Origin of the sequence: Janthinobacterium sp. EB271-G4-3-2 (genome assembly GCF_020858035.1) — a bacterium.
GTDB lineage: Bacteria > Pseudomonadota > Gammaproteobacteria > Burkholderiales > Burkholderiaceae_D > Janthinobacterium > Janthinobacterium aestuarii.
The window spans coordinates 57,672-114,329 of record NZ_JACYMG010000010.1 but is presented as its reverse complement, the minus strand read 5'-3'; the positions used below and the strand labels follow the sequence as shown (position 1 = coordinate 114,329).

Here is a 56,658-nt window from a genome sequence, read left to right as displayed (position 1 = left end):
CACGGCATTGGCCACGGTAATGCCCACGCACGTGCCGGCGGCGCCGCGCCAGCCATGGGCCAGCGAAGTGCGCGCGATCAGGAAAAAATCGGGGCCGGGCGACAGCAGGGAAAGAAAGTGGGCGGCGGCGATGAAGAGAAAATCCTGCATGGGGTTCGGCTCGGGCAATGGCGATGCGCGAGTATGCAGGGGCAGGCGGCCGCGTGTATTGAAGAAAATTGCAGATTAGCGGTAGCGTCCCGGCGTGATGCCCGTATGGGCTTTGAACACGCGCTGAAAATGGCTCTGGTCGGCAAAGCCCAGCTCATGTGCCAGCTGCGCCAACGCCGTCCCCGCCTGCAGGCCGTTGCGCGCACGGTTGACGTGCGCGTTCAACTGATAGGCATGCGGCGTCATGCCCGTGGCGGTGCGGAAGGCGCGGATCAATTGATACGGGCTCAAGCCCGCCGCTTGCGCCATTTGCCGCAGGCTGGCCGAGGGTTGCGCCTGCAGCGTTGCGAGCACGGGCGCCAGCCGCTGAGGCACGGGCTTGCGTTCCGAGGGCAGCACGTTTGCACGGACGCTGGCGCAAGCGCCCAGGAACGCCAGCAGCGCCGCATCTTTCTCCGCCGCGCTGGCCGATGAAAACAGCAGCGCATTCATGGCGCAAAACTGCGCGTACAGCAGCGGGCAGTGCAGCACCGTCGCCGTGTCGCCATCGAGCGCCGGCGCGTGTGCTTGCAGCCATTGCGCATCGAGATGCAGCATCTGGTAGCTCCAGACGGCGTCAGGCAGGGGATTGCAGGCGTGCACGCAGCCGGCCGGCACCAGCACCAGGCTGCCATTGCCGAGGGCCACCTTGCCGTCTTTGCTGCCCGTAAAGATGCTGCCGCCCGAACCGACGGCGCCGATGGAAAACGTGGGATGGCTGTGCGGCTTGTAGCACGCGCGGCTGCGGCAGGCGCGCCGGCTCTCCACGTGGGGGAGCAACGGGTCGCGCCAGAAGGCGGAGTCGCCCGCCATGGCTACATCAAAATCACGTCGTACTGCTCCTGGTGGTAGGCGTTCTCCACCTGCAGCGAGATTTTCTTGCCGATGAAATCACCGAGCATGGCCAGGTGCTGCGATTCTTCTTCGAGGAACAAATCCACGACTTCCTGCGAGGCGAGAATGCGGAATTCGCGCGGGTTGAACTGTTTTGCCTCGCGCAGCAGTTCGCGCAGGATTTCATAGCAGATCGTGCGCGACGTCTTGACTTGTCCCTTGCCGGCGCAGGCGGGGCACGGTTCGCACAGGATGTGGGCCAGCGATTCGCGCGTGCGCTTGCGTGTCATTTCCACCAGACCCAGCGGCGAGAAGTTGCTCACCGAAACCTTGGTGCGGTCGCGCGACAGCGTGCGTTTCAGCTCGGCCAGCACGGCGTTGCGGTGCTCGGCGTTGTCCATGTCGATGAAGTCGAGGATGATGATGCCGCCCAGGTTGCGCAGGCGCAGCTGGCGCGCGATGGCGTGCGCCGCTTCCAGGTTGGTCTTGAAAATCGTGTCGGCAAAATTGCGCCCGCCGACGAAACCACCCGTGTTGACGTCGATGGTGGTCATCGCTTCCGTCTGGTCGACGATCAGGTAGCCGCCCGATTTCAGGTCGACCCGGCGGCCCAGCGCGCGCAAGATCTCTTCTTCCACGCCATATAAATCGAACAGCGGGCGTTCGCCCGTGTAGTGCTGCAGGCGCGTCAGTTCGCTGGGCGTGTAGATCTCCGCGAATTCGCGCAGTTTCACATAGTTTTCGCGCGAATCGACCTGGATGGTGGCCGTTTCATCGCCGACGAAGTCGCGCAGCACGCGCTGCGCCAGGCTCAAGTCCTGGTGCAGCAGGCTGGTGGCGGGGCGCGTGCGCGCGCCGTGCGTGATGGTGCTCCACGTCTTGCGCAGGTAGTCGACGTCCGCCTTCAGGTCCGCGTCGGACGCGTCCTCGGCCATGGTGCGCACGATGTAGCCGCCCTTTTCGTCGGCCGGCAGCAGGCTTTGCAGGCGCACGCGCAACTGCTCGCGCTCCGCTTCCTTTTCGATTTTCTGCGAGATGCCGATGTGCTTGTCTTGCGGCAGGTACACCAGCATGCGTCCGGCGATGGAAATCTGCGTCGACAGGCGCGCGCCCTTGGTGCCGATCGGGTCCTTGATCACCTGCACCGTCAGCACCTGGCCGTCGAACAGGATTTTTTCGATGGGCGCCGGTGTCGCGTTCTGGCCGTCGTGGCCGCGCGCTTCCCAGATGTCGGCCACGTGCAGGAACGCGGCGCGCTCCAGGCCGATGTCGATGAAGGCCGATTGCATGCCCGGCAACACCCGCACCACCTTGCCGGAATACACATTGCCGGCCAGGCCGCGCGTGAGCGTGCGCTCGATGTGCAATTCCTGCACGGCGCCCTGCAGGATGAGGGCGACGCGCGTTTCTTGCGGCGTGATATTGATCAGGATGTCTTCGTTCATGGAGGCGCGGGAGTGGAGGCAACGAATGACATCATACCCGGGATCAGGGCAGGGGCAAACCAGCTAGCCGCAGCAATTGTGCGGTTTCGTACAGAGGCAGGCCCATGATGCCGGAATGGCTGCCTTCGATGTGCTCGACGAACAGGGCGGCACTGCCCTGGATGCCGTAGCCGCCGGCCTTGTCGTACGGTTCCGGCGTGGCGCAATACGCGGCGATCGAGGCGGGCGAGAGCACGCCGAAGCGCACTTGCGATACCTGGGTGCGCTGCTCGGCAAAGTTTTTGTAGTGCACGGCGATCGAGGTGAGTACCTCGTGCGTGCGGCCCGACAGCTGCTCCAGCATGGCCACGGCTTCCGCGCGGTCGGCCGGTTTGCCGAGGATGACGCCGTCGATGGTGACGGTGGTGTCGGCCGCCAGCACGGGGCGCGGGGTCAGGTGGCGGCGGCGCACGAGGTCCCACGCGAAGGCGGCTTTTTCATTCGACACGCGGGCGACATAGTCGAGCGCCGATTCGCCGGGGAAGACTTCCTCGGTGACGTCGGCGCCGCGCGGGCCGTCGCTGCGCAGCAGCAGCAATTCGAAATCGACGCCGATCTGGCGCAGCAGTTCGCGCCGGCGCGGGCTTTTGGAGGCGAGGTAGATCTTGTGATCAGCCGTTTTCATGGGGGAGTTCAGACGCGGTGATAGGGGTGGTTTTGCGTGATCGACCAGGCCCGGTAGAGCTGCTCGGCGAGGATCACGCGCACCACGCCGTGCGGCAGGGTCATGCTGGAAATGCGCAGCATGCCTTCGGCACGTGCCTTGAGTTGCGGATCGAGGCCATCGGCGCCGCCGATCAGGAAAGCCGTATCACGGCCATCCTGCTGCCACGCCATCAATTGCTGCGACAGGCCGACGCTGGTCAGGTCCTTGCCGCGTTCGTCGAGGGCGATGATGCGCACGCCCTTGGGCAGGACGGCTTCGATGCGCTCTCGTTCGAGCGCCATCGCCGTGGCGGCGGTCTTGCTGCCGGAACGCTCCACCGGCTTGATTTCTTTCAGCACGATGCGCAATTCCGGCGGCATGCGCTTCGCGTATTCCGCGAAGCCCGTCTCTATCCAGGCCGGCATTTTATGGCCGACCGCAGCGATGATGAGCTGCATCGAGGCTTACGCTTCGACTTTTTTGATACGCTTGATCACGGTTTTTGCCGGTGCAGCATCGGCTGCCGGCTTGGCCGCGCGCGGGGCGCGTACTTTTTTCTCCGGCAGCGCTTTCAGCGCTTTCACGGCAGCCGCTTCGGTCTTGGTAGGCGCGACTTTCACGGTCTTGCCGACGGCTTTGGAAGCGGCGGCTTTTTTCGCCGGGGCTTTCTTGGCGGCGGTGGCAGCCGTGGCTTTCTTCGCTGGCGTTTTCTTTTCGATCACGGGCGAAGCTTCCACATTGGCCTTGCTTGCCGCCAGGTGGCCGCTGACCTTTTTCGGCTCGTCGCCGGCCGCTTTTTTCGGCGCGCGCTTGGCGGCGCCCAGCTTGACCGGGGTGTCGCCCCAGATTTCTTCCAGGCGGTAGTAGGCGCGGATAGGCGCTTGCATGATGTGGACGATCATGTCGCCCAGATCGACCAGCACCCACTCACCGGTTTCCTCGCCTTCCATGCCGATGATCTGGCCGCCGGCGTCCTTGACCTTGTCGCGCACCGAGGCGGCCAGCGCCTTGGTTTGACGGTTCGAGGTGCCGGAGACGATCGCGATGCGGTCGAACAGGCTGGTCAGGTGACTCGTTTCGAAGACGGCGATGTCTTGGCCTTTGACGTCTTCAAGGGCGTCAACGACGAGGGTTTGCAGTTTTTTGATGTCCATTTAGCTTTTGTATAAATTATGTTGTTCAATATAGTCTAGCACTAGCGGGGAAACAAGCGAGTTCGCCCGATTCCCCCGTTGTAATGCCGCACGTATTTCGGTGGCGGAGATATCCACCGCGAAGTCCTGTGCCAGATAAGTCAGACCGTGCGGCGTGTTGCGGATGCTTTCCAGAGACCCCAGGCGGCGCGAAAATGCGTCGGCGACCGCTTGCGGTACTGCTGTGTCATTCAGCGCGAAGCCGGGGCGGGCCGCGACGCAGATATGCGCGTATTCAAATAATTGCTGCCATTCGCGCCATGTCGCGAGCCGCTGCAGCTGGTCGGCGCCCATCAGGAAAACGATGGAAGCGCGCGGTCCCAGCTCGGCGCGTACCTGGCGCAAGGTATCGATGGTGTAGCTGGCCTGGCCATGTTCGCTGCGCTCGATTTCCTGGCGGTCGATCACCACGGGCAGGGGCAGGCCGGCAAAGGCCAGGCCGGCCATCTCGGCGCGCTGCTGGCCGGTGGCGCCCAGGCTGCCCTTTTGCCAGGGCGCGCCCGCCGGTATCACGCGCAGTTCATCGGCGTGCAGCAGGCTGGAAAAATGCGTGCCCAGCGCGACATGGCCCATGTGCACCGGATCGTAGCTGCCACCGAGCAGCGCGATGCAGGCAGTACTGCACGCCGTACCACTTTCCTTCACGCCTGCAGCCAGTCGCGATGCACGAGGAAGTCAGTATACAACGCCGCTTCCGGACTGCCCGCTTCCGGGTGCCAGTCGTAGCGCCACTTGACCACGGGCGGCATCGACATCAGGATCGCCTCGGTGCGTCCGCCCGATTGCAGCCCGAACAGGGTGCCGCGGTCGAAGACCAGGTTGAACTCGACATAGCGTCCGCGCCGGTAGCACTGGAAATCGCGTTCGCGTTCGCCGTACGGCGTGTCCTTGCGGCGCGCCACGATCGGCACATAGGCGTCGATGAAGGCGTCGCCGGCGCTGCGCAGCATGGCGAAACTGTCGTCAAAGCCCAGGGCGCTGAAGTCGTCGAAGAAGATCCCGCCGGCGCCGCGCGCTTCGCGCCGGTGCTTCAGGTAGAAATAATCGTCGCACCACTGTTTGAACTTCGGATGCAGCTCGTCGCCAAATGGCGCCAGCGCATCATGGCACACCTGGTGGAAGTGCTTCACGTCGCCCGCGTCGCCGTAATACGGCGTCAAATCCATGCCGCCGCCGAACCACCATACGGGTGCGCCATCGGCATTGAAGGTGCTGAAAAAGCGCACGTTCATGTGCACCGTGGGCGCGTATGGGTTGCGCGGATGCAGCACCAGCGACACGCCCATCGCTTCCCATGCCTTGCCGCCCAGCTCAGGGCGCGCGGCCGCTGCCGATGGCGGCAATGCTGCGCCGGTGACGTGCGAAAAATTCACGCCGCCCCGCTCGAACACATTGCCTTCCTCGATCAGCCGCGAGATGCCGCCGCCGCCCTCGGGGCGCTGCCAGGCATCGGTCAGGAAGGGCTTGCCGTCCTGCGCTTCGAGCGCCTGCACGATACGGCTTTGCAAATCGAGCAAATAAGCCTTGACGGCCAAAGGAGAGGGAGTTGACGACATCGCGTGGGCCGACGAGGCCGAAATAAAAAAGTAAGGACGGATTGTACCCTGTTACGGATTTTTGTGATAGCAAAACCGGCGATGCTGTCGCCGGCCCTGCTTTACCGGGGTGGCTTGTCCTGCACCACATGGACGTCATATTGCACGCTGTCATGGCCCGGTTGGCGGGCGGCGTCGAGTGCTTGCGCCGCACGCTGCTGCAGGTCATCGCCTTCGACCGTGCCGACCGGCTGCGCCAGCGGTGCCACAGGCGCTGGCTGCTCGCGCTTGAACCACAACGGCCCCACAATCGCCACGCTCATCAGCATCACCAGCATCAGCACGATCATCAGGACGTTGAACGGCCGCGCGGCGCGCCTACCATACCGGGCCGGCGGTTTACCGGCGGCATCGACGATCACGCGCGCCAGTGGCGAGCCGTTCGCGCGCGTGCGCGCTTGCAGCTCCTGGTATTGCAGCGGCGATAGCGTGCCCTGTTTCAGCATATGGCGCAAGGCCGCGACGGGCGTGGCGGCCAGGTGATCGGCTGGCAGGCTGTCGTGGGCGGCGTCGCGCTGCCACGCGTTGATCAGGTTCTGGTCGTACAGCGCGTCGACCGCCTGCCGGTTCACCTGCCGCAGCGCGGCGCCGGCCAGTTGCCGGCGTGGGTCATCGGCGGGCAGCTTGCGCAGCATCTTGAAAAAACGGTCTTCGGGCACCAGTTCGGCGCTCAGCAGCCAGGCCAGCGTCCTGACCTGATCGGCGTTCATCGCCAGCTCCGGCACATCGATGTCTTCGGCGGCATTGTGCGCGCGCTGCAGCTCGATGATCTCCAGCTCGGCCAGCGTATCGTCGTATTCGTCGCTGGTGATCAGGCCAAGGCGCAGCAGCTCTGCCAGCGGCAGCAGGCGTGGATCGGTGCTCATGGCTGCAGGCCTCCGGCAAGCGAACCATAGACGACGGACATCGCCAGGATCAGCCCCAGCACGATCAGCGCGCCCTTCCAGGCCGGTGGCCGCTGGTACGGGATGCGCTCGCGACCATGGCGCAGCCGGGACGCTGCCATGATTCCGCGCGTCAGTTCGCTGCCATGTTCACGCACGCGCACTTCCAGCGCGGCATCGCGCTGGAACTGGTTCAGCAAATCGAGCTGGTACAAGGCGTCGGCCTTGCGTTCCGAGTTGGCCTCGTTCAGTTCAAGCTGGTGCGGCTGGCCCAGCGATGCGTGGGGCGGTGCGATATGCATGGACTTACTCTTTTACTGTGGCCTGGCGCAGTTCGCCGGCAAATTGCGGTGTCACCGACCAGCCCTTGCCGGCGCTTTCTTCGCTGCTGCGCTGGAAGGTGAAGTCGCCTTCTTGCATGACCGCCGATCCTCCGTTGAGCATGCTCAGCACGGCGTCATTGCGTTCGATCAGCAGGCGGCAGGAATAGACGCCCGGCGAGATTTCCTTGCATGGCGCCAGCGGTTCGATTTCGGCGATTTCGCGCGTGCGCTCCATCGATTGCGTCAGCGAAAACGCTTGCCGTGGCCGGGGCATGATGCGCGCACCCTCCATGCCGTCGCGGAAAGCCTTTTCCAGCGCCTCGCGTCCCAGGGGCTTGGCTTGCTGGGCAAAGTCGCCATCCTCGATGGCGCCAAAGCGCGCCTGGACCAGCAACGGCCGCGCACCCGCATAGCTGATGCGGCGCTTGCTGCCGCTGTCGTCGCGCGCGACGGTATAGGCATAGTCCATCTTCTCGCCATCGAGCATGATCGTGGCCAGGCAGCCACGGATATTGTGTGACGCGGCGTAACCGGCCTCTTTCACGTCGTGCAGGCTTGCTTTGCCCGTGCCTTCCGGCGCCGCCTTGTTGAGCATGCGTGTCACGGCGGTGATCGTGTCGGTGGAGTCGCACCCGGGCACAGAATTGCCACTGACCACGTACCAGACCATGCCGGCCAGCGCCAGCGGCGCGACGATGACCCAGATCAGGCGCGAACCGGGAAACAGGCCATCGAGGATCGCGCCGCGTACTGCCTTTTTATGTTCATCCTGGCGCGCTTGCGCATGCTGGACCATGCGCTTTGCCTCATCGCTGCCGCCGGACGCGGTGCGCTGGCTCATGGACTTGAATTCTGCGCGCGGCAGCAGTCCCACATGCAGCATCCAGTTCAGCGCCTCGCCCGGCGTGGGCAGCAAAACGTCGCCGGGCAGGTGTGCCAGCGCCCGCTGGTACAGCTCCTGCGTGATCAGCGTTTCGTCACGCAGATGATCGAGCGATACGCGATTGAGTGCTTCCACCAGCTGCTGCAATATCGACAAACGCAGTGCCAGCTCGTCGCCGCTGAAGTGGCGCGCCACGCTCGACAACAGGCTTGTCACATCCTCGGGCGTCACGATCTGGCGCTGATGCAACCACATCAAGGTGTCGGGTAACGGCGTACCGATGGCGAGCTGTGGCAAGTCGGGATGCGCAAGCGCCTGCTCGCGCTGGCGCCGCGTGAGCAGCTTCAGCACATGCAGCGCCTCGACGGAAGTATGCGTGGACACAGGTGGATTGCTTGTCATCGGGAGCGGGTGTGCCAAGAATCAAGATGATCAATTTTACAATGCACTCTCGTTTCCTCAGCGCACTATTGAAGTTGCGCCTGATCCAGTTCTGTCCTGAACTGCGGTGTGACTGACCAGTTCTTGCCATCCTTGCTGCGCTGGAAAGTAAAGTCGCCTTGCTGCAGCACCGAGATTGCCAGCACCTTTGTTGCGGCGGCGGGCGCAAGGTCGTTACGGGCCAGCAGAAGGCGGCAGGAAACCACGCCGGGCAATACTGGCTTGCATGGTCCCAGCGCTTCGATATCGCCAATTTCACGGTAGTGCTGCGGCGACACCACTGCATTGAGATTGACATGGTAGAGCGGCTTGCCGCGCAGTGCATCCATGCCGGCCAGCACCGCATTCCTCAGCCCGTCGCGACCGATGGGTTGGCCCTGCTGCGCAAAGCCGCCATGCCAGGCGATGTCGGCAAAGCGCGTTTGCACGATGCCCGGATGCGCGTGGTCATACTCGAGCCGGCTTTTGCGGCGGCCTTCCACACGCGAAATGGTCCAGGCGTATTGCAGCGGCTTGCCGTCCTGGATGACGGTGGCCAGGCAGCCACGGGTTTTTTGCGGCCAGGCATAGCCGGCCTGTTTGATCTCATGCAGGCTGAATTTGCCATCCGTGACCGCGGCCACGGTTTGTCTGGCGTCACAGCGTGGTACGGCATAGCTGCTGAACCAGTACCAGGCCAGGCTGGCAACGAGTACCAAGGCAAGCGTCAGCCAGGCCAGGGGGCTTACTGATCCATCGTTGTCTGGTGCGGCAAGGCCGCTTGGAATGGTCATGGCGACGAATGGGGGGGCAATCAAAATGAAAACGGGCCGGGGCGGATGCATTCCGCGCCGGCCCGCCGTGTGATCGTTATGGAGCGATCAATGCTTCAAACCGCGCCAGCCGATGTCGCGGCGGTATTGCGCGCCGTCGAAATGGATTTTTTCCACGGTTTCATACGCCTGCTTCTGCGCCATCTTGATGCTGTCGCCCAGGCCCACCACGCACAGCACGCGACCGCCGTTGGTGACCAGGCGTTCGCCGTCGATGCGGGTGCCCGCATGGAAGGTGACGGAGTCCGGCGTTTCGGCCGGGATGTCGCCGATCGCCGTACCCTTGACCGGATCGTCCGGATAGCCGGCGGCGGCCATCACGACGCCAACGGCCGTGCGGCGGTCCCATTCCAGTTCCACGGCGTCGAGCGTGCCGTTGACGGCGTGTTCCATGACGGTGACCAGATCGGTTTTCAGGCGCGCCATGATCGGCTGCGTTTCCGGATCGCCCATGCGGCAGTTGAATTCCAGCGTCTTCGGCGTGCCCTTGTCGTCGATCATCAGGCCCGCGTACAGGAAGCCCGTGAACGTGATGCCATCCTTGGCCATGCCCTGGATGGTCGGCACGATGATCTCGCGCATGACACGCGCATGCATGGCCGGCGTAACGATCGGCGCCGGCGAATACGCGCCCATGCCGCCCGTGTTCGGACCCTGGTCGTGATCCTTCAGGCGCTTGTGATCCTGGCTGGTGGCCAGCGGCAGGATGTTCTTGCCGTCGCACATGACGATGAAGCTCGCTTCTTCGCCGGCGAGGAATTCCTCGATGACGATGCGCGCGCCGGCGTCGCCGAACTGGTTATCGGACAGCATCATGTCGACCGCCTGGTGTGCTTCTTCCAGGGTCATGGCAACGACGACGCCCTTGCCGGCGGCCAGGCCGTCGGCCTTGATGACGATGGGCGCACCCATGGCGTCGACGTAGGCATGCGCGGGAGCGACGTCGGAAAACGTCTGGTAGGCGGCCGTCGGGATGCCGTGGCGCTGCATGAAGGCCTTGGCGAAGTCCTTCGACGATTCCAGCTGCGCCGCTTCCTTGGTCGGGCCGAAGATTTTCAGGCCGCGCGAGCGGAACAGGTTGACGATGCCCGCTGCCAGCGGCACTTCCGGGCCGACGACCGTCAGGCCGATGTGTTCCTGCTGAACGAAGTCGGCCAGCAATTGCGGGTCGCTGATGTCGAGGTTGACCAGGCGCGCATCGCGCGCGGTGCCGCCGTTGCCCGGCGCGACATACACCATCTGTATGCGTTCGGACTGGGCCAGTTTCCAGGCCAGGGCGTGTTCGCGGCCGCCAGAGCCGACTACCAGAATTTTCATAGGGACCGTTCGTTCAATGTGGGTTGCAGGGCGGCGGTGCCGCCCTTGAGGCGTACAGCTTATTGTTTGCTTAGTTCTCGATCAGGGCGTTCGTAAACACTTCCTGCACGTCGTCCAGCAGTTCCAGCGCATCGATCAGCTTTTGCATCTTGATGGCGTCGTCGCCCGAGTACACGGTTTCCGTCGCCGGTTTCATGATGACTTCGGCTACTTCGGCCTTGAAGCCGGCCGCTTCCAGCGCTTCCTTGACGGCGGCGAAATCGTGCACGGGAGTCACCACTTCGAAGCCGCCTTCTTCATCGGCGATGACGTCGTCGGCGCCCGCTTCCAGGGCCGCTTCCATCAGCTTGTCTTCGTCGGTGCCCGGCGCGAACAGCAGCTGGCCACAATGCTGGAACATGAAGGCGACCGAGCCTTCGTTGCCCATGTTGCCGCCATTCTTGTTGAAGGCGTTGCGTACTTCGGCCACCGTGCGCACCTTGTTGTCGGTCATGCATTCGACGATGACGGCCGCGCCGCCCACGCCGTAGCCTTCGTAGCGCACTTCTTCGTAGTTGGCGCCATCGACGCCGCCGCTGCCGCGGTTGATTGCGCGCTGGACGTTGTCTTTCGGCATATTGGCGTCAGCCGCCTTGTCGACCGCCAGGCGCAGGCGCGGATTGGTGATGGCGTCGGCACCGCCCATGCGGGCCGCAACCGTGATTTCCTTGATCAGGCGCGTCCAGATTTTGCCGCGCTTGGCATCGGTGGCAGCCTTTTTGTGCTTGATATTGGCCCATTTGCTATGTCCTGCCATGTCGAATCTTCCTTAGACGGGTGTTCAATTGTGGCCGACATTTTAGCATATCGGCCCCCTGGCAAGCGGCATGGCCCCGTCATCAGGATGACACAATCTGTTGCTAAAGTGACGCGCTTTCACCATATCGAGGGCGCGACATCATGGCAAGTCAAATGGACAGACGGCAATTTCTGAAATTGGGCGGCTTTATCACCGTCTCCGTGGCGACCGCCGGCCTGGCCGCCTGCGGCAGCACCGATTACAGCGATCCTGGCGTGCCGCTCGCTTCGGGCGGCGACTGGAAATTCCCGCAAAGCGTGGCGTCGGGCGACCCGCGCGCCGACAGCGCCATGCTGTGGACGCGCGTCGTGCCCGCCAGTTTCGACGCCGTCGCGCCCGCCGTTGCCGGCAAGTCCGACGTGGCCGTGCGCCTGATCGTCAGCGCCAGCGACAATACGGCCGCCCTGGGCGGCAACACGGCCCTGGCGGGCACGCCCATCGTCGATGCGAAATTGCCCCTGAAATCCGATTTCGACAATACCCTGCGCCACAAGGTGACGGGCTTGCAGCCTGGCCAGGTGTATTTTTACCAGTTCATCGCCGGCGACGTGCGCTCGAACGTGGGCCGCTTCAAGACGGCGCCTGCCGCCACGGCCGACGTGTCGCAGCTGCAGTTCGCCTACCTGACGTGCCAGGACTGGAGCATCAACCACTGGGGCGCGCTGTCGCACATCGCCGCCAATGAAAGCCTCGATTTCATCGTCCATCTGGGCGACTACATCTATGAAACGGTGGGCGAAGCGTTCCAGAGCGGCGCCGTGGAAAGCCGCCACGACCAGCTGAAACTGCCCGACGGCACCTTCAAAAGCGGCGCGTCCGGCGCGAAATACGCGACCACCGTGGCCGATTACCGCTACCTGTACAAGAAATACCGCACCGATGCGCGCCTGCAGGCCGTGCACGAGCGCTTCGCCTTCATCGCCGTCTGGGACGATCATGAATTCACGGACGACGCCTGGCAGGACGCCTCCACCTACGAAGGCATCGCGGCCGCCGACGGCAGCGATCTGCATCAGCCGGCCCGCCGCCGCAGCGCCAACCAGGCGTGGTTCGAATACATGCCGGCCGACGTCACGTTCGATGCCGCCGCGACCACGTTCCAGAACATCCAGATCTACCGCGATTTCCAGTTCGGCAAACTGATGCAGCTGGTGATGACGGACGAGCGCCTGTACCGCGCCGACCATGCGATCGCCGAATCGACCATCAACCCGGCCACGGGCAAGCCGCTGGGCAGCATCGGCAGCCGCTACCTGGTGCCGCAAGCGCTGTTCGACAGCGTGGAAGGGCAGAAAATGGCGGCCGCCACCAAGGCTGGCGCCGACCCGCTGGCGGCAGTGGGCATGCTGGGCAGCACGCAGCGCGACTGGTGGAAAAGCAAGATGAAGGCGGCCACCTCGACCTGGAAGCTGTGGGGCAATGAAGTGTCCCTGCTGCGCATGGGCTTGAATGGCACGGATGCGATTGCCACCTTGCTGGCCTTGAGCGCGATGTCGAACGTGGGCCAGGCCATCGCCAGCACCCTGCCGCTGGTGGGCGGCAGCGTGCCGCTGGCCTCCAGCATCGTGGCCGCCTCGACGGCCGGCGCATCGCAGTCCGTGGCGCAAGCGGCGGCCATGGCCATCGCCGGCGCGGCCGCCAACGCCGGCGCGCAGGGCGCCGCTGCCGTGGGCGCCGGCTTGAGCGCGGCCCAGGCCGGCATCACGGTGGCCGCCTACAACAGCGCTTCGCCGGCCGCCGCCGCGCAAGTGATCGCCTTCGGCTGGATCAAGCCCGACGTGCAGGCCAAGGGCGCCGCATCGAGCTTTGTCGCCGCATCGGGCCAGCAAGCCGCGCTGGCGCCATTCTTCACGCGCTTCCTGCTCAATTGCGACCAGTGGGATGGCTACAACAGCGAGCGCAAGAACCTGATGGCGCACCTGAAAACCAATGCCATCGGCAACGTGGTGGCGCTGACCGGCGATATCCACTCGTTCTTTGCCGGCACCGTCAGCGACGACTTCGACGCGGCCGGCGGCGGCACGCCCGTCATGGTGGACCTCGTGTCGGCCGGCGTCAGCTCGGACTCCTTCTTCAGCTACCTGAAGTCGGCGGCAGGCAGCATGGGCGATATCGGCACCCTTGTCAGTTACCCGCTGGCCATTCCCGTCACGGGATTGGGCACGGTCAATCTCGATGTCAACCTGCTCGACTACACCATGGGCAAGGCGGCGCCCACCGTCGACAGCCTGCTTGAGCAACTGCGCGTGCAGCTGCGCGGCGCCCTGGCCGCCAAGGGCGTGCCGGAGGCGCAACTGGACGCGACGGTCGCTGCCGTGCAGGCCGGCTTGAAAGCGAGCACTGACTTCAGCGCGACCCTGCTGGGCCTGGCGCAGCAATTGTCCGGCCTGGGCAACAACCCGTGGATCAAGCATCTGAACACGGATGCGCAGGGCTACACGGTGGTCACCTTGACGCCAGGCAAGCTGGTGGCGCAGTTCAAGCAAGTGAATAAACTGATCGGCACGGCGGCGCCGTCGAACGTGATTGCGCGGGTGACGACGGCGACGGTAACGGCGGGCGCGGCGGCGGTGGTGGTGGCGTAAAGGGTAGGTCGGATTAGCGCGGCCATGCCGCGCGTAATCCGACAACATGGTTGGCGGGGATGGGGGGCGGGTTACGTTGCGGTGGTGTCGGGTTACATTGCGGTGGTGTCGGGTTACGCCCTTTGGGCTAACCCGACCTACGCCCCACCCACGCCGTCTTTGGCTTTTGCCATTACAATCTGGGCATGAGCTCCAGTTCCCCGCAAGCAACCCCATCTTCGCTTTCCCGTTCCGTCTACCTCGGTGGCCTGGCCATCGCCGTGGGCGGGGCGGTGCTGTTTTCCACCAAGGCCATCGTCGCCAAGCTGCTGTACCGCTACCAGATCGACGCCGTCACCCTGATTGCCTTCAGGATGATTTTTTCGCTGCCCGTGTTCGCCGTCATCGCCTGGTGGAAGATGCGCACGGAGCCGCCGTTATCAAACAGCGACCGCCTGCGCCTGGTCGGGCTGGGCCTCGTCGGCTATTACCTGTCCAGCTATCTGGATTTCCTGGGCCTGCAGTACATCTCCGTGGGGCTCGAGCGATTGATCCTGTTCCTCACGCCCACGTTTGTGCTCCTGATTACCACCGTGTACTTCAAGCAGAGCATCAGCCGCATGCAGTGGCTGGCCTTGCTCACCTCGTATTGCGGCATCGTGCTCGTGTTCGTGCACGACTTGCAGGGCGGCGCCAGCAATGTAGCGCTCGGTTCCACCCTCGTACTGGGTTCGGCCTGTTCGTATGCCGTGTATCTGCTGGGCTCTGGTGAATTGGTGAAACGCATCGGCTCGATGCGCCTCGTCAGCTACGCGATGTGCGTGGCCAGCTTTGCCTGCATCGCCCAATTCTTCATCCTGCGCCCCGTCGAACTGCTGATCCAGCCCATGCCCGTGTATGGCTTGTCACTGCTGAATGGCATCTTTTGCACGGTGATGCCCGTCTTCATGACGATGATCGCCGTCGAGCGCATCGGCGCGCCCGTCGCTTCGCAGGCGGGCATGATCGGCCCCGTGTCGACCCTGTTCCTGGGCGCCATGATCCTCGATGAACCGATCACCAACTGGCAACTGGCGGGCACCAGCCTGGTATTGGCCGGTATTTACTTGCTGTCGAAAAAGAAATAATTCCTCCACCCACTGAAAAGTCCTCACCATGAAAACACGCATCGCCCTGATTGCCCACGACAAGAAAAAAGATGACATGATTACCCTGGCGGGCGAATACCTGGATTTTTTGAAGGGCTGCGAACTGTCGGCCACGGGCACCACGGGCGGGCGCCTGATCAACGAGCTGGGGCTGGCAGTCGAGCGCAAGCATTCGGGCCCGTTCGGCGGCGACTTGCAGATCGGTTCCCTGCTGGTGGAAGGCTTGATCGATTGCGTGATCTTCCTGCGCGACCCGATGACGCCGCAGCCGCACGAGCCGGACATCAACGCGCTGGTGCGCGCCTGCGACGTGCATAACGTGGCGTGCGCAACGAATCTGTCGTCGGCGCACCTGGTGCTGTCGCAACTGCAGGCGCGGGCCATTGCCGCTGCCTGACGTTTTTCCCGATTCTTCTTCAAGGAGCATATTGTGAGCACAACGATTAGCACCAAGGCCATCCGCGTGCAGCGCACGGGCGGCCCGGAAGTGATGGAATACGTGGATGTGGAACTGCCGCCGCCCGGTCCCGGCGAGGCGCGCGTCAGGCACGAGGCCATCGGCCTCAATTTCATCGACGTGTATTTCCGTACGGGCCTGTACCCGCAGCCGCTGCCCAATGGCCTCGGCGTCGAGGGCGCGGGCATCGTCGAGGCGGTGGGCGAGGGCGTCACGGAAGTGAAGGTCGGCGACCGGGTGGCGTATGCGGCACGCATCAATGGCGCGTATGCGCAGCAGCGCAACCTGCCGGCGGCCCTGCTGCTGGTGCTGCCCGAGCGTATCGCTTTCGATACGGCCGCCGCCATGATGCTGCAAGGCTTGACGGTGCAATACCTGTTCCACCGCACGGTGGCGCTGAAGGCGGGCGACACCATCCTGTTCCACGCGGCCGCGGGCGGCGTGGGCCTGATCGCCTGCCAGTGGGCGAAGGTACTGGGCGTGAACCTGATCGGCACGGCCGGCTCCGATGAAAAGGCGGCGCTGGCCAAGGCGCACGGCGCGGCCCACGTCATCAACTACAACACGGAAAACTTCGTCGGGCGCGTGCGCGAAATCACGGGCGGCAAGGGCGTCTCCGTCGTCTACGATTCCATCGGCAAGGATACGTTTACGGGCTCGCTCGACTGCCTGGCGCCGCTGGGCATGATGGTCAGCTTCGGCAACGCGTCCGGTCCCGTGCCGGCGTTTACCCTCGGCGAACTGGCTTCGCGCGGCTCGCTGTTCCTCACGCGCCCGGCCCTGTTCAGCTATGCGTCGAACCGCACGAACCTGGAAGAGATGGCGGCCTCGCTGTTCGGCGTCGTCAGCAGCGGCGAAGTGCAGATCGAGATCAACCAGCGCTACAACCTGGCCAATATCGCCCAGGCGCACACGGACCTGGAGGGGCGCAAGACGACGGGCTCGACCATCATCGTGCCATGAGCGGCGGCAATGACGGCACGCCGAAATTCGGCCGCCTGCTGATCGTGCTGTTATTGGCCGTCGCCCTGATCGGCGCGCTGACCTTCGCCGCCGAGGCGTATTACTCATAGGCATAAAACAGACATGAAAAAACCGGCTGGCGCATCGCTGCACCAGCCGGTTTTTTTTGAGCGTCAGTGACTTATTCCACTTTGACTTCCACCTTGCGGGGAACTCCACTTTGTCCAGGGAAGTCGGCAAAGGCGCTCGCTACCATGGCCGGCATCACTTGCGAGGTGGCGCGCTTGTTGCTGGTCGATTGCACGGTCACGTCGTACAGTTTCTTGCCGTTGCGGTCATTGATCGTGATGCGCAATTCGCGCTCGTATTTGTGGCGCACGCTTTCCTCGACATCCATTGGGCCATACCAGTAGGGGTTGTAGCCGAAGCGGCCATAGCCTGGCCATGCGCCGTAGCGGTAGCCGTAGCGGCCGGGCCAGTAGCCAGGGCCATACCAGAATGGGTCGGTGGCCTGCAGCACGCGCTCAGGATAGTCGACGGTGGAGAAATTCATTGCCACGCGCAAATTGGCTGCCGCAGGGCCGGAAGCTTCGCCGAAGCCGTGCTTGGCCAGTTCCGCGCGCACCAGGTTCTGGTAGCTGCGGTATTCCAGCGTATCGTTTTCCGCCGCTGGCGCTTCAAACGCATACGATTTGTCCTGCAATTGCGCAGGCCACTCATGAAAGACGGTCACATCGCTGCGTATGGTGGTGGCGCATCCGGTCAGCAACACGGTCAATGCGGCCATCATGATGGTGAGATAACGTTTCATTGCATGACCTCCTGATTAGTAGACACAATTCATCGCTTGGTATTATAAGAATAGTTCTATTTGTTTCTATTCATTATTACAGAATGTTACCGAGCATGTCGGCGTGTAAGGGAATCCAACATTCCTGAGCTGAATCGCGACTATCGGGGGCTGGTGTTGGTAAAATAGGCTTTTGCCTCCGCTCCCACCCAAATCCCTATGCGCACAGACAGCCCTCAGACGATTTACCGCAAAGATTACACGCCGCCCAGCTTCCTGGTCGACAGCGTCGAACTTGGTTTCGATCTTGATCCCGCCCGCACAGTGGTGGCGAGCCGGATCCATATGCGTCACAACCCGGCCAGCACCAGCCGCAGCATTGAATTGCACGGCGAACATATCGAACTGGTGATGGTACGCCTGAATGGCAAGGTGCTGAAGCCGTCGCAGTACAAGCTGACGGCCGGCATGCTGACCATCCCCAAGGCGCCGGACGAGGTGCTGCTCGATATCGAGACCGTGCTGGCGCCGCAGGACAACACGTCCTTGTCGGGCCTGTACGTATCGAACCATAATTTCTTCACGCAGTGCGAAGCGGAAGGCTTCCGCCGCATCACCTTCTTCCCGGACCGCCCGGACGTGATGGCCAAGTACACGGTCATGCTGCGCGCCGACAAGGAACAATATCCGGTGCTGCTATCGAATGGCAACCTGATCGAAGAGGGCGACCTCGGCGACGGCCGCCATTACGCCAAGTGGGAAGACCCGTTCAAGAAGCCGTCCTACCTGTTCGCCCTCGTCGCCGCGCGCCTGGTGTGCCAGGAAGAGCGCTACACCTTGAAGTCGGGCCGCGAAGTGCTGCTGCAAGTGTGGGTGGAAGACGGCAACCTCGATAAGACCGACTATGCCATGCAGTCGCTGAAAAACTCGATCCGCTGGGACGAGGAGCGCTTCGGCCTGGAGCTGGACCTGGACCGCTTCATGATCGTTGCCGTGGGCGACTTCAACATGGGCGCGATGGAAAACAAGGGCCTGAATATTTTCAACACCAAGTACGTACTGGCCAATTCGCGCGTGGCGACCGACGTCGATTACGCGGGCATCGAAGCGGTGGTGGGCCATGAATACTTCCATAACTGGACGGGCAACCGCGTGACGTGCCGCGACTGGTTCCAGCTGTCGCTGAAGGAAGGCTTGACGGTCTTCCGCGACCAGGAATTCTCGGCCGACATGATCGGCACGGACACGGGCCGCGCCGTCACGCGCATCGACCAGGTGCGCACCCTGCGCCAGGCGCAGTTCCCCGAAGATGCGGGCCCGATGGCCCATCCCGTGCGTCCCGATTCTTTCGTCGAGATCAACAACTTTTATACCGTCACCATCTACGAGAAGGGCGCCGAAGTGGTGCGCATGTACCAGACCCTGGTCGGCCGCGAGGCTTTTCGCAAGGGCATGGACCTGTATTTCGAGCGCCACGATGGCCAGGCCGTGCAGTGCGACGACTTCCGTGCCGCCATGGCGGACGCGAATGGCCGCGATTTCACGCAATTCGAGCGCTGGTACAGCCAGGCCGGCACGCCCATCGTCAGCGCTTCCACGCACTACGATGCTGACAGCCGGACGTTCGAGCTGACGCTGGCGCAAAGCTGCCCCGCCACGCCGGGCCAGGCGAAGAAACTGCCGTTCCACATTCCCGTCACCGTCGGCTTGCTGGCGGCCGATGGCAGCGATCTGCCGCTGTACGTCGATGGCGTGGCAGCCAATGGCGCCACCAGCGTCGTGCTGGAATTGACGCAGGCGTCGCAGACCTTCCGCTTCACGAACGTGGCGGAAGCGCCCGTGCCGTCGCTGCTGCGCGATTTTTCCGCGCCCGTGGTGCTCGAGTACGGCTATACGGATGCCGAGCTGCTGCACCTGTTCCGCCACGACAGCGATCCCGTCAACCGATGGGAGGCGGGCCAGCGCCTGGCCATGGAGCGGCTGCTGAAACTGACGGGCGCCGTCGCCGCCGGCGAGACCCTGGCGCTGGACGACACCTTCATCGAAGCGCAGCGCGCCTTGCTGGCCGACGACACGCTCGATCCTGCCTTCCGCGAGCTGGCCCTGATCCTGCCGTCGGAAACCATCATCGCCGAGCGCATGGCGCAAGTCGACCCGCAAGCGATCCACGCGGCACGCCAGTTCATGCGCCGCACGATTGCTGCGGCCCTGAAACCCGAATTGCTGGCGCAGTACCACGCCAACCAGACGCCGGGCGAGTACAGCCCCGACGCCCTGTCGGCTGGCAAGCGCGCGCTGAAAAACCTGGCCCTGTCGTATCTGCTGATTGCGCCTGAAGCGGCGGAGCTGGACCTGGCGCGGCTGCAGTTCGACAATGCCGGCAACATGACGGACCGCGCCGCGGCGCTGGCGGCACTGATTCATTCCGGCTCGCAGCCGCATGCGCAGGCGGCTTTGACCAGTTTCTATAGCGATTTCGAGAACGAAGCGCTGGTGGTCGACAAGTGGTTCGCCATGCAGGCGGCCGCGCCGACGACCGATGTGCAAGCCGTGCGCCAGTTGATGACGCATCCGGCCTTCACCTTGAAAAATCCGAACCGCGCGCGCAGCCTGATCTTCAATTTCACCAACGGCAATCCATCGCAGTTCCATGCACAGGACGGCAGCGGCTACGCCTTCTGGGCCGAGCAAGTGATCGCGCTCGACGCCCTGAACCCGCAAGTGGCCGCGCGCCTGGCGCGCTCGATGGACCGCTGGCGCCGTTACGTGCCGGCGCTGCAAAGCCCCATGCGCGACGCGCTGGAAAAAGTCGCCGGCCAGGCCAGTTTGTCGAATGACGTGATGGAAGTCGTTTCCAAGGCATTGGCAAATTGACGGCTGTCGGATGACGCCCTGCGGGCTGATCCGACCTACGTATGCAACGGGATTCATTATTTGTAGGTCGGCTTAGCGCCAGGGGCGCGTAAGCCGGCAGGCACCGAACGAGACGTATTTAAAACTAACGAAGGGGTTTCATGAAACGCATCAGTCTTACGCAATACCTGGTTGAAGAGCAGCGCTCGAACAACAGCATTCCGGCCGAACTGCGCCTGCTGATCGAAGTCGTCGCGCGCGCCTGCAAGACCATCAGCCACGCCGTCGGCAAGGGTGCGCTGGGCGAAGTGCTGGGCACTGCCGACACGGAAAACGTGCAGGGCGAAGTACAGAAAAAGCTCGACATCATTTCCAACGAGATCCTGCTCGAAGCGAATGAATGGGGCGGCCACCTGGCGGCCATGGCGTCGGAAGAAATGGAATCGATCCACCCGATCCCGAACCGCTATCCGAAGGGCGAATACATGCTGCTGTTCGACCCACTCGATGGCTCGTCGAACATCGACGTCAACGTCTCGATCGGCACCATCTTCTCCGTGCTGAAAGCGCCGGACGGCATGGGGCAGCCGACGGAACAGGATTTCATGCAGGCAGGCAGCAAGCAAGTGGCGGCCGGCTACGCCGTGTACGGCCCGCAAACCATGCTGGTGCTAACCTTCGGCAATGGCGTGAATTGCTTCACCCTGGACCGCGAAATGGGTTCGTGGGTCCTCACGCAAAGCAATATGCAGATTCCGCCGACGACGAAGGAATTCGCCATCAACATGTCGAACGCGCGCCATTGGCATCCGCCCGTGAAGCGCTATGTCGACGAACTGCTGGCCGGCGACACTGGCCCGCGCGGCACCAATTTCAACATGCGCTGGATCGCCTCGATGGTGGCCGACGTGCACCGCATCCTGAACCGCGGCGGCATCTTCATGTACCCGGCCGACCTGCGCGACACGTCGATGCCGGGCAAGCTGCGCCTGATGTACGAAGCGAACCCGATGGCCTTCATCGTTGAGCAAGCGGGCGGCGCGGCCACCGACGGCCAGCAGCGCATCATGGACATCGCCCCGCACAAGCTGCACCAGCGCGTGCCCGTCTTCCTCGGCTCAAAAGACGAAGTGGCCCGCGTCACGGCCTACCACGCTGAGTAAAAAAACCGCACTTTTCCACGATTTTCATCGGCCCGCAGCCGGGCCGCTAAAAAAATGCAAAAAAGTTCGCGTTGACACTAGCAAATTTTGTGCATTGTTTGTAGAATGTGGGTCTTCGCCGTTGTAGCTCAGTTGGTAGAGCAGCACATTCGTAATGTGAAGGTCGCCAGTTCGATTCCGGCCAACGGCACCAAGTTTCATCAGAAAACCCGCTGACTTGCAAAAGTCAGCGGGTTTTTTGTTGTTTATCATCGTTCCGGCTTCAGATCCATTGATCGTTCTGCACGGAGCGTTCGCCCGCGTCGCCGTCGCCCGTGTTGACCACGCCGCGCGGCTCGATCAGCAGCAGCCTGGTTTCGGCGCTGGCGCACGGCTTGTGTTCGACACCCTTGGGCACCACGGCCATCTGGCCGGCAGTCAGCACGATGACGTGTCCTTCCGCATAGCCAGGGCCGCGCACGGCGATGCCCAATTCGCCGTCCAGCGCGATGAAGGTTTCATCCGTGTCGGCGTGCCGGTGCCACTGGAATTCACCGAGTACCTTGACGACCTTGAATTGGTAGTCATTCATTTCGGCGATGACGCGCGGCTGCCAGTGCCCGTCGATCAGGTCGATCTTGCCTGCCAGGTCGATGGACTGGCCCTGGCCGCGCGTGGTGGTGGTATTTGACATGCTGTGCTCCGTTCAAGTGGCGATGCAGCGAGAATACGCAGGTGCTTGCCGGCCGTATTGAACGATCGTGGGTGTTTTCAGCGTGTGCTGGCGCCGCCAGCGTAACGCAGCCAGCGGCCAGGCGTGATTCCATGGGTTTTCAGGAAATGCCGCGTCATGTGGCTCTGGTCGGCAAAGCCCACCGCCATGGCGGCCGAGGCGAGCGTGCTGCCTGCCAGCAGCAGGCGCCGCGCCATTTCCAGGCGCCGCATCGTCAGATAGCGGTATGGGCTGGTGCCATAAAACATGCGAAAGTCGTGCGACAGGCTCCAGCGGTCGCGTCCCGTCGCCGCTTCGAGTTCCGCCAGGGTGACGGCGCGCATGCAGTGCGCCTGCAAGTAGTCGCGCGCGCGCCGCGCCGCCAGGAAGTCGCCTTTTGGACGCTGCGCCGGCGTGCCGGCCGCCGCCGCCAGCGCATGCGCCAGTTCGGCCAGCGCCTCGCTCTGTTCCAGCGCTTCGAGCGGGTGGCCGTCGTGCGGCGCCGCGCGCAGGGCTGTCCACGAAAACCGCGGCTCAGAAGTTGTGCCTCAGAAGTTGTGCTTGATACCCAGCGCCACGCCCGACAGGGTCGCGCCTGCCGTACCTGTTTCGCGTCCGATGCTGTTGATGGCAAAGCCGGCGATGCCGTTATGGCCGTTGGCCAGGCGCGTGTAGTAGGCATACAGGCTGCTGCGTTTCGACAGCTGGTAGTCGTAGCCGATGGTGGCGTGGGTGGCGCCCGTGCCGGTTCCCGCGCGCACGGTGCCGATGGTTTCCGGCGAATTGCCGGTGGCGCTTTGCGCGTGGGCCAGGCCGACACGCAAGCCGTGGCGGCCGAACTGGCGCGTGGCGGAGACATAGGCCGTGCGCCGGTGCAGGTCTCCTGTCGCCGTGGCATAACGCAGGCTTTCCAGCGCCACCGCCAGCTGCGTGGCGCTGTCAACGCGCCACGCGATGGCCAGCTTGCTGCCACGGTCGCTCAAGCCCCGTCCCTGGTAATCGTGGTGCTCTTCCTGCGCCAGGCTGGCGTACAGGGCGTCGCCGTCGTAGAGCAGGGCGGCCGACGTCAGTGCCGGATGCGCACCGTTGGCCTGCCGTTCTTCCCCCATGCCGCGCGCCACGCGCAGCGACCAGCCCTGCCACTGCGGCGTCCAGTAATGCACGCTATTCTGCTGGCGCCTATCGAACGAGTACGCGTTGCTGGTATTGTTTTCGGTGGCGCCCGCGCCGTTGCCCATCAGGCTCATGTAGCCGGCCGTGGTGGGGTAGAACGGGTCGAGCGCGGAAGTGGCGCTGTTGTAGGGCAGGGTCCAGTTGCCGGCAAACAGCGTGCCCCACGGCCCGGCTATGCCGACACGCGTGTCGCGCGCGGCGATGGAGCCCGCGCCCGTGTCGGGCGACAGCGTGCCTTCGACCTGGAACAGCGCCTGCCAGCCACCGCCCAGGTCTTCGCTGCCGCGAACACCAAGTACCGAGCGGTTGTTGGAGACGCGCTGCACGCTGTCGCCGCTGCCGGACGAGCGCAGCGCTTCGAGCGCCACGTTCAGGCGGCCGTACAGCTGCACATTTTCCTGTGCCGCGGCGGGCAGGTTGGCCGCCAGCGCCAGCGCGCCGGCCGCCAGCAGGGGCAATCGCATCAGCATGGCTTCAGAACGCAAAGCAGCTGCACCCCAGCGCGCCCCAGAAGCCGGAGTGGCTGGACACGGGCACGGAACTCTTGCGCGCCACGTCGTGGGCGTGGGCGTGCACGCCGCAGGCGCCCTGGCACTGGTGCTGTTGCATGACGCTGGTTTTTTGCGGCGGTGCGGCGCGGTAGTGGCCGGCCACGTTTTTCACGGGCGACCAATCTGGCAGCACGGGGATAGCCGGCGGCGCCAGCGTCGAAAATTGCCCCTGGCCGTAGACGATCTTGCCGCCGACGATGGTGAGCACGGATTCGATCGACTTGATCGCCTCTTCATCGATGCTGAAAAAGTCCGCGCTCAGCACGGCCAGGTCGGCCAGCATGCCTTCCTGGATGCGGCCCTTCTTGCCTTGTTCGCTGGAGAACCAGGCGCTGCCCGCCGTCCACAGTTCCAGCGCCGTGTCGCGCGACAAACGGCTGCCCGCGTCGTACAGGCGCAAGCCGCCGACGGTGCGGCCCGACACCAGCCAGTACAGCGCCGTCCACGGGTTGTAGCTGGCGACCCGCGTGGCGTCCGTGCCGCCGCCAACGGGCACGCCCGAGGCAAGCATGCGCGCGATCGGCGGCGTGGCCTTGGCCGCTTCCGCGCCGTAGCGGTCGACAAAGTACTCGCCCTGGAAGGCCATGCGGTGCTGGATGGCGATGCCGCCGCCCAGCGCCTTGACCCGGTCGATGTTTTTCGGCGTGATGGTTTCGCAGTGGTCGAACATCCAGTGCAGGCCGTCGAACGGGATATCGCGGTTGACCTTTTCAAACACCGTCAGCATGCGCTCGATCGATTCGTCATACGTGGCGTGCAGGCGGAACGGCCAGCGTTTGGACACCAGGTGGCGCACGACCTTTTCCAGTTCGTCGTCCATGCCGGGCGCCAGGTCCGGGCGCGGCTCGAGGAAATCCTCGAAGTCGGCGGCGGAAAACACGAGCATTTCGCCGGCGCCGTTGTGGCGGTAAAAGTCAGTGCCGTCGCCGGGCTTGATCATGCCCGTCCACTTCTGGAAGTCCTGCAGTTCCGCGCCCTTGTTTTGCGTGAACAGGTTATAGGCGATGCGTATCGTCAGCTGCTCTTTTTGCGCCAGTTCCTCGACCACCGCGTAGTCTTCCGGATAATTCTGGAAGCCGCCGCCCGCGTCGATGGCGCTGGTCAGGCCCAGGCGATTGAGTTCGCGCATGAACTGGCGCGTGGAATTGACTTGCAGTTCGCGCGGCAGGGTTGGACCTTTGGCCAGGGTCGCATATAAAATCATGGCGTTCGGCCGGGCGATCAGCATGCCCGTGGGGTTGCCGGCAGCGTCGCGCACGATTTCGCCGCCGGGCGGGTTCGGCGTATTTTTATCGTAGCCGACCACGCGCAGGGCGGCGCGGTTCAAGAGGGCGCGGTCGTACAGGTGCAGGATGAAGACGGGGGTATCGGGCGCGGCCGCGTTGATTTCATCGAGGGTGGGCATGCGCTTTTCCGCGAACTGGAATTCGTTCCAGCCGCCCACGACGCGCACCCACTGCGGGTTCGGCGTGCGCTGCGCTTGCTCTTTCAGCATGCGCAGGGCGTCGGCCAGCGACGGCACGCCTTCCCAGCGCAATTCCAGGTTGTAGTTCAAGCCGCCGCGGATCAGGTGCAAATGCGAGTCGTTCAGGCCGGGAATCACCGTGCGGCCACCGAGGTCGATCACGCGGCTGTCGGGCGCGCGGTGGCGCATGACGTCATCGGCATCTCCCACGGCGAGGAATTTACCGTCGGCGATGGCCACCGCGCTCGCCTGCGGGCAGGCCTTGTCGACGGTGTGGAAGCAGCCGTTGATCAGTATCAGCGGCGCGGCGGAGGAAAGGGTCGGTTCGGTCATGATGCGGCTCCATGGTGGCAATGCGGGGGGAGGCCGGGGCGCGGCCAGGGTCTGCGGCCAGTGTAGCCCAGGGCCCGAGGACGGACACGGGCCAAAAGATCAGGTAGGGCAGCTATGGCGGCGCGCCGACTGGTCTAAGGGCGGGTGCGGCGGCGCGCGACATGGATTACCATGCCGGCAGTAGCGGCTGGGCATGCGTCCGGATGCATTTTTTATCGCGGTTTACCGCATCGCAGGGAGTCTTCATGGATCAAGCACCACACAGCCGTTTATACGGCACCAGCCTGGGCTTTTTGGCCGGGTATGTCGATACGCTGGGCTTTATCGCCCTGTTCGGCCTGTTTACTGCCCATGTCACGGGCAACTTCGTGTTGATCGGCGCCGCGCTGGCCGAGCCGACGCGCATCCCCATCCTGCTGAAAATCCTCGCCTTTCCTGCCTTTATCGCCGGCATCGTCGTCACGCGCCTGATGGTGCTGGCCATCGAGCGCCGCGGCGGTCCCGCGCTGACCTTGGCCTTCCTGCTGCAATGGATCTTGCTGGCCGGTTTCATGGTGTTCGGCGTGCTGGCCGAGCCGGTCGGCAAGGAAGCGGGCACGCTGGCGATGCTGGCCGGCTTGCTGGGCACGGCCGCCATGGGCGTGCACAGCGCCACCAGCCGTCTGCTGCTGGCGCACCTGGCGCCCACCTCCATGATGACGGGGAACGTGACGCAGATCGTGCTCGACACCGTCGACGTGCTGCGCGGCGCGGCCGATGGGGGCACGCGCGCGCGCTGCGGGAAGTTTTTCTGGCCGCTGCTGGCCTTTGCGCTGGGCGCCATCGCTGCCGGCTTTGGCTACCTGGTCTTCGGTTTCGCGGCGCTGGCCGTGCCGCTGGTGCTGCTGGGCGGGCTGATCGTGGTGGAGCAGCGTAGCGGGCGGACCGCCGTGCCCGTGTCCTGACAGCCGCCATGCGCGCCTTCCTGCTGTGGCTGATACTCATGCTGGCCAGTCCTTGCGGGCTGGCCATCGATGCCGCACGCGGCATCCATCAGCTGCAGCACACGCGCTGGACGGCCAGCGACGGCGCGCCCGACGATATCATCGTCATGGCACAGGGCAATGACGGTTTTCTGTGGTTGGGCACGCATGCGGGCGTGCGCCGTTTCGACGGCTTGCGCTTCGAGTCCGTGCGCGCGCGCCAGGGCAGTTTTCCCGACACGGTGGCGCTGGCGCTCAAGCGCGCCGCCGACGGCGGCATGTGGATAGGCTGGCAAGTGGGCGGCATCAGCCACGTCAAGGACGGCGTGGTGCGCAATTACGCCGAGCCGCAGGGCGTGCAGGCGGGCGCCATCTGGGGCTTTGCCATCGGCGGCGACGGCGCCGTGTGGGCGGCCGGCGTGTCCGGCATCTCGCGCTTCGATGGCCGGCGCTGGCAGGCGATGGGGCCGGCGCAGGGCTACACGGCGCAAAAGGCGTCCGCCGTGTTTGCCGACCGCGATGGCCGCATCGCCGTGTTCAGTGAAAACGGCCTGTTCATATGGCAGGCGACGCAGTCGCGCTTCGCGCCGCCCATCGGCCGGCTCGACCTGCGCGCGCCGCCGCAGCAGGGACCGGACGGCCGCATTTATTTGCTGGAGCAGCGCGGCATCCGCATCATCGAGTCGCTGGAACGCTACGAGCAGCTCGATCATCGCTGGATTTACCGCGATACCAGCGGCACCAGCGGCAGTATGCTGGTCGACCGCGCGGGCACCCTGTGGTTCGACAGCCAGTACGGCTTGCACCGCACGCGCAGCGGCGGCGCGCTGGTGCCGGGGCAGCTGGGCATCAGCAGCGACACGGAATCGTTCCTGCCGCGCGATGGCTTGAGCAATGTCCTCGTCGGCTCCATGTGCGACGACAATGAAGGCAATGTCTGGGTTTCCACGTATGGCGGCCTGGATCGTTTCCGCCAGGCCGCGCCCGTGGTCCTGCGCACGCGTGCCGCGCCCGGCGTGGCCGAAGTGTTCCGTACCCAGGAAATGCTGGCCGGGCCGGCAGGCGCGATGTGGCTGTCGCGCGACGATGTGCTGGGGCCGCTGCTGCTGGCGCGGGCCGACGGCACGGTGCTGCGCGCGCCGCGCCTGGGGCCCGTCAGCGCCATCCTGGCAGCGCCGGGCGGCCTGTGGGTGGCTGCCCGCGCCGGCCTGCGGCAGCTGGCCGGCGAGGATGGGCGCGTGCTGCGCACGATCGCTTATCCATCGGGCGCGGCGGCGCTCAAGCGCATGCGCGCCGGCGTGCTCGCGCCCGATGGCAGCATCTGGGGCGTGTTCAGCGGCGCCGGGGTTTTTCAGTACCGCGACGGGGCCTGGCGGCGCGAACCGCTGCTGCCCGATGGCGGCGCGAAAGTGCCGCTGGCGCTGCTGGCCGACGCGGCCGGGCGCTTGTGGCTGTCGTATGCCGATGGCAGCGTCGCCATGCTGGAACGGGGGCGGCTGCGCACTTTCGGTCCCGCGCAGGGCCTGGACCTGGGCAAGATTCCCATGCTGATCGAATACCACGGGCAGGTGTGGGCGGGCGGGCAGCGTGGCGTGGCGCTGTGGCGCGGCGGCCGCTTCGTCGCCCTGCGCAGCGAGCCGGCCAGCGCCACCGAGGGCGTGGTGGGCCTGCTGCGCGCGCGCGACGGCAGCCTGTGGCTCAATCACGGCAGCGGCGCCGCGCAGATTCCCGCCGGGGAAGTGGAACTGGCGCTGCGCGACGCCGCCCATGTCATGCGCGCCACCTCGTACGACGCCGTCGATGGCTTGAACGGCAGCATCGGCATGCTGCACAACCGCTCGGTGGCCGAAGCGGACGATGGCAGGATATGGTTTTCGCGCCAGAGCGCGACGTTCTGGATCGATCCGCGCCAGGCGCTTGCGGCCTTGCCGGCGCCGCGCGTGGAAATCGGCGCGCTGCTGGCAGACGGCCGGCGCGTCGACCCAGCCGCAAGCGCCGGCCTGCAGCTGGCGGCCGGCACGCGCGACGTGCAATTCCATTACAATGCCGCCAGTCTGGGCACGCCGGAGCGTTTGCAGTTCCGCTACCGGCTCGACGGCTACGATACACAGTGGCAGCAGGCGGGCGGCCGGCGCCTGGCGCAGTACACGGGCCTGGGTCCGGGCAGCTACCGCTTCGAAGTAATCGCGGCGAATGGCGACGGCGTGGACAGCACGGTGGCGCAGCTGCCGTTCCGCGTGCTGCCGGCCTTTTACCAGACCTGGTGGTTCCGCAGCCTGTGCGCGGCGGCGCTGCTGGCGGCCGCGTATGGCGTTGGCCGCTGGCGGCTGCGCCAGCACGCCGCGCGCCTGCAGGCGCGGATGGAGGCGCAGCAGGCCGAGCGCGAACGCATCGCGCGCGAGCTGCACGATACCCTGCTGCAGGGCACGCAGGCGATGATCCTGCACTTTCACAATGCCAGCATGGCCATCGCCGAGGATGATCCCGCGCGCGCCGCCATGCTGCGCGCGCTCGACGATGCCGACCGCATGCTGGGCGAGGGGCGCGACCACGTGCACGATCTGCGCGCCGGCGACGAAGCCGGCGCGCGCTGGAGCGCCATCCTGCGGCGCGAAGGCGAACGGCTGGCGGCGCAGCACGGCATCGTGTTCCGCTATGCGGAGGAAGGCGAGCCGCGCCTGCTGCATGCGCGCGCCGCCCATGAAATCTACCGCATCGCCAGCGAAGCGCTGCGCAATGCCTTCCAGCATGCGCGCGCGCAGGTGGTCGAGGTGGCGGTGCGCTATGCGCGCGGCGGCATCGAGCTGCTCGTGCGCGACGATGGCCAGGGCTTGCCGCCGGTGGTGGCGGCGAACGGACAGATTCCCGGACACTGGGGCATGCCCGGCATGCGCGAGCGCGCCGCCAGGCTAGGTGCGCGCCTGTCCGTGGGCGGGCGCGACGGGGGCGGCACGCAGTGGCGCCTGCGGGTGCCTGCGCGGCGCGCCTGGCCGCTGGCGCACGGCCCGCTGCGCCGCTGGTGGCAGCGCTGGCGCCGCTCAGGCGTCGAGGATGCCGCGCCGTAGCGCGATGGTGACGGCGTGGGTGCGGTCCCGGGCGCCCAGCTTGGCCAGGATGGTGCTCATGTGGGCCTTGACGGTTTCTTCCTTGATCTGCAGCAGGGCGCCCGTTTCGCGGTTGGAATTGCCTTGCGCCACCTGCTTGAGCACGTCCAGCTCGCGGTTCGACAGCACGTCGCTGCAGGCATACAGCGCCAGCTCCGCCTCGATCTCGGGCGTGATGTGGCGCCGCCCCGCGTGCACGTTCTGTATCGCCGCCAGCAATTCGTGGCGCAGCGCGCTTTTCAGCACATAGCCGCAGGCGCCCGCGCGGATGGCGCGCAGCACTTGCGTGTCGCCCTTGTAGGTGGTCAGCACGATGATGCGCGCCTGCGGATGGCGCGCGCGGATGGCGCCGATCGCGTCAAGGCCGCTCATGACCGGCATCTGCAAATCCATCAGCGTGACATCGGGCTGCAGCGCGTCAAATTGCTGTGCCGCCTGCTGGCCATCGGTCGCCTGGCCCACCAGCAGCACGCCGGGAAAGGCGCGCAGCAGGGCCGCGATGCCGTCGAGCAGCAACTGGTGGTCGTCGGCGATGAGGACGCGTATCGGCGCCGCGCCCGGTAAAGAGGTGTTATCGATCAAGAGTCGTCGGGGCATGGTGAGCAAAAGGTATTTTACCGCAGCGCCCGCCAGCCGGCACGAGCCTATATTTAGATAGTGGTGCGGGCACGCCGCCAGGCATACGATGCACGGCAGTACCCACTCAACCCTCTCTTCATGGATGACATCATGACCAATCCGAAACTGGAAGTCCTTACCCCCGACAATTGCCAGATCATCTTCATCGACCAGCAGCCGCAAATGGCGTTCGGCGTGCAGTCGATGGACCGCCAGGCGCTGAAAAACAATACCGTGGGCCTGGCCAAGGCCGCCAAGGTGTTCAACATCCCCACCATCATCACCACGGTGGAAACGGAAAGCTTCTCCGGCCACACCTATCCGGAACTGCTCGACGTCTTCCCCGGCAAGGATATCCTCGAACGCAGCTCGATGAATTCCTGGGATGACCAGAAGGTGCGCGATGCGCTGGCCGCCAACGGCAAGAAGAAAGTCGTCGTCTCGGGCCTGTGGACGGAAGTGTGCAACAACAGCTTCGCCCTGTGCGCGATGCTCGAAGGCGATTACGAGATCTACATGGTGGCCGATGCCTCGGGCGGCACCTCGAAGGAAGCGCACGACTACGCCATGCAGCGCATGATCCAGGCCGGCGTGGTGCCGGTGACGTGGCAGCAGGTGCTGCTGGAATGGCAGCGCGACTGGGCGCACAAGGAAACCTATGACGCCGTCATGGCCATCGTGCGCGAACATTCGGGCGCCTACGGCATGGGTGTCGACTACGCCTACACGATGGTGCACAAGGCGCCGCAGCGCATCCATGGCGAACATACCACGCTGGCGCCGGTGCCGGCCAAGTAATCGCCGCGCGGCTATGCCATGCGCCGCGCGCCTGACCGCGCGCGGCGTTTTTTTTCATCGAAAGGAATGCGCCATGAAGTTATATGTGATTTCGCTGGCTGTGGGCTTGCTCGTTGGCATCATCTACGCCGTCTTGCAAGTGCGCTCGCCGGCGCCGCCCGCGATAGCCCTGATCGGTCTGCTGGGCATGCTGATCGGCGAACAGATCGTCCCCAGCGTCAAGCGCCTGATGGCGGGCGAGCCTGTGACGGTGTCGTGGCTGCGCAGCGAATGCGTGCCGAAGATCAGCGGCGTGGAAGCGAAGCCAACGCTGGCCAAGGCCGCGGTAAAGTTGGATGATGATGCAGCGTAAATGCCGGGGTCAGACCCGGCGGGTCTGACCCCGGTTCCCGGCAGCTAGAACGCGCCCAGCAAGCCGCGCCGGGCGGCCACCGTGGCCGCCTCGGTGCGGCTTGATACGTTGAGCTTGGTCAAAATATTATTCACGTGGAATTTCACGGTACCCACCTCGATGCCGGCGCTGCGCGCGATCATCTTGTTGCTCTTGCCTGCGGACAGGTGCAGCAGGATGTCGTGCTCGCGTTTCGACAGGCGGTTCGCCTCGATGCGGCCGGCCTGCTGCGCCGCCAGTTCCGGCGGCAGGTAATGTCTGCCGGCGGCCACCTGGCGGATGCACTGCGTCAGTTGCAGGAAGCCGGAATCTTTCAGCAGGTAGCCGCGCGCGCCGGCGCGCAAGGCCCGGTGCACGCTGTCCTCGCCCTGGTAGGTGGTGAGGATGACGATCTTCGCTTGCGCGTCGTCCGCGCAGATGCGCTCGATCGCCTCGACGCCATGCATTTCCGGCATGTTCAAATCCATCAGCACCACGTCGGGCCGCAGCTGCCGGTACAGCGCCACGGCGGCGAGGCCCGTGCCGGCCTGGCCCAGCAGGCGCAAGCCGGGGAGGGATGCGATCAGCGAGGCCAGGCCGGCCAGGATCAGCGGGTGGTCGTCGGCGATCAAGAGGGTAATCGGCGCATCGGCCGGGGGCGTGGTCATGTCCATGGTTGTCTTCATAACGCTGGCAGGGTGAAGTGGAAGACGCTGCCGTGGGGCGCTCCGGGCGCATGCCACAGGCGGCCGCCATGCGCGTCGACGATGCGGCGGCAGATGGCCAGGCCCATGCCCATCCCGCCAGGCTTGCTGGAATACAGGGCGTGGTACAGGCGGGCGGCCGCCTGCGGCGCGATGCCGGCGCCATTGTCGGCGATGCTGAAATGCTGCACGCCTCCATCGAGGCGCGACGACAGCAGCACCGTGCGCGGACGGCCGCGGGTGCCCTGCAGGGCTTCGATGGCGTTCATCAGCAGGTTCAGGAGGATTTGCCGGAATCGCACCGGGTCGGCGTGCAGCAGCGGGCGGCCCGGCGCCAGCTGCGTTTCCAGGAGGATGGCGTGGCGTTGCAGCGGCGCGCGCAGCAGCGGCAGCAGCTCCTGCACGGCGTCGTCGGCCACAAAATGATCATGGCTGCCCGGCGCATTGCAGGCCAGGCCATGCACGCTGCGCAGCACGGCGGTGGCATGGCTGCCGGCGCTGGCGACCAGGGCCAGCGCCGCGCGCGCCTCGTCGAGGCGGGGCGGATCGTGATCGAGCCAGCGCAAGGCGGCATCGGCATTGAGCGCGATGGCCGCTAGCGGCTGGCGCACCTCGTGCGCGACCGATGCGGCAAATTCGCCCATGCCGTCCATGCCGTCCATGCGCTCCGCCTGCGCCAGGTTGGCGTCTTGCCTTTGATGTAAATGATGCATGCTGGCCATCGCCGTGCTCCTGTCGCTGTCGCGGCGTATGCCGCATTGCAGCAAGTATGCATGGCATCGTCGCCATGGCACTTATACGAATGGGGGAGGCGGGTGGTTTTTTTTAAGCTATGTCACCGTCAGGTGTGGGAATGCGCCTAAAGTTGCTTTCAATAATGTTTCCGGTGAGCGGATGCGCCTGGCGTCGAGTATCCAGCGCCATCCCAGGTAGTTCGGCAGGTAGCGCGTGGCCACGCCATGAAACGGCCGTAGCCAATCCCGCAAGCGGCTGTGATAGGCGTTGACGTTCTGTACGTGGGCGGCGCCCCGCACGCGGATGCCGGCGCGCAAGTTGACGGCCTGGTGGCTGATGCCAGTTTCCCTGGCAAAGGCCCGGTAGGCCGCATGGCCGTCGGTGACCAGCAAGACATCCTTGTCGATCATGGGCAACAAACAGTGATGCAACTGCGCCTTCGTCAACGCCCCTTTGCCCGTGACGAAATCGAGGGTCTGTCCCGTGCGGTCGCGCGCCACCAGGATGCAGACTTGCTCATTCGATATACCACGTTTAAAGGCATGACCACCACGGCGGCGCGCCGGACGCGTCATCTGCCGCGCTCCCTTCTCCGATTCCAGTACATACCACTCGTCGGCCTCGGCGATGCCGTGCAGGCCATGCGGCCGGTCCGTTTTTGCCAACGATAAAAACCGGTGGCGCCAGCGAAACGTGGTGTTGCGGTGCACACCTAGCTGTGACGCCGCCTTGCGCACGGAATCCGATGCCAGCAGACAATCGGCGTAATCGAGCCACAGCGATTTATGGCGCAAGCGCGCCAGCGGCGTGCCGGTGAGCGCATTGAAGGTGCGCCCGCAGGGCACGCAGCGGTAGCGCTGCAGTCCATGCGCATGGCCGTGCCGGTGCAGGTGCGCCGCGTGGCAGGCGGGACAGGCCAATCGCGGCTGCGCCACACTTTCCAGCAGCGCGACGGTCGCGTCGTGTGGCGCGTTGCCATGCAACAGGGCAATGCCAGCCTGCCGCTGGCGTCGGTTCAACTGCGCAAACTGCGCAACAAAGCTGATCCATTCGGCTGGCCGCATGATTTGCTCCTGCAGGTAAGTATGCAGAGTCAGACAGCACGGCCAAGGGAAGATTCCGGCATTTCCCCTATTTGCCGATGACAGAGCCTTTTTTTTACGCGGCGGGGAGGGAAACACCGCCGGGCGGGCCGGCGGTGCGGGGAGCGAAGGAAGGATCAGGACTTGATAAAGGCCAGCAAGTCTTCGTTCAGGCGGTCCTTGTGGGTGGCCGGCAAGCCGTGCGGCGCGCCTTCATAGATGACCAGCTTGGCGTTCTTGATGAGCTTGGCCGCAGCCTTGCCGGAAGCGTCGATCGGCACGATCTGGTCGTCGCCGCCGTGCACCACCAGGGTCGGCACGGAGATTTTCTTCAGGTCGGCCGTGAAGTCCGTCTCGGAAAACTGCTTGATGCAATCGTAGGCGTTCTTGATGCCGCACTGCATGCCCTGCAGCCAAAAGGTGTCGCGCATGCCTTGCGACACCTTGTTGCCGGGACGGTTGGCGCCGAAGAACGGCACCGTCAGGTCCTTGAAGAATTGCGAACGGTCGGCCAGCACGCCGGCGCGGATGCCGTCAAACACCGACATCGGCAAGCCGCCGGGATTGGTGTCCGACTTGACCATCTGCGGCGGCACGGCGCCCACCAGCACGGCCTTGGCCACGCGCTTTTCGCCATGGCGGCCGATATAGCGCGCCACTTCGCCGCCGCCCGTCGAATGGCCGACCAGGGTCGCGCCCTTGATGTCGAGCGCGTCGAGCAGGGTGGCCAGGTCGTCGGCGTAGGTATCCATGTCATTGCCCTGCCATGGTTGGCTCGACAGGCCGTGGCCGCGGCGGTCGTGCGCGATCACGCGGTAGCCGTGGCTGGCCAGGAACATCATCTGGTCTTCCCAGGCGTCGCCCTGCAATGGCCAGCCGTGGCTGAAGACGACGGGCGTGCCCGTGCCCCAGTCCTTGAAATGGATGACGGTGCCGTCCTTGACGGTGACCTTGTTGACAGTGAGCTTGCCCGGCGCGGCGGCAGCAGCGGCAGGCTTGGCGGCGGCGCCGGCGCCAGCGGCGGCCAGCAGGCCCGCACCGGCGGCGACACCGGCGACGCTGACGAGCAGCTTGCGGCGGGAAGTGACTTCTTCGGCTTCGATTTTCTTCGACATGATGCATTTCCTTCGGGGATGGGGGAGGGAGGCCGGTTACGGCCTGGACCAGTGATGGCATCGGCCAGTCTAGGCCTTCGCGCGCACCGGCGCCTCTGCCAAAAGACCAGTCGCGCCCACGTGTCCGCCTGCCTATGATGGCTGGCAGCGGCGCGCCGCGCCGATTGGCTTTCCCACTGGAGCGATCATGAAGAAAAACTGGATGGCGGCGCTGGCCGGCCCCTTTTTACCCGATGCGGGTATGCTGTTTGCGCGCGTGACGGGCGCGCTGCTGGTGCTGCACGTGCACGGGCTGCCCAAGCTGCTGCATTTTTCCGATGAACTGGCGCACATCGACGACCCGCTGCACCTGGGCCGCGCCGTCACCCTGTACTGTGCCCTGTTCGCGGAAATCGTCTGCCCGCTGCTGGTCGCCGCCGGCTTGCTGACGCGCCTGGCCTGTCTGCCATTGCTGTTCCTGCTGGGCGTGTCCATGCTGCTCGTGCACCCGGACTGGAGCATCGCCGACGGCCAGTTCGGCTGGCTGTTGATCATCGTCTTTGGCACCATTGCCATCAGTGGCGCGGGACGCTATTCGCTCGATGCGCGGTTGCGGGCGTAAGCGGTGATGTCAACGATGTGTCGGGTTACGCTCCGCTAACCCGACTTACGCCTAAATAACGCCATTTCACCCCGATCCCCGTCCGCCCCACCAGGCCGGCGGGGATTGTTATTTCTGACAGGCATTTAAGTCTGTGCCTCAAGGTGTGGCAGCGCACGGTGGCGCGGGGCGGACGCGGTTAAGGTAGTGCCAACAGCTTGCTGCTGATCCACTGTTTGATATGGCTCAGCCCGGCAGCGTTTAGCCGCTTCTTTTTCCCTGAAGCGAGGAGAATCATGATTCGATCACGGCATCGAGCATGGTTGAAATTATTCACTGTTAAAGGAAAACCATCATGAACGCGATTGAAAAAACCAGCTCCGATATGAATGGCACCGCCCAGGATACCCGCCAGGATTTGCACCGCACCATCGACAAGGTGGCAAGCCAGGCCCAGCCCCTTGCCGACAAGGTGGCCACGCGCGCCCATGACAGCGTGGACCAGGTGGGTGAACGGCTCGGTCAGGTCAGCGACAGCGTCAACAAGGCTTCCGAACGCCTGATGGCGCGCGGCAAGCAATTGGGTGCCGCCTGCCAGCGTGCCGGTGAAACGGGCCGCGGTTATGTGCGCGAACGCCCGGCCGTGTCCCTGCTGATCGCGGCGGCGGCCGGTTATGGCCTGTCGAAACTGCTGGGTTCGCGTAAATAAGTTCTGCGCCTTCCTGGAAGGTACTGTCGTGGGCGCTGCTCCCTCCGCCGTCATGGCGGGGCGGGCCGGCGCCCATGCGCACAAGGTAGTAACAAGCAGTAAAGGAGAGTGATGATGCGCTCCATTTTGTTGTGGTTGATCGGCATACCTATTCCCATCATTATTTTGATTGCCCTGTTCGTGCGCTGAATGAGGGAGTTGTAGCGTTACTTCCCGGGGCAAACTACTCACAGGAGATGTAATGGCTACCAACAAGAAAACGCCGTCCACGGACGGTGCGGGTTCCGTATTGAGCAGCATGTCCGGCCCATCCGACAGCAATGCGCCGCACAGCCTGGGCGCGGACAATGACGTGACCCGCGCGCTGCTGCAAAAGACGGCCGCCGGCCAGCAGTTGTCCGCCGCCATGGCCGTCAATCCCAAGGAAGATGGCCAGTATGGCGACGCGGCGCGCACGCCGCTCGAAGGCGTGCATGTGGCAACGGGCGAACCGCTGGCCACGGCCAGCACCACGGGCGAAACGACAGCGTCTCCTAAGACGGGCGCCGGTCACCCGGCACTTGGCGAAAATGCGCGCAACGCCTCGCTCGACGGCGCCCGTGCCGACGACAGCGGCTGCGTGCTGACGACGAACCAGGGCGTGCCCGTGGGCGACAACCAGAATTCCTTGAAGGCGGGCTTGCGCGGCCCCACCCTGATGGAAGATTTCATCCTGCGTGAAAAGCTCACGCATTTCGACCATGAGCGCATCCCCGAGCGCGTCGTGCATGCGCGCGGTTCGGCCGCCCATGGCTATTTCGAATGCTACAAGGAACAGAGCAAGCTGACGCGCGCCGCGCCGTTCGCCAGGGCGGGCAAACGCACGCCCGTCTTCGTGCGCTTTTCCACGGTGGCCGGCGAACGCGGTTCGACCGACACGGCGCGCGACGTGCGCGGCTTCGCCGTGAAGTTTTATACGGACGAGGGCAACTGGGACCTCGTCGGCAATAACATTCCCGTCTTCTTCATCCAGGATGCGATGAAATTCCCCGACGTGGTCCACGCCGTCAAGCCCGAGCCGCACCACGGCATGCCGCAGGCGGCCAGCGCGCACGACACCTTCTGGGATTTCGCGTCGCTGTCGCCGGAAATCACGCACATGCTGATGTGGGTCATGTCCGACCGCGCCATCCCGCGCAGCTATCGGATGATGCAGGGCTTCGGCGTGCACACCTTCCGCCTCGTGAATGCCAAGGGCCAGTCCGTGTTCTGCAAATTCCACTGGTCGCCGATGGCTGGCACGCATTCGCTCGTGTGGGACGAAGCCGTCAAGATCAGCGGCGCCGATTCCGACTTCCACCGGCGCGACCTGTGGGAAGCCATCGAGTGCGGAGAATACCCGGAATACGAACTGTCCTTCCAGGTCTTCACGGAAGCGCAGGCGGAAGCGTTTCCCTTCGACGTGCTCGATCCGACCAAGCTGATTCCCGAAGAAGTCGTCCCTCTGATCCCCGTCGGGAAAATGGTCTTGAACCGCAATCCCGACAATTTTTTTGCCGAGACGGAGCAGGTGGCCTTCTGCACGGCGCACATCGTGCCCGGCATCGATTTCAGTAACGACCCGCTGCTGCAAGGGCGCATTCATTCCTATGTCGATACCCAGCTGACGCGCCTGGGCGGCCCCAATTTCCACGAAATTCCCATCAATGCGCCGCTGGCGCCCGTGCACAACAACCAGCGCGACGGCATGCACCGCCAGGCCATCAACCGGGGCCGGGTCGCGTATGAGCCGAACTCGCTGGCGGGCGGCTGTCCGTTCCAGGCGGGGGCGAAAGGTTTCAACAGTTTTCCCGCGTCCGCAGAAGGCGACAAGGTGCGCGGCAAGCCCGAGAAATTCGCCGAGCATTATGGCCAGGCGCGCCTGTTCTGGATCAGCCAGACGCCTGTCGAACAAGAGCACATTGTGCATGCGTTCCGCTTTGAGCTGAGCAAGGTGCAGACGGTGGCCATCCGCCAGCGCATCGTCGCCATGCTGCGCAATGTCGACGAGACCCTGGCGCAGCGCCTGGCCGATGGTTTGGGCCTGGCGCTGCCGCCCGTGATGCCGCGCGCCTCGCTGCAGCCGCTGCCGGCATATCCGCCATCGCCAGCCCTGTCGCTCTTTTTCCGCCCTGGCAAGACGGGCATCCATACCCGGCGCGTGGCCATCCTGGTGGGGCCGGGCAGCGATGGTGCGCAGGTGCGCAATATCTATGCCTCGCTGCTGGCCGACGGCGCCGTGCCGCGCCTGGTGGGCAGCCACCTGGGCAAAGTCGACACGAGCGGCGGGGCGCCGCTGGATGTGGAAATCTCGCTCGAAGCGGGGCCGGGGGTGCTGTTCGACGCCGTCGTGGTGCCCGACGGCCAGGGCGCCGTGCGGCAGCTGGGCAGCGACGCCAACGCGCTCGACTTCCTGCGCCTGCAATACCGCCACTGCAAGCCGATGCTGGCCATCGGCGCGGGCAAGGACTTGCTGGACAAGGCGGGCGTGCCGGTGACCCTGCCCGACGGCAAGCCCGATCCCGCCATCATCGTCGCGCCGTCCGGCGACGTGGCGAAAGCCGTGGCTGCGTTCAAGAAGGCGTTGGCCGCACACCGGGCGTTTGCGCGCGAGACGGACCCGCCGAGGGTGTGATGCCCGCATGAGCGCCTGCGGGGCGGGCCCGGCTTGCCCCGCAGGCGTAACCGTGCGCAACAGCGCGCAACAATGTAAACAATAAAAACGTCCTGCGATGCTATGCTGCTGACTAGAACTGTTCATTTGCAACTATTTCTATCACTGCAGCAAAGAACGGCTTCAGCAAACCGGATCGCGATTACCGCATGGACAAGTACACACCTCGCACCTGGGGGCCGGGCGAACGCCCGACCTTGCCCGGGTCGCCATCGATGCCCGAACATTCGACGCCCAAGCGTGTCGCGTATTTCATCGTCGGCCTGATCGTCGCGCTGACGGGGGGACTGGGCAACGGCCTGGTGACGGCCAATTTGCTGAATCTGCAAGGTTCGCTGGCCGCCTATGCCTACCAGATGCAGTGGCTGCCGGCCGCCTACGTGATGACCATCGTTTCCATGAATCTGCTGCTGGTGAAGTTCCGCCAGCAATTCGGCCTGCGCCTGTTTACGGAAGCGTTTCTGGTGCTGTATGCGCTGGTGACGTTCGCCCACTTGTACGCGAATACCTTGCCGTCGGCGATCGCCGTGCGGGCCGCGCATGGCATGGTGGGCGGCGCGCTGGGCGTGCTGGGTCTGTACTACACCTTGCAGGCGTTTCCCGCGCGGCACCGCCTGAAAGGGGTGGTGCTGGGCCTGGGCTTTGCCCAGCTGGCGCTGCCGCTGGCGCGCATCTTCACCTCCGAACTGCTGCAGATCGGCGAATGGCACGGCCTGTACCTGTTCGAACTGGGACTGGCCCTGCTGGCGCTGGGCTGCGTGCTGGCCCTGAAGCTGCCGCCTGGCGACCGGGTGCAGACCTTCGAGCCGCTCGATTTCCTCACTTTCATCCTGTTCGCGCCCGGCGTGGCGCTGCTCTGTGCCGTGCTGGCGCAGGGGCGCACGGCATGGTGGATGGAGTCCGAATGGGTGGGTGTGTGCCTGGCGTGCTCTATCGTGCTGATCGCCGCCTCGCTGGCCATCGAGCATAACCGCGCGCGTCCGCTGCTCAACACGCGCTGGCTCACGACGGGCAAGATCGCCAAGCTGTTTTTATCGGTGCTGCTGTTTCGCATCGTGCTGTCCGAATCGACGGGGGCGGTCGGCTTTTTGCAGGCGCTGGGCCTGAACACGGACCAGATGCAGAACCTGTTCGTCGTGGTGCTGCTGGGCAGCGTGGCGGGCCTGGTGGTCAGCGCGCTGACGATCAATCCGGCGACCCTGAACCGCTCGCTGATGTTCGCGCTGCTGCTGATCGCCTTTGGTGCCCTGATCGACGCGCACGCCACCAGCCAGACGCGCCCCGTCAACATGTATGTGAGCCAGTTCCTGCTGGCCTTTGGCGGCACGTATTTCCTCGGTCCCACGATGGTGGCGGGCATGGGCGCCGTGATCGCCGAACCGCGCAACCTCGTGAGTTTTTCCGTGATGTTTACCATGACGCAGAACCTGGGCGGTCTGCTCGGTGCGGCCATCGTCGGCACCATTCAGACGGCGCGCGAAAAATACCATTCCAGCTATCTGGTCGAACATCTCACCATGCTCGATCCGCAGGTGGCGGCGCGCGTGCAGTCGGGCGCCGCAAGCTATGGCGGCGTACTGATGGACCCCACTTTGCGCAGCGCCCAGGGCGTAGCGCGCCTGGGCGCCGTCGCCACACGCGAAGCCAATGTGCTGGCCTACAACGACGTTTTTTTGATGATCGCCGGCGTCGCCATCGCCACCCTGATCTGGATGCTGGTCAGCCAGTCCTGGACCCGCATCACCACCGGCGCGCGCCGCCTGGTCGGCCCCGTGCGCGATGCGCAGACGGCCATGGCCATCGTCCCCATTACCAATTCGGAACCGAGCAATGACAGAAAATAATACTCCGCCACCAGCACCGACAACGCCCGCAGCCGCGACCACGCCGGCGCCAACCACTTCCACGGCGCAGCCGGACCGCCGCCACCAGTGGCTGTCCGCGCTGGCATTTGCCGCCGTGGCCCTGGTGGGCGTGCTGATCGTGCTGTATGCGTGGCGTCTGCCACCGTTCACGAGTCCCATCGTGACGACGGAAAACGCCACCGTGCGCGGGCAGGTGACCATCATCGGCACGCAGCTGTCGGGCTATGTGGTGGAAGTGACGGTGCAGGATTTCATGGACGTCAAGGAAGGCCAGCTGCTGGTGCGCATTGACGACCGCATCTACCAGCAGCGCTACGAGCAGGCGCAGGCCCAGTTGGCCGCGCAGCAGGCGGCGCTGTCGAACTGGGCGCAGCAAAAGGCCAGCGCGCAGGCGGGCATTTCCGTCAGCGAAGCGGCCCTGGCCAACGCGGAAGCGCAGGCGCGCAAGGCCAGCGCCGACCTCAATCGCGTGGAGCAGCTGGTGGCCGATGGCTCGCTGTCGCAGCGCGAACACGACCAGTCGCGCGCCACGCAGGCGCAGATGGCGGCGGCGCTGGCGCAGGCCCGCGCCAATCTCGACATCGCCCAGCAAAGCGTGCATTCCGTGGTGGTCAACAAGCAGGCGCTGGAGGCGGCCGTGGCCAATGCGCAGGCGGCTGTCAAGGCGGCGAAGATCGACCTCGATAACACGCGCATCGTGGCGCCATCCGATGGCCAACTGGGTCAGGTGACAGTGCGCCAGGGCGCGTACGTGAATTCGGGCGCGCAGCTGATGGCGCTGGTGCCGCGCCAGATGTGGGTGATCGCCAATTTCAAGGAAACGCAGATGAACGGCGTGCAGGAAGGGCAGAGCGCCACTTTCCACGTCGACGCGCTCGACGGCGCCGTGCTGACGGGACAAGTGGAGCGCATTTCGCCGGCCACCGGTTCCGAGTTTTCCGTGCTGCCGGCCGATAACGCGACAGGCAACTACCTTAAAATCGCCCAGCGCATTCCCGTGCGTATCCGCATCGATGCGGGGCAGGCGAATGCGCGCCGCCTCGTGCCCGGCATGTCGGTGGTGGTCAGCATCGACACGTCGGCCGTGCTGAACGACTCGGCGGACAATCCGGCGCCGCCACCGCCGCCGAAGAAGGCCAAGCCATGAAGCGCCGTTTCCTGCTGATGGCCGGCGCGCTGGCGCTGGCTGGCTGCGCCGCCAACGCGCCACCGCAGCCTGCATCGGCACTGCAACTGCCATCCGGCTGGCGCGCGCAAGCAGCTGGCGCGCCTGCGGCGACTGAGGCCCATGTCGAGCAGCTGTGGTGGCAAGCCTTCGGCGACCCGGTCTTGAGCGACCTGGTAGGCGAGGCGCTGGCGCGCAATGGCGACTTGCGCGTGGCGCGCGCCCGCGTGCAGGAATACCGCGCGCGCCTGGCGCAGGCCGATGCGAACCGCGCGCCCAACCTGGCCTTCGACGGTTCGCCCACGCGTACGCGCACCCTCGCGTCCAGCGGCAAACCGTACGTGACGAATGTCTTCCAGGCGGAACTGCAGGCCAGTTATGAGATCGATGTGTGGGGCCGGCTGGCGAGCCTGAGCGATGCGGCGGGCGAGAGCTACCGCGCCGAGCAGGCCAGCCTCGATGCGGCGGCGCTGTCGATCGCCGCCAGTGTGGCGACGAGTTACCTGAATCTGCGGGGGCTCGACGCGCAGCTGGCGCTCACGCAATCGACCCTGCAGCTGCGGGAACAGTCGCGCGAGCTGGCGCGCAAGCAGTTCGAGGTGGGCTACAGCTCGCGCCTGGAATGGCTGCAGGCGCAATCGGAATACCATGCGGCGGCCGAACAGGTGCCGCAGCTGCAGCGGCAGATATTTGAACAGGAAAACGCGCTGGCCGTCCTCGTGGGCGGCAATCCCGGTCCCATCGCGCGCGGCTTGCCGCTGGCCGAGCTGGCGGCGCCTGGCGTGCCGGCCGGCCTGCCATCCGAATTGCTGCGCCGGCGGCCCGACATCGCGCGCGCGGAACACAACCTGGCTGCCGCCAACGCCAGCCTGGCCGCCACGCGCGACCAGCTGCTGCCCTCGTTCAAGCTGACGGCCGTCGGCGGCGGGCAAGCGACAACACTCACCGATTTCCTGCATGCGCCCACTGCCCTGTGGCGTCTGACGGCGCTGGCGGCCGGCCCCCTGTTCGATGGCGGGCGCGTGCAGGCGCAGACGGATGCGGCCGGCGCCCAGCGCGACCAGCTCGTGTACACATATGAAAACGTGGTGCGCAACGCTTTCGCCGAAACGGAGAACAGCCTGGGCGCCATCTACCGGCTGCGGCAGCAAGCCGTGGAAAACGATGCGCGCCGCGCCACGGCGGCCGACACCCTGCGCATCGCGCACAACCGCTACCGCAACGGTTACGCCTCGTACCTGGAAGAACTCGACGCCCAGCGCACCCTGTACAGCGCCGACGTGGGGCTGTTGCAGCTGAAGACGCGCATCCTCGTCGCCTCGGTCGACCTGTACCGCGCCATGGGCGGCGGCTGGTCGGCCAAGGCGCAATAGGCGCGTGTGCACGGCGCGGCCAGTGTAATATTCTGAGCAGGGAAAGCGGCGGCATGGTGCCGGCTGCTCCCGTCACGAACGAGGTCGCAGCATGACGATTTTTGGCATAGGCATCCACATCCTGATCGCGGTATTTTTTGCGGTCCACGTGGTGCGCAACGGGCAGCAGCTGTACTGGCTGCTCATCTTATTCATGTTCCCGCTGCTGGGCAGCGTGGTGTATTTCTTCGCCATCTACCTGCCCAATTCGCGCCTGCCGCAAGGCGCGCGCAAGGTCGCGTCGGTGGCCGTGCAGGTGCTTGATCCGAACCGCGAATTGCGCGAGGCGAAAGCGGCCTTCGAGTACACGCCGACGGCGCAAAATCAGATGCGCCTGGCCAGCGCGCAGCTCGAAGCGGGCGATGCAAAGGAAGCGGCATCGACCTACGAAGCCTGCCTGCGGGGAGCGTTTGCATCGGACCTGGAAATTCGCCTCGGCGCGGCGCGCGCCTACCTGGAGTGCGAACGGGGCGCCGAGGCCTTGACGCACCTGGAATTCATCCGCCGCACGGATATGCATTTTCGTCCCGAGATGGTGTCCCTGCTGACGGCGCGCGCGCTGGCGCAAAGCGGGCGACAGCAAGAAGCGAAAGCGGAATTCGACGATGCGCTGACGCGCTACAACAGCTTCGAGTGCCGCGCCGAGTGCGCGATCTGGGCGCTGCGGCAGGGCGACAAGGTATTGTCGGAACGCCTGCTGCTCGATATCGACAGCGCCATGGCCCGCTGGAGCAGCCATACGCGTGCCATGTATGCGCCGCTGCTGGCGCGCCTGGAAGCGGCGCGCAAGTAGCGGCATGACGGTGCCGTGCTTAAACGCCCGGCACCGTGTTTTTCCCTTCAATTAATTTATATCCCTTGCCATCAAAAGCATAGCGCGCGTGGCCGTTCAGGGGCGTGGCGATGCGCGGCGGGTCTTCGTCGGGCTTGACCGTGACGCCGGGCTTGATCTTCTCGGAGGCACCCTTGAAATCGATCAGCAAGTCATCATGGGCGCCGCCATTGCGCGCCGGCGCGAAGCGCCAGTTCCCCTTGACCATCCAGCACTCGTCCGTCTCGGGCCCGCAGGCGCCCATATTGTCCGAATACAGGTCGATGGCGCCATCGAGTGATGTGACCTTGCCGTCGCCGATTTCAAACAGGGCCAGTTGCGTGATGGTGTAGCCCTGGCCCGTATAGCCATGGCGGATCGCCAGTGCCGGCTTGTTCGCGCCCAGCATGACCCAGTGGACTTCGCCGAGCTGCCCCGACGATCCCAGGGCTGCGATGTTTTCCAGGCGTTTCACGACTTGCCACTGGCCGTCTTCCGGCTGGCCCTTGGGCGCCAGGAAAAAGACATTCAGCAGCCCCGGCGAAGCATGCGCCGATTCGGCCGTGCCTTCCGTGTTGGCCGTTTCCGCATTCGCCACCAGGATGGCGCTGCCATCGGGCAGCAGCTTGTGGCTGACGGCGCTGACCACGTAACTGAGCTTGTCGACGTGGTTATCGGGATCGGGCAGGTCGGCCAGCGCATCTTCGCTGTCGCCGCGGTAGTCCTTGCCGAAGACGGCGCGCATCATGCCCACTTCGCGCTCGCGCGCCTGGGGCGTGTTCATCGCTTCCGTCCTGGGGGCGGTGGCGGATGGCGGCGGCACGTGTTCGGCCGATGCGGTGTCTGCAGCGGCAGCGGCAGCGGGGACTTCGGTGACCACGTCAGCTGCCAGGTCGGCGCTGGCGGGGGCGGTCTTGTCCGAGCAGGCGCCGAGCAGCGCGGATGCCATCAGCAGGACGAGCGGGGTGCGGTAATTCATAGGCAGGGCAGATTGCGTTCATGGAGAATGGGCGCAGTATGCCAGATAGATGAAAGCGAGGGAGCGCGGCCTGGCGGCCGGTCCCTCGTTTCCTTGCCCGCAGGGGGCGATTTTGCAATTTGCCGTGGCGCTTATTTTTCCAGCGCCACCTTGTCGTCGCGCCGCAGCGGCGCCTTCTGGCGGCGCAGTTTCGCCATGCCGCGCTTGAGCAGATGCTCGAGGTCGTCGATGTAGGTGAACACGGCCGGCACCACCAGCAGGCTCAACAGGGTCGACGTGATCAGGCCGCCGATGACGGTAATGGCCATCGGCGAACGGAAGCTGGGGTCGGCGCCCCAGCCCAGCGCCAGCGGCATCATGCCGGCGCCCATGGCGATCGTCGTCATCAAAATCGGGCGGCTGCGCTTGTGGCAGGCGTCGACCAGCGCGTCGAAGCGGTTCATGCCGGCCTGGCGCGCCAGGATCGCATAGTCGACCAGCAGGATCGAGTTCTTGGTGACGATCCCCATCAGCATGATCAGGCCGATCATCGACGGCATCGACAGGGCGCTGCCCGTGATCAGGAGCGCCACGAAGGCGCCGCCGATCGACAGCGGCAGCGCCGCCAAGATGGTCACCGGCTGCATGAAGTCCTTGAACAGCAGCACCAGCACGCAATAGATGCACAGCACGCCGATCAGCATGGCCAGGCCGAAGCTGGCGAACAGCGAGGCCATCTCCTGCGCGTCGCCCAGTTCGGCGATCTTCACGGATGGCGGCAAGTTCCTCATCGACGGCAGCGCGCGCGCCTCTTCATTCAGTTCGCCCAGGGTGCGCGAACCGAGTTCCACGTCGAGGGTCACGTTGCGGCTGCGGTTCAAACGGTCGATCTGCGCCGGGCCGCTTTCCATCGTCACGCTGGCCACGTTCGCCAGGCGCACGGGACCATTCTTGCCGGGCACGCTCAGGCGCTCGATGGCGGCCAGGTCGGCGCGCACGCTGTTGGGCAGCTTGACGCGGATCGGCACTTGCCGCTCGGGCAGGTTCATTTTCGTCAGGTCCGTGTCGTAGTCGCCGGCCGTGGCCACGCGCACCGTTTCGCCGATGGCCGCCGCCGTCACGCCCAGGTCGGCCGCCTTGGCGAAATCAGGACGCACGATGATTTCCGGGCGCACCAGCGAGGCGCTGGAATTGACGTTGCCGATGCCTTTCAAGCCGCGCAGTTCGCGCTCGACCTTTTGCGCCGCCGTCGTCAAAGCCACCGGGTCTTCCGAGCGCAGCACCAGCTGCATCTTGACGCCAGTGTCGGGCGGTCCCACCGTGAAGCGGGCGCCGGGGATGGTATCGAGCTTCTGGCGCAGCTGGGTTTCCAGGTCCGCCATCGATTCCTTGCGCTGCGTGCGGTGCACGGTGGTCAGGGTCAGCACGGCGCGGCGCGCCTCGGCCGCGGCGCCGGGGGCGAAGGCATCGCCGCTGGAGCCGCCGCCTATCGAACTGAAGACGCCCTGAATGCCCGGCGTGCGCATGGCCGCATCGCGCGCCAGGGCCGCCACGGCCTGCGTTTCGCCCAGGGTGGAGCCGGGCGGCAGTTCCAGGTTGATCTGCGTCTGCGCGCGGTCGGCGGCCGGCACGAAACCGGTCGGCAGCAGCGGCACGAGCGCGATGGCGCCGACAAAGAACAGGGCCGCGGCGATGGCCGTGATGCCGCGATGGTTCAGGCACCAGCGCATGACCGTCAGGTAGCGCGTCATCAGCCAGCCATCCTGCTCTTCCTTGTGCGGCAGCGGTTTCAGGATGTAGGCCGCCATCATCGGCGTGAGCAGCCGCGCCACCACCAGCGAGGCCAGCACGGCCAGCACGGCCGTCCAGCCGAACTGCTTGAAGAACAGGCCGGGAATGCCGCTCATGAAGGCCGTCGGCAGGAACACGGCCACCAGCGCGAAGGTGGTGGCGATGACCGCCATGCCGATTTCGTCGGCCGCTTCCATGGCCGCTTCCATCGGCGACTTGCCCATGCGCAGATGGCGCTCGATGTTTTCGATTTCAACGATGGCGTCGTCGACCAGCACGCCGACTACCAGGGCCAGCGACAGCAGGGTGACGGTATTGAGCGTGTAGCCGAACCAGTAGATGCCGAGGAAGGCGGGCATCACGGACAGGGGCAGGGCGGCGGCGGCCACCAGGGTGGCGCGCCAGTCGCGCAGGAACCACCACACCACCAGCACGGCCAGCAACGCGCCTTCGTACAGCAGCTCCATCGAGCCGTCGAAGTTTTCCTCGACGGGGAAGGCATTGTCGATCGACTGCTGCAGCACCACGTTCGGGTTTTCCTTCTGCAGGTCGGCGATGGCATCGCGCGCGCCCGTGGCGACAGCCACTTCGCTGGCGCCCTTGGTGCGGAACACTTCAAAGGCGACGACCGTCTTGCCATCCTGCTCGGCCAGCGCGCGCGGTTCGGCGATGGTGTCGCGCACGGTGGCGACCTGGTCCAGGCGCACATGGCGCCCGTCCGGCAGCGGCACTTCCACGCGCGACAGTTCATCGGCCGTTTTCACGGTGGCGATGGTGCGCACCGACTGCTCGGCGCCGCTGATGTCGCCCCTGCCGCCAGGCGCTTCGCGCTGCACCAGGCGCAGCTGGCGCGACACGTCGAGGGCGGACACTTTCAATGCGGCCATGCGCGCCTCGTCGAGTTCCACCTGGATCTCGCGGTAGACGCCGCCGACTCTGGTGACGGCGCCCACGCCGGGCACCGTCAACAGGCGCTTGGCCACCGTGTTGTCGACGAACCACGACAGGTCGGGAGAGTCGAGCGGGTTGTCCACGCCCGGCTTCGCCGTGGCGATAAAGGTCAGCACCACGCGCCCTGCCGTGGAAGCCTTGGTGACGGTGGGGTCGCGCAGCTCGGCCGGCATGTCCGCCTTGACGCGGGCGACGGCGTCGCGCACATCGTTGACGGCTTCGGCGATCTGCTTTTCCAGGATGAATTCGACGGTCACCGTGACGACGCCATCGAGCACCTTGGTGTAGATGTTTTTCACGCCTTGCAAGGTGGCGACGGAATCTTCGATCTTGCGTGCCACTTCCGTTTCCAGCTGGGCTGGCGCGGCGCCGGGCAGCACCGCGCTGACGGTGACGATGGGCAGTTCGATGTCGGGGAAATCCTGCACCGGATTGGCCTTGTAGGCCAGCAAGCCGGCCAGGGTCAGCAGCGCGAACAGCATGATGGCCGGGATCGGGTTCTTGATCGAGAGGGAGGAAAAATTCATGGCCTCTCCTTACTTTTTCGCTGCCGGTGCTACAGCAGCCTTGGCCGCTGCCGGAGCCTGTACATTCCGTACCAGGTCGCCGTCATTGAGGAAGCCGGCGCCGCTGACGACGATGGTGGTGTCGGCCGTGATGCCGCCAAGGATTTCAATGCGGTCGCTCAGGCGCCGTCCGGCCTGCACCTTGATCTGGCTGACCCGCTGGTCGGGATTCAGGCGGAAGACATAGCTGAAGCCATCGCGCACGGCGATCGCCTGCTGCGGCACCGTCAGCGCGCCCGAGGTACCCAGTTCGAATTCGCCGCTGGCGTACATGCCGGCCTTGAATGGCGCATTGCTGCCCGTGCCGGCAGGCAGGTCGACATACACGAGGGCGGAGCGCGTCTGCGGATCGACGGTAGGGGCGATCATGCGCACCTTGCCCGTCAAGACGCCGCCGTTGGCCGCCTTCACTTGCGCCAGGGTGCCCGGCTTCAGATTCAGCAGCTCGGTGGCCGTCACTTCGGCGCGCCATTCGAGGCGGCCCTGGCGGATCATGCGGAACAGTTCCGTGCCGGCGCCCACCACCGACCCGACGGTGGCCGAGCGCGAAGAGATGACGCCGCTGTCGGGCGCCACCACCTGCGTGTATTTCAGGCGCAGCTGCTGCGACGCCAGCTGCGCCTTGGCGGACGCGATGCGCGCATTGGCCGTCTGTTCTGCCGTCAGGTACTGGCTGATCTGCTGGGCGCTGATGGCGCCCGTGCTTTGCAGCGAGCGGGCGCGCTGCGCGTTGGCTGCCGCTTCCGCCGCATTGGCTTCCGCTTCCAGTACGGCGGCCTTGGCCTGCGCCACGTCGGCGTTCACCGTGTCGTTCGAGAACACGGCCAGCACCTGGCCGGCGCGCACGACGTCGCCCACGTTGACGCGCACGTCGGTCAGGCGCAAGCCGTTCGATTCGCTGCCGATGACGGCTTCCTGCCAGGCGGCCACGTTGCCGTTGGCCTTCAGCTTGATGGGCAGGCTGGCTGTCTGCGGCTTGGCCGTGGTGACGGTAAGCGCCGGCTTTTGCGCCGCGTTTTTATCCTTGGCGTCGTCCGCCGCCGTGGAGGAAGGGGAGTACAGGGCCACGCCGGCGCCCAGCATCACGCAAAGAGCGGCAAAGGCGAGCGCCATCGGTTTCAAGGTCATTTTTTTCATGTTGTGTATCCGTCAGGGGGCGTTGTTGGCGATGGCGCTGCTGGTCCAGCCGCCGCCGGCGGCGCGGTACAGCGCCACCCAGGCGGCGCTGCGTTCGCGCTCGAGGTTGACCACCGTGTTTTCGGCGGCCAGGCGCGTGCGGCGCGCGTCTTCCAGCTCGATCAGGCTGGCCAGGCCATTCTTGTAGCGGTCTTCCGTGGCGACGAACGACACGCGGTAGCCTTCCAGTGCCGTTTTCGCATGGCCGCTGCGTTCGTCCGTGCTGGCCAGGTTGACCAGTGCCTCTTCCACTTCGCGCACGGCCTGGCGCACGCCGGCGCGGTATTTCACCACGGCTTCGTCGTAGCGCGCCGTGGCCGCATCGATCTGCGCGCGGCGGGTGCCGCCGTCGAAGATGGGCAGGCTGACGGCCAGCGGGCCGATGCTCCAGGTGCTGGCCGTGATGCTGGTGCCGCCGGCGCGGATATTGCCCTTGCCGATGGAGCCGGCCAGGCTCAGGCGGGGATAGCGCTGCGCCTGCGCACCGCGCACTTCGAAGCTGGCCGCCGCCACTTCACGTTCGGCGCTGTAGATGTCTGGGCGCTGGCCCAGGGTTTGCGCCGGCAGTTCCGCGATCGCCACGGGCGAGGGCAGGATGGCGGGGCTGGCGGCCAGCTTCTCGCGCAGCGACGCTTCCGGCATGGCCGACAGGGCCACCAGCGCCTTGATATTCACGTCGCAGGCGGCGCGCTGTTCGATGGCGCGGCTGGCGCCTTCGGCGGCGCTGGCGCGGGCCAGCGCGGCGTTGGCGGGCGGCTGGAAGCCGGCGCCGGCGCTCAGTTCCGTCAGGCGCGCCGAGTCGCGGCGCGAGACGGCATCCTGTTCGGACACGGCTTGCAATTGCTGGCAGGTGCGCAAGGCGTAGTACTGGTTCGCCACTTCGGCGGCCACCGAGACGCGGGCCTCATGCCAGAGCGCGCGGGCGCTGTCGTAACGCTCCTGGGCCGCGTCGCGCGTGGCGCGGTTGGCGCCGAACACGTCGATTTCCCACGACGCCTGCAGCGCGGCCTGCGAGGTGGTGCCGCCGGGCTGTGCCGATTGCTGGCTGGCGCGTACCACGCTGCCCGTCGCGTCCAAGGTGGGCGCCAGCGCGGCGCCGCTGGCGATGCGGTCCGCGCGCGCCTGCACGATGCGTGTGCCTGCGGCGGCGATGGTCGGGCTGACCTGCTGCGCGTCGTTGATCAATTCCACCAGCAGGCTGTCGCCCTGGCCCTGCCACCAGCTGGCCAGGTCCGTCAGTTTGCCGTTGTGCGGCAGCGGCGCTTGCCACTGCGCTGGCGCGCTGGCGGCCACCGCCGCGGGCGGCCCTTGCAGGGCGCAACCGCCCAGCGCCAGCACGATGCTGGCGGCCAGGACGCGTTGAACGGTGCATCGAATAGTCGTCATGCTGGTCCTTCTGCTTGTCGTTGAGTGGTAGAGGCGGAGGGCGGAGTGGCCAGGCGCCGGCGCTCGACGTCGGCCATGGCCAGCGCGTAGTCGGTCAGGCGCGCCAGCCAGGTGTCGATCGCGTGCGGCGATTCCAGCAGTTGCGGGCGCAAGGTGTGCAGCACCTCGGTGCCCACCATGTGCTGCAGTGCCAGCGAGGCGATGGAAAACGCCAGCCGGTGCATGTCGTCGCTGTTGTCGGGTGCGCCCAGGTGGCGTGCCAGCACGCGCGTGAGCGCTTCGTGTTCGGGACGGATGTTCTGGTCGATCTCGCGCGCCCACAGGCCGGTCGGTTCGAGCATTTCGCGGCACCACAGGCGCATGCAGTCGCGCGCGATGTCGCCCTGCTGCATGGGAGCGAGCAATTGCGCATAAAAGCCTTCCAGGCTTTGGCGCAAGGTGAAATGGGGTTGCTCGTACAGGGCGATATTGTCTTGCGGGTCCGCTGACTGCTGCGCAAAGGCGGCGCGGTACAGTCCCGCCTTGTCGCCAAAATAATAGCTGATGGCGGCCGCGTTGGTGCCGGCCGCCTGCGCCAGCTCGCGCGTGGACGTCTTGGCGTAGCCTTGCTCGGCAAACAGGCGGATGGCGCTATGCAGCAGCCGCTCGCGCGACTGCTCGCCGTCGGAACGGGGCTTGCGCCCGTCGTCGGCATGGGAAGTGGGGATGGCGTTTTTTTCAATCATGCCGGAGATTTAATCATATATCTCAAACGATTGATATAACTAAACCGGTTGATTTAGTTAAGGAATGATGAAGATAATGAAAAACGCAGGCAAAAAAAAGCCCGCGGTTGTATTCGCGGGCTGAATCCAATGTTCGGAGAACGAATTGGAGGAGACAGTTCTACTATAGCGCTGAAAATGGTGCAGTGCAATACCGTAGAACTACTGTATCGGTCTCTTTTCGATGGCAAAAAGCCGGTATTCCATGCTGCGGCGCACAGAAGCTCAGGCCTTGCTGCGCAGGGCCAGTGTAAACGTGCTGCCCGAGCCGTAGTCGCTGTTGAAGAACAGGGCGCCGCCGATGGCGTTGGCCAGGTTCTGGCACAGATACAGGCCCAGTCCCGCGCCTTCCACGTGGCGCGTGGAGGTGGAATCGAGCTGCGAGAAGGCCTGGAACAGCTTGGCCTGGTCTTCTTCCTTGATGCCGGCGCCGCTGTCGGCGATGCTCATTTCCGTCACCAGCACGCCGTCTTCGTCGCGCTGGGACAGGCTGATGCGCACCGTGCCCTGTTCCGTGAACTTGATGGCGTTATTGAGCAGGTTGATGAGGATTTGCGTCAGCGCGCGGCGGTCCGTGTCGATGATGGCGGGCGGCTGGCCCGGCTCGCCCAGTTCGAGTTCCAGCGCCAGGCCTTTTTGCTGGGCCAGGGGGCGCAGGGTGTCGGCCACATCGGCCATCAGTTCCTGGCAGTGCACGGGTTCGATCGACAGCGTCAGCTTGCCCGCTTCGATCTTGGCCACGTCGAGGATGTCGTTGATCAGCGAGAGCAAATGGCGCGCGCTGGCGCGGATGGTATTGAGTTGCTTGTCCTGGTCGGACGTCAGGGGGCCGGGCAGTTTCATCAGCAGCGCGCCGGTGAAGCCGATGATGGCGTTGAGCGGCGTGCGCAGTTCATGCGACATGTTGGCGATGAAGGCGGACTTCATGCGGCTCGCTTCGGCCAGCTCCAGGTTTTTCAGGGCGATTTCGCGGTTGATGGTTTCCAGTTCGGCCGCATGGTGCGCCAGGCGCATGTTCAGCTCGATCACCTGGCGTTCGCGCGCCTGCAGTTCGCCGTTGACCTGCACCGCCTGCTCATACGTGGAGATCAGCAGGTCGAGAATTTGCTGGCGTTCCGCATTGATGAAATGCTTCTGGTCGCCCAGGTACAGGGCGATGCCGATTTCCACGTTCTGGTTCTTGCGCAGCTTCTGGTTCATCAGCATGTGGCTGATGCGGTTGAGCAGGTAATCTTCCGCGTAGGGCTTGCGGATGAAATTGTCGGCGCCGCACTCGATGCCGCGGATGATGTCCTTCGGATCGTTGAGCGAGGTGACGAGGATCACGGGGATGTCGCGCAGGGTCGGATCGGACTTGATGGCGCGGCACAGGTCGTAGCCATTCATTTCAGGCATGACGATATCGGACAGCACCAGGTGCGGCTTGCGCTCGCGGATGGCGGCCAGGGCCAGCTGGCCATTCGCCGCCACGCGCGCGTTATAGTGCAGCGACTGGATCAGGCGGCGCAAGCGCTCCGCCTGGGTCGGGCTGTCCTCGACGATCAGGATCTCGATTTCGTCAGGCTTGATTTGGTTGTTGGAGTCCACAGACCTCTCCTAGGATTTCAGTGTGGTGATGCTGGGCGCCGTGAGCGCGCAATATCGACATCGTATGACTATATCGGATTTAGGTCTGCAAAAGTAACTTCCAAGTAACTATTTTGGCCACAGGAAATGCTGTGGCCGCTTGTCAGTTTTCGCCCTGGAACTGGCCTGCGCGATAGGTCAGCACGAGGGTATCGCGGTGTCCATGGTCGCCCAAGGGCTGGATCGGCGTCGATTCGTGGATCACGGCAGCGTCGTCGAGCAGCAGCAGCGACCACGGTTCGGTCAGGGTAAAGCGCTTGCCGTTGGGGCCATCCGCTTCGAAGATGCGCGTCTCGCCGCCCTTGACCTGTTCGCGCCCGATCAGCAGCACGGCGACGAAATCGACGCCGTCGCGGTGCGCCCCTTCCGGCGTGGGCCGGCCGATGCCGTCGGTCGTATCGATGCGGAACTGGTGCGCTTCGATGAACCACGGCTGGCTGCCCTTGACCTGGGAGCAGACGTCACCGAGCGCGCGGATCAGCTGCTGCCAGGCCGCTTGCGCGACGATAGCCGCTTCGACCGGTTCGAACAGGCGGTGCATGCCGCCGTGCAGGGCGTTGTATTCCACCGGCTGCCAGTGCGGACGGTGCGCCGTCTGCGCCAGGCGCCCGCCATCCTGCACGAAGCACGAGTGGCGCCGGCGCCGATAGCGGCCGCCATCCTTCAGGTAATTGTCCAGCGCCAGGGTATTCCAGCTTGGTTCCAGCGCGCGCAATGCGTCCAGCGGGCAGCCGGCCAGCGCGGCCACGTCCTGCGGGCGCAGGACGGCATAGCCGTCATCGCGCAAGGCTTCCTTGACGTGGGACGGGTCGGTAAAGATCGGTGCGGAAGTGCTCATGGCGGTGCGGCCGCAACGCGGCCTGTCTCAGTTTATCCAGCCTGGCATTCTACGACTTCGCGGCGTTTCCTGTGCAGTGCGATAAGAATTATTCTTGTTTACTTAAAAATTCTTTACCAGGGTCAGGCGCAGCGAGCGCGATTCCACCGGATGGAAGTGGATGTCGTCGACGGGCCGCGCTTCGCCGGGCAGGCGCGAGGCATAGTAGTAGTCGATGGCCGAGTCGCGCCGGTTGGCCAGGTTGTAGCCTTCGACTTCCACGCGCAAGGTCTTGTCGATCCGGTAGGCGATGCGCCCGTTCAAGCCCACGCTGGCCGACGAGCGCACGCTGTTGTCTTCCACCAGGGGGCGCGGACCGAAGTAGCGCAGGCGCAAGGAACCCGACCACGGCCCTGGCGGCGTCACCGTCATGGCCAGCTGGGCCACGCCTTCGATGGCGCCGGGGATGAAGTCGCCCGCCGGGTCGCTGCCGCGCGAGCGTGCGCGCGCATACGCGAGGTCCAGGTCCAGCGACAGCCAGCTGGCTGCCTTGTAGTAGCTGGAAAACTCGATGCCGTAGCGGCGGCTGGGGCGGCCCGCCTCGGTGGCGCCCGCGTCGCCGATGAACAGCAGCTCGGAATCGAAGTCCAGGCGGTACAGCGACAGCGACGTTTGCAGGCCGGCGATGGCGGCGCTGCGCAAGCCCAGTTCCAGTCCGCGCGAGCGCACCAGAGGCGTGACCTTGTCGGCCGCTTCGCCCGTCTTCGGGTCGACCGTGATCGTCGTGCCGCGCGCGTCGTTGCTGTGAAAACCATTGCCAATGTTGATATACGCTTCCGTATCGCGCCACGGTCCGGCGATCACGCTCAGGCTGGGGCTGAACAAATGGTCGCTGGCCTTGCCCGAATTGGCGGCGCGGTCGCTGCGCACGTCGAAGCGGTAGGCGTCCGCGCGCAGGCCGGCCACGGTGCGCAGCCAGCGCGACCAGCGCGTGCTGTTTTCGCCATACACGCCGATGCTCGATTCGACGATATGATCTTGCCGCGTGGTCGACACGGTCTGGCGCTGCCGCGTGTTGTACAGGCCATTGTGGATATTGTCGTTCTGTAGCTGCAGGCCGATGGTGGTGTCGCTGCTGCCCCTGTCCGTGTGGCGGTGCCAGGTGTGGCTGGCGTCGAGGCCGGCCGTCACGCGCCGGTCCGGCTGGGCGAACTGGTCGCCGTTATCGGGGTCGTCCATCGCATACGTAAAATTCGAGAACAGGGCCAGGCGGTTGGCGATCACATACGCGCTGACTTTGGCGGACATGTCGTCCGTCGTCTGGCGCCAGGCGCCCGACAGGCTGTAGCGCTGCGCCTTGCCGCCATCGCTGGCATCGATGGCGTCGAAACGCCCCAGGGTGCCGTCCTGCACGGCGCGCAGCGCAATCTGGTCGGTGGCGTTCCAGCTGGCGTCGTAGGCCATGGCCGTGACATTGAAGCCGTTGTTGGCATAGCCTTCGCTGTAGCGCAGCACGCCATTGAGCTTGCGGTAGCGGTCCGGCTGCGTGAACGGGCCGTCGTTGTGCTGCGCTTCGAGCGCGTACAGCAGGCTGCCGTCGCCCGCGTCAAACGTATCGGCCAGCAGGGCGCGGCGAAAGCCGTTTTGTCCGATGCCCACGCTGGCGAGGCCCTGCGTCAGGCGGTTCGCGTAGACGACGGACGCCGCGCCGGCCGAGGAGAAATCGCCTTGCGCCGCCGAATACGGCCCCTTTTTGTAATCGAGGCGCATGGCCAGTTCGGGGATCAGGAAGTTCAGGTCCGTCCAGCCCTGCCCGTGGCCATGGCTGCGCTGGTTGACGGGCATCTCGTCGACCGTGGTGCGCAGGTCCGTGCCATGATCGAGGTTGAAGCCGCGCAGGTAGAACTGGTTGGCCTTGCCCTCGCCGCTATGCTGGCTGACGATCAGTCCCGGCACGGCTTCGAGCAATTCGCCGGGCCGGTAGCTGGTGCGCGCATCGAGCTGCTGTTGCGTGACGCTGCCCGCGTTGGCCGAATCGGCCACGCCCAGCTGGTTCAGGCGCGAACCGTCGATCAGCACGCGCTGGAAGATGTCGTCGGCGTGGGCGGCGGTGGCTGAAAACAGGGCGGCGAGGAGCAGGGGAAGAGAGCGTGGCGTCATGGATGTAATAGGGGGGGCGGGCCTTGGCGGATCGGCAGTTCCGTGTTCTGGCGGTCGAAAATCAGCGTCTGGAGGGTGCCGCTGTCCTGCACGTTGAGGGTATTGCGCTGGCTGGGCAGGAAGTCGATCAGCAACTGGTTATGAATGCGCG

At 65.1% G+C, this 56,658-nt stretch carries 50 protein-coding genes and 1 tRNA gene (2 of these 51 running past the window's edge); 18 read left to right on the top strand and 33 right to left on the bottom strand.

All coding sequences use genetic code 11. From position 1 onward, the window contains the following. The 14 genes from IGS55_RS20325 to IGS55_RS20260 form a co-directional block, all read right to left on the bottom strand. Positions 1-150 carry the 5' portion of a LysE family translocator gene (locus IGS55_RS20325; RefSeq protein ID WP_230518488.1) on the bottom strand. 474 nt of this gene lie to the left of the window's left edge, so only the first 150 of its 624 coding nucleotides appear in the window; it begins with the start codon at positions 148-150; its stop codon lies beyond the left edge, outside the window. 75 nt (positions 151-225) lie between these two features. After that, positions 226-1,002, bottom strand: coding sequence for an AraC family transcriptional regulator (locus IGS55_RS20320; protein WP_230518489.1), 777 nt, complete (start codon positions 1,000-1,002; stop codon positions 226-228). A 2-nt stretch (positions 1,003-1,004) separates the two neighbouring features. Beyond that, positions 1,005-2,468, bottom strand: coding sequence for a ribonuclease G (gene rng, locus IGS55_RS20315; protein WP_070254273.1), 1,464 nt, complete (start codon positions 2,466-2,468; stop codon positions 1,005-1,007). 43 nt (positions 2,469-2,511) lie between these two features. After that, on the bottom strand, positions 2,512-3,132 hold the full coding sequence (locus IGS55_RS20310) for a Maf family protein (protein ID WP_230518490.1): 621 nt from the start codon (positions 3,130-3,132) through the stop codon (positions 2,512-2,514). Positions 3,133-3,140: 8 nt separating this feature from the next. Further along, on the bottom strand, positions 3,141-3,611 hold the full coding sequence (rlmH, locus tag IGS55_RS20305; RefSeq protein WP_034747108.1) for a 23S rRNA (pseudouridine(1915)-N(3))-methyltransferase RlmH: 471 nt from the start codon (positions 3,609-3,611) through the stop codon (positions 3,141-3,143). A gap of 6 nt (positions 3,612-3,617) precedes the next feature. Further along, entirely contained in the window at positions 3,618-4,307 is a 690-nt protein-coding gene (gene rsfS / locus IGS55_RS20300; protein ID WP_101482607.1) for a ribosome silencing factor, read from the bottom strand. Continuing rightward, positions 4,308-4,991, bottom strand: a complete 684-nt coding sequence (gene nadD, locus IGS55_RS20295; protein WP_329958156.1) for a nicotinate-nucleotide adenylyltransferase — start codon at positions 4,989-4,991, stop codon at positions 4,308-4,310. Next, a complete protein-coding gene (gene hemF, locus IGS55_RS20290) occupies positions 4,988-5,902 on the bottom strand; it encodes an oxygen-dependent coproporphyrinogen oxidase (protein ID WP_230518491.1) in 915 nt (304 codons plus the stop codon). The genes nadD and hemF overlap by 4 nt, the downstream gene beginning before the upstream one ends. A gap of 101 nt (positions 5,903-6,003) precedes the next feature. Beyond that, the gene (locus IGS55_RS20285; RefSeq protein ID WP_230518492.1) at positions 6,004-6,807 is read right to left on the bottom strand and encodes a hypothetical protein; all 804 of its coding nucleotides are present in this window, start codon (positions 6,805-6,807) and stop codon (positions 6,004-6,006) included. Further along, on the bottom strand, positions 6,804-7,127 hold the full coding sequence (locus IGS55_RS20280; protein ID WP_230518493.1) for a hypothetical protein: 324 nt from the start codon (positions 7,125-7,127) through the stop codon (positions 6,804-6,806). Before IGS55_RS20280 ends, IGS55_RS20285 begins: the two co-directional genes overlap by 4 nt. 4 nt (positions 7,128-7,131) lie before the next feature. Next, positions 7,132-8,415, bottom strand: a complete 1,284-nt coding sequence (locus IGS55_RS20275; RefSeq protein ID WP_230518494.1) for a hypothetical protein — start codon at positions 8,413-8,415, stop codon at positions 7,132-7,134. Between the two features lie 83 nt (positions 8,416-8,498). Continuing rightward, entirely contained in the window at positions 8,499-9,245 is a 747-nt protein-coding gene (locus IGS55_RS20270) for a hypothetical protein (protein WP_230518495.1), read from the bottom strand. Between the two features lie 87 nt (positions 9,246-9,332). Next, positions 9,333-10,601, bottom strand: a complete 1,269-nt coding sequence (gene purD, locus IGS55_RS20265; protein ID WP_139091129.1) for a phosphoribosylamine--glycine ligase — start codon at positions 10,599-10,601, stop codon at positions 9,333-9,335. Between the two features lie 70 nt (positions 10,602-10,671). Next, entirely contained in the window at positions 10,672-11,397 is a 726-nt protein-coding gene (locus tag IGS55_RS20260) for a YebC/PmpR family DNA-binding transcriptional regulator (RefSeq protein WP_072455668.1), read from the bottom strand. A gap of 155 nt (positions 11,398-11,552) precedes the next feature. Here IGS55_RS20260 and IGS55_RS20255 point away from each other — a divergent pair, with 155 nt between their 5' ends. The 4 genes from IGS55_RS20255 to IGS55_RS20240 all read left to right on the top strand — a co-directional run bounded on the left by IGS55_RS20255 (position 11,553) and on the right by IGS55_RS20240 (position 16,571). After that, positions 11,553-14,024, top strand: coding sequence for an alkaline phosphatase D family protein (locus IGS55_RS20255; RefSeq protein ID WP_230518496.1), 2,472 nt, complete (start codon positions 11,553-11,555; stop codon positions 14,022-14,024). Positions 14,025-14,209: 185 nt separating this feature from the next. Further along, entirely contained in the window at positions 14,210-15,130 is a 921-nt protein-coding gene (locus tag IGS55_RS20250; protein ID WP_230518497.1) for a DMT family transporter, read from the top strand. Positions 15,131-15,158: 28 nt separating this feature from the next. Continuing rightward, positions 15,159-15,548, top strand: coding sequence for a methylglyoxal synthase (locus tag IGS55_RS20245; protein WP_230518498.1), 390 nt, complete (start codon positions 15,159-15,161; stop codon positions 15,546-15,548). A gap of 93 nt (positions 15,549-15,641) precedes the next feature. Beyond that, positions 15,642-16,571: a quinone oxidoreductase family protein gene (locus IGS55_RS20240; protein ID WP_230518515.1), complete on the top strand. Its 930-nt coding sequence runs from the start codon at positions 15,642-15,644 to the stop codon at positions 16,569-16,571. 181 nt (positions 16,572-16,752) lie between these two features. Here the strand turns inward: IGS55_RS20240 and IGS55_RS20235 are convergent, their stop codons facing one another. Beyond that, positions 16,753-17,382, bottom strand: coding sequence for a DUF4136 domain-containing protein (locus IGS55_RS20235; protein ID WP_230518499.1), 630 nt, complete (start codon positions 17,380-17,382; stop codon positions 16,753-16,755). A 198-nt stretch (positions 17,383-17,580) separates the two neighbouring features. Here IGS55_RS20235 and pepN point away from each other — a divergent pair, with 198 nt between their 5' ends. The 3 genes from pepN to IGS55_RS20220 all read left to right on the top strand — a co-directional run bounded on the left by pepN (position 17,581) and on the right by IGS55_RS20220 (position 21,570). Beyond that, on the top strand, positions 17,581-20,235 hold the full coding sequence (gene pepN, locus IGS55_RS20230) for an aminopeptidase N (RefSeq protein ID WP_230518500.1): 2,655 nt from the start codon (positions 17,581-17,583) through the stop codon (positions 20,233-20,235). Between the two features lie 140 nt (positions 20,236-20,375). Beyond that, on the top strand, positions 20,376-21,377 hold the full coding sequence (locus tag IGS55_RS20225; RefSeq protein ID WP_034747152.1) for a class 1 fructose-bisphosphatase: 1,002 nt from the start codon (positions 20,376-20,378) through the stop codon (positions 21,375-21,377). 117 nt (positions 21,378-21,494) lie between these two features. Continuing rightward, positions 21,495-21,570 (top strand) — tRNA-Thr (locus IGS55_RS20220). A 69-nt stretch (positions 21,571-21,639) separates the two neighbouring features. Here IGS55_RS20220 and IGS55_RS20215 read toward each other — a convergent pair. The 4 genes from IGS55_RS20215 to IGS55_RS20200 form a co-directional block, all read right to left on the bottom strand. After that, entirely contained in the window at positions 21,640-22,050 is a 411-nt protein-coding gene (locus tag IGS55_RS20215; RefSeq protein ID WP_230518501.1) for a cupin domain-containing protein, read from the bottom strand. A 77-nt stretch (positions 22,051-22,127) separates the two neighbouring features. Further along, complete coding sequence (locus IGS55_RS20210) at positions 22,128-22,412, bottom strand: helix-turn-helix domain-containing protein (protein ID WP_442908189.1); 285 nt, start codon at positions 22,410-22,412, stop codon at positions 22,128-22,130. A gap of 204 nt (positions 22,413-22,616) precedes the next feature. Further along, the gene (locus tag IGS55_RS20205; RefSeq protein ID WP_230518502.1) at positions 22,617-23,705 is read right to left on the bottom strand and encodes a porin; all 1,089 of its coding nucleotides are present in this window, start codon (positions 23,703-23,705) and stop codon (positions 22,617-22,619) included. A 10-nt stretch (positions 23,706-23,715) separates the two neighbouring features. Next, positions 23,716-25,590 (bottom strand): amidohydrolase, encoded by a 1,875-nt coding sequence (locus tag IGS55_RS20200; protein ID WP_230518503.1) that lies wholly within the window; start codon positions 25,588-25,590, stop codon positions 23,716-23,718. 245 nt (positions 25,591-25,835) lie between these two features. On the opposite strand from IGS55_RS20200, the gene IGS55_RS20195 reads away from it, so the two are divergent. After that, on the top strand, positions 25,836-26,534 hold the full coding sequence (locus tag IGS55_RS20195; RefSeq protein WP_230518504.1) for a YoaK family protein: 699 nt from the start codon (positions 25,836-25,838) through the stop codon (positions 26,532-26,534). An 8-nt stretch (positions 26,535-26,542) separates the two neighbouring features. Continuing rightward, positions 26,543-29,617 carry a sensor histidine kinase gene (locus tag IGS55_RS20190; RefSeq protein WP_230518505.1) on the top strand — a complete coding sequence of 1,025 codons (3,075 nt, stop codon included), beginning with the start codon at positions 26,543-26,545 and terminating at the stop codon, positions 29,615-29,617. On the opposite strand, the gene IGS55_RS20185 is transcribed toward IGS55_RS20190, so the two are convergent. Beyond that, positions 29,591-30,253, bottom strand: coding sequence for a response regulator (locus IGS55_RS20185; RefSeq protein ID WP_230518506.1), 663 nt, complete (start codon positions 30,251-30,253; stop codon positions 29,591-29,593). The two genes, IGS55_RS20190 and IGS55_RS20185, sit on opposite strands and share 27 nt — an antisense overlap. A 132-nt stretch (positions 30,254-30,385) precedes the next feature. On the opposite strand from IGS55_RS20185, the gene IGS55_RS20180 reads away from it, so the two are divergent. Next, positions 30,386-31,072: a hydrolase gene (locus IGS55_RS20180; RefSeq protein ID WP_230518507.1), complete on the top strand. Its 687-nt coding sequence runs from the start codon at positions 30,386-30,388 to the stop codon at positions 31,070-31,072. A 73-nt stretch (positions 31,073-31,145) separates the two neighbouring features. Beyond that, positions 31,146-31,424 carry a XapX domain-containing protein gene (locus IGS55_RS20175; protein ID WP_230518508.1) on the top strand — a complete coding sequence of 93 codons (279 nt, stop codon included), beginning with the start codon at positions 31,146-31,148 and terminating at the stop codon, positions 31,422-31,424. Between the two features lie 44 nt (positions 31,425-31,468). On the opposite strand, the gene IGS55_RS20170 is transcribed toward IGS55_RS20175, so the two are convergent. The 4 genes from IGS55_RS20170 to IGS55_RS20155 form a co-directional block, all read right to left on the bottom strand. Next, entirely contained in the window at positions 31,469-32,116 is a 648-nt protein-coding gene (locus IGS55_RS20170; protein WP_230518509.1) for a response regulator, read from the bottom strand. A gap of 8 nt (positions 32,117-32,124) precedes the next feature. Beyond that, complete coding sequence (locus tag IGS55_RS20165; RefSeq protein WP_230518510.1) at positions 32,125-32,859, bottom strand: sensor histidine kinase; 735 nt, start codon at positions 32,857-32,859, stop codon at positions 32,125-32,127. A 117-nt stretch (positions 32,860-32,976) separates the two neighbouring features. Beyond that, complete coding sequence (locus IGS55_RS20160) at positions 32,977-33,945, bottom strand: IS1595 family transposase (RefSeq protein ID WP_230537269.1); 969 nt, start codon at positions 33,943-33,945, stop codon at positions 32,977-32,979. Positions 33,946-34,100: 155 nt separating this feature from the next. Then, on the bottom strand, positions 34,101-35,078 hold the full coding sequence (locus IGS55_RS20155) for an alpha/beta fold hydrolase (protein ID WP_230519097.1): 978 nt from the start codon (positions 35,076-35,078) through the stop codon (positions 34,101-34,103). A gap of 187 nt (positions 35,079-35,265) precedes the next feature. Between IGS55_RS20155 and IGS55_RS20150 the strand changes: the two genes are divergently transcribed. The 7 genes from IGS55_RS20150 (at position 35,266) to IGS55_RS20120 (ending at position 44,294) form a co-directional block, all read left to right on the top strand. After that, on the top strand, positions 35,266-35,679 hold the full coding sequence (locus IGS55_RS20150) for a DoxX family protein (protein ID WP_230519098.1): 414 nt from the start codon (positions 35,266-35,268) through the stop codon (positions 35,677-35,679). Between the two features lie 334 nt (positions 35,680-36,013). After that, complete coding sequence (locus IGS55_RS20145; protein WP_034747191.1) at positions 36,014-36,367, top strand: DUF883 family protein; 354 nt, start codon at positions 36,014-36,016, stop codon at positions 36,365-36,367. Between the two features lie 241 nt (positions 36,368-36,608). Continuing rightward, complete coding sequence (locus IGS55_RS20140; RefSeq protein ID WP_329958168.1) at positions 36,609-39,020, top strand: catalase; 2,412 nt, start codon at positions 36,609-36,611, stop codon at positions 39,018-39,020. Positions 39,021-39,208: 188 nt separating this feature from the next. After that, entirely contained in the window at positions 39,209-40,903 is a 1,695-nt protein-coding gene (locus IGS55_RS20135; RefSeq protein WP_230519099.1) for an MFS transporter, read from the top strand. Further along, the gene (locus IGS55_RS20130) at positions 40,890-42,071 is read left to right on the top strand and encodes an HlyD family secretion protein (protein WP_230519100.1); all 1,182 of its coding nucleotides are present in this window, start codon (positions 40,890-40,892) and stop codon (positions 42,069-42,071) included. Before IGS55_RS20135 ends, IGS55_RS20130 begins: the two co-directional genes overlap by 14 nt. Continuing rightward, complete coding sequence (locus IGS55_RS20125; RefSeq protein WP_230519101.1) at positions 42,068-43,462, top strand: efflux transporter outer membrane subunit; 1,395 nt, start codon at positions 42,068-42,070, stop codon at positions 43,460-43,462. The genes IGS55_RS20130 and IGS55_RS20125 overlap by 4 nt, the downstream gene beginning before the upstream one ends. Before the next feature lie 91 nt (positions 43,463-43,553). After that, entirely contained in the window at positions 43,554-44,294 is a 741-nt protein-coding gene (locus IGS55_RS20120; RefSeq protein WP_230519102.1) for a tetratricopeptide repeat protein, read from the top strand. A gap of 19 nt (positions 44,295-44,313) precedes the next feature. Here IGS55_RS20120 and IGS55_RS20115 read toward each other — a convergent pair whose 3' ends face one another. The 9 genes from IGS55_RS20115 to IGS55_RS20075 all read right to left on the bottom strand — a co-directional run. Then, positions 44,314-45,291, bottom strand: a complete 978-nt coding sequence (locus tag IGS55_RS20115; protein WP_230519103.1) for a hypothetical protein — start codon at positions 45,289-45,291, stop codon at positions 44,314-44,316. Positions 45,292-45,422: 131 nt separating this feature from the next. After that, positions 45,423-48,539, bottom strand: a complete 3,117-nt coding sequence (locus IGS55_RS20110) for an efflux RND transporter permease subunit (RefSeq protein WP_230519104.1) — start codon at positions 48,537-48,539, stop codon at positions 45,423-45,425. Positions 48,540-48,548: 9 nt separating this feature from the next. Then, entirely contained in the window at positions 48,549-49,715 is a 1,167-nt protein-coding gene (locus tag IGS55_RS20105; RefSeq protein ID WP_230519105.1) for an efflux RND transporter periplasmic adaptor subunit, read from the bottom strand. Between the two features lie 12 nt (positions 49,716-49,727). Beyond that, the gene (locus IGS55_RS20100; RefSeq protein ID WP_230519106.1) at positions 49,728-51,140 is read right to left on the bottom strand and encodes an efflux transporter outer membrane subunit; all 1,413 of its coding nucleotides are present in this window, start codon (positions 51,138-51,140) and stop codon (positions 49,728-49,730) included. After that, on the bottom strand, positions 51,137-51,865 hold the full coding sequence (locus IGS55_RS20095) for a CerR family C-terminal domain-containing protein (protein ID WP_230519107.1): 729 nt from the start codon (positions 51,863-51,865) through the stop codon (positions 51,137-51,139). The genes IGS55_RS20100 and IGS55_RS20095 overlap by 4 nt, the downstream gene beginning before the upstream one ends. A 264-nt stretch (positions 51,866-52,129) precedes the next feature. Further along, positions 52,130-53,491: a hybrid sensor histidine kinase/response regulator gene (locus IGS55_RS20090; protein ID WP_230519108.1), complete on the bottom strand. Its 1,362-nt coding sequence runs from the start codon at positions 53,489-53,491 to the stop codon at positions 52,130-52,132. A gap of 142 nt (positions 53,492-53,633) precedes the next feature. Then, positions 53,634-54,368 (bottom strand): 2OG-Fe dioxygenase family protein, encoded by a 735-nt coding sequence (locus IGS55_RS20085; RefSeq protein ID WP_230519109.1) that lies wholly within the window; start codon positions 54,366-54,368, stop codon positions 53,634-53,636. A 102-nt stretch (positions 54,369-54,470) separates the two neighbouring features. Beyond that, positions 54,471-56,507, bottom strand: coding sequence for a TonB-dependent receptor (locus IGS55_RS20080; RefSeq protein ID WP_230519110.1), 2,037 nt, complete (start codon positions 56,505-56,507; stop codon positions 54,471-54,473). Next, positions 56,504-56,658 carry the 3' end of a DUF6702 family protein gene (locus tag IGS55_RS20075; RefSeq protein ID WP_230519111.1) on the bottom strand. 361 nt of this gene lie beyond the right edge of the window, so the window shows 155 of its 516 coding nt (coding positions 362-516); its start codon lies off the right edge, out of view; it ends in the stop codon at positions 56,504-56,506. Before IGS55_RS20075 ends, IGS55_RS20080 begins: the two co-directional genes overlap by 4 nt.

What these genes read in the sequence shown, in the direction of transcription:
- IGS55_RS20320 (WP_230518489.1), bottom strand. Translation starts at nt 1,002, where the DNA reads ATGGCGGGCGACTCCGCCTTCTGGCGCGACCCGTTGCTCCCCCACGTG.
- rng (WP_070254273.1), bottom strand. Translation starts at nt 2,468, where the DNA reads ATGAACGAAGACATCCTGATCAATATCACGCCGCAAGAAACGCGCGTC.
- IGS55_RS20310 (WP_230518490.1), bottom strand. Translation starts at nt 3,132, where the DNA reads ATGAAAACGGCTGATCACAAGATCTACCTCGCCTCCAAAAGCCCGCGC.
- rlmH (WP_034747108.1), bottom strand. Translation starts at nt 3,611, where the DNA reads ATGCAGCTCATCATCGCTGCGGTCGGCCATAAAATGCCGGCCTGGATA.
- rsfS (WP_101482607.1), bottom strand. Translation starts at nt 4,307, where the DNA reads ATGGACATCAAAAAACTGCAAACCCTCGTCGTTGACGCCCTTGAAGAC.
- hemF (WP_230518491.1), bottom strand. Translation starts at nt 5,902, where the DNA reads ATGTCGTCAACTCCCTCTCCTTTGGCCGTCAAGGCTTATTTGCTCGAT.
- IGS55_RS20285 (WP_230518492.1), bottom strand. Translation starts at nt 6,807, where the DNA reads ATGAGCACCGATCCACGCCTGCTGCCGCTGGCAGAGCTGCTGCGCCTT.
- IGS55_RS20280 (WP_230518493.1), bottom strand. Translation starts at nt 7,127, where the DNA reads ATGCATATCGCACCGCCCCACGCATCGCTGGGCCAGCCGCACCAGCTT.
- IGS55_RS20270 (WP_230518495.1), bottom strand. Translation starts at nt 9,245, where the DNA reads ATGACCATTCCAAGCGGCCTTGCCGCACCAGACAACGATGGATCAGTA.
- purD (WP_139091129.1), bottom strand. Translation starts at nt 10,601, where the DNA reads ATGAAAATTCTGGTAGTCGGCTCTGGCGGCCGCGAACACGCCCTGGCC.
- IGS55_RS20260 (WP_072455668.1), bottom strand. Translation starts at nt 11,397, where the DNA reads ATGGCAGGACATAGCAAATGGGCCAATATCAAGCACAAAAAGGCTGCC.
- IGS55_RS20255 (WP_230518496.1), top strand. Translation starts at nt 11,553, where the DNA reads ATGGACAGACGGCAATTTCTGAAATTGGGCGGCTTTATCACCGTCTCC.
- IGS55_RS20250 (WP_230518497.1), top strand. Translation starts at nt 14,210, where the DNA reads ATGAGCTCCAGTTCCCCGCAAGCAACCCCATCTTCGCTTTCCCGTTCC.
- IGS55_RS20245 (WP_230518498.1), top strand. Translation starts at nt 15,159, where the DNA reads ATGAAAACACGCATCGCCCTGATTGCCCACGACAAGAAAAAAGATGAC.
- IGS55_RS20240 (WP_230518515.1), top strand. Translation starts at nt 15,642, where the DNA reads ATGGAATACGTGGATGTGGAACTGCCGCCGCCCGGTCCCGGCGAGGCG.
- IGS55_RS20235 (WP_230518499.1), bottom strand. Translation starts at nt 17,382, where the DNA reads ATGAAACGTTATCTCACCATCATGATGGCCGCATTGACCGTGTTGCTG.
- pepN (WP_230518500.1), top strand. Translation starts at nt 17,581, where the DNA reads ATGCGCACAGACAGCCCTCAGACGATTTACCGCAAAGATTACACGCCG.
- IGS55_RS20225 (WP_034747152.1), top strand. Translation starts at nt 20,376, where the DNA reads ATGAAACGCATCAGTCTTACGCAATACCTGGTTGAAGAGCAGCGCTCG.
- IGS55_RS20215 (WP_230518501.1), bottom strand. Translation starts at nt 22,050, where the DNA reads ATGTCAAATACCACCACCACGCGCGGCCAGGGCCAGTCCATCGACCTG.
- IGS55_RS20210 (WP_442908189.1), bottom strand. Translation starts at nt 22,412, where the DNA reads ATGCGCGCCGTCACCCTGGCGGAACTCGAAGCGGCGACGGGACGCGAC.
- IGS55_RS20205 (WP_230518502.1), bottom strand. Translation starts at nt 23,705, where the DNA reads ATGCGATTGCCCCTGCTGGCGGCCGGCGCGCTGGCGCTGGCGGCCAAC.
- IGS55_RS20200 (WP_230518503.1), bottom strand. Translation starts at nt 25,590, where the DNA reads ATGACCGAACCGACCCTTTCCTCCGCCGCGCCGCTGATACTGATCAAC.
- IGS55_RS20195 (WP_230518504.1), top strand. Translation starts at nt 25,836, where the DNA reads ATGGATCAAGCACCACACAGCCGTTTATACGGCACCAGCCTGGGCTTT.
- IGS55_RS20190 (WP_230518505.1), top strand. Translation starts at nt 26,543, where the DNA reads ATGCGCGCCTTCCTGCTGTGGCTGATACTCATGCTGGCCAGTCCTTGC.
- IGS55_RS20185 (WP_230518506.1), bottom strand. Translation starts at nt 30,253, where the DNA reads ATGCCCCGACGACTCTTGATCGATAACACCTCTTTACCGGGCGCGGCG.
- IGS55_RS20180 (WP_230518507.1), top strand. Translation starts at nt 30,386, where the DNA reads ATGACCAATCCGAAACTGGAAGTCCTTACCCCCGACAATTGCCAGATC.
- IGS55_RS20175 (WP_230518508.1), top strand. Translation starts at nt 31,146, where the DNA reads ATGAAGTTATATGTGATTTCGCTGGCTGTGGGCTTGCTCGTTGGCATC.
- IGS55_RS20170 (WP_230518509.1), bottom strand. Translation starts at nt 32,116, where the DNA reads ATGGACATGACCACGCCCCCGGCCGATGCGCCGATTACCCTCTTGATC.
- IGS55_RS20165 (WP_230518510.1), bottom strand. Translation starts at nt 32,859, where the DNA reads ATGCATCATTTACATCAAAGGCAAGACGCCAACCTGGCGCAGGCGGAG.
- IGS55_RS20160 (WP_230537269.1), bottom strand. Translation starts at nt 33,945, where the DNA reads ATGCGGCCAGCCGAATGGATCAGCTTTGTTGCGCAGTTTGCGCAGTTG.
- IGS55_RS20155 (WP_230519097.1), bottom strand. Translation starts at nt 35,078, where the DNA reads ATGTCGAAGAAAATCGAAGCCGAAGAAGTCACTTCCCGCCGCAAGCTG.
- IGS55_RS20150 (WP_230519098.1), top strand. Translation starts at nt 35,266, where the DNA reads ATGAAGAAAAACTGGATGGCGGCGCTGGCCGGCCCCTTTTTACCCGAT.
- IGS55_RS20145 (WP_034747191.1), top strand. Translation starts at nt 36,014, where the DNA reads ATGAACGCGATTGAAAAAACCAGCTCCGATATGAATGGCACCGCCCAG.
- IGS55_RS20140 (WP_329958168.1), top strand. Translation starts at nt 36,609, where the DNA reads ATGGCTACCAACAAGAAAACGCCGTCCACGGACGGTGCGGGTTCCGTA.
- IGS55_RS20135 (WP_230519099.1), top strand. Translation starts at nt 39,209, where the DNA reads ATGGACAAGTACACACCTCGCACCTGGGGGCCGGGCGAACGCCCGACC.
- IGS55_RS20130 (WP_230519100.1), top strand. Translation starts at nt 40,890, where the DNA reads ATGACAGAAAATAATACTCCGCCACCAGCACCGACAACGCCCGCAGCC.
- IGS55_RS20125 (WP_230519101.1), top strand. Translation starts at nt 42,068, where the DNA reads ATGAAGCGCCGTTTCCTGCTGATGGCCGGCGCGCTGGCGCTGGCTGGC.
- IGS55_RS20120 (WP_230519102.1), top strand. Translation starts at nt 43,554, where the DNA reads ATGACGATTTTTGGCATAGGCATCCACATCCTGATCGCGGTATTTTTT.
- IGS55_RS20115 (WP_230519103.1), bottom strand. Translation starts at nt 45,291, where the DNA reads ATGAATTACCGCACCCCGCTCGTCCTGCTGATGGCATCCGCGCTGCTC.
- IGS55_RS20110 (WP_230519104.1), bottom strand. Translation starts at nt 48,539, where the DNA reads ATGAATTTTTCCTCCCTCTCGATCAAGAACCCGATCCCGGCCATCATG.
- IGS55_RS20105 (WP_230519105.1), bottom strand. Translation starts at nt 49,715, where the DNA reads ATGAAAAAAATGACCTTGAAACCGATGGCGCTCGCCTTTGCCGCTCTT.
- IGS55_RS20100 (WP_230519106.1), bottom strand. Translation starts at nt 51,140, where the DNA reads ATGACGACTATTCGATGCACCGTTCAACGCGTCCTGGCCGCCAGCATC.
- IGS55_RS20095 (WP_230519107.1), bottom strand. Translation starts at nt 51,865, where the DNA reads ATGATTGAAAAAAACGCCATCCCCACTTCCCATGCCGACGACGGGCGC.
- IGS55_RS20085 (WP_230519109.1), bottom strand. Translation starts at nt 54,368, where the DNA reads ATGAGCACTTCCGCACCGATCTTTACCGACCCGTCCCACGTCAAGGAA.
- IGS55_RS20080 (WP_230519110.1), bottom strand. Translation starts at nt 56,507, where the DNA reads ATGACGCCACGCTCTCTTCCCCTGCTCCTCGCCGCCCTGTTTTCAGCC.